The following is a 45,469-nucleotide window of genomic DNA, read 5'->3' as shown; positions in this document are numbered from 1 at the left end:
GGTGGGGATAGTTAAGTAAATGCCATTAGGAGTTTCTTTGTAAGCAGCAATGGGGTGTAACACAAATGAAAAAAAATTATAGTACTTATTAATAAGGTTTATCCGGTGGCTATGTTAGGCTAAATGAATAACAGGCTTTCAAACTAAACGAAAGAGGTGAAAGATATGTTAAGGAAAATAATGAAAAAAATCAAACAACTTTCCCAAGGCAGCAGTGAACGGAGACATGGTCATTATCGCCGAGGCAGCAGTAGCAGCAGCCGAGGGTATAAACGATCCCCTATGAGCGGAAGTGACCGCTATAAGAGAAAAGGGCGGGGCAGCAGCAGCTAATGCAATTTCTCTAATGCAGCTTGCAGATCCAATGAGATTTCACTGATATCTGAATAAGGTTCTTGGATGCTTAATAACCTTTTCAGTATATGTACGGTTTCTTTTTCTAACGAAAGCTCTTCTGTCCAAGGAAGAGCCTTTTTATTTTTGGCTGAGTACGTCGTATAAAGTATATATAAGAGTATTTCTCCCAAATCGTAAAAATCCTGCCGTTTCAGCTCCAAAATGGATTCTTTTGCGAAATCGGCTGAAACGTTCATTTTAGACAAACCAAAGTCTATCAAAATAGGCTCATGGTCTTTAAGTAAAATATTTGGAATGCGTAAATCTTGATGGTAGATGTCATGGTTGTGTAAAAAAAATACTAATCCGACCAGCTCATCAAGAAAAAATAGAGACTCTTTCTCATTGAATGTTATATGATTTAAGAAAATATGGTCTTCTAAATTATTCCCTTCAATGAAATTCATCACAAAATAAACATTCCCATCATGTGAAAATTTCTCGTGAAATGTGGGCATGTTTTTGTGATTTAACATACGTAATATGGAAATTTCATTTTCAAACTGTTTCAGCTCTTTTTTGCTGCGGCGCTTACTTTTCCGAAGTTGTTTGATCACTTTATTCTCATTCGTTTTCAAATCCGTGCAATGATAAACGATCCCGTAGCTTCCTGTTCCGATTACAGTAGTGATTTCGTAGCGGTTATGTAAAACCACTCCTTTTTTTAAAGGTATATCTACAAAAAATTGATAGATCTTTCTAAAGGTACGCAAAATGGAAACTTCCCTCACCACTTTCATTTATTCGAATCAAGCAAACATATAACCATTATGATGAACTGAACATGGATAGTTTAACATTGATTTTTGATCATGCGGTAATGAAAGTCTTTACTTTGGGGAGTTCTTTTATTAATGATTATTGTCAATGAAAAAAAGCAAAAAAAAAATTCGTAATTTCATATTATGAAATTTGAGCAATTATTAAATTTTTAAGTTAACTATAATGAATTCATAATCAAAGAGTAGGAGGTGACAAGATGGATGGGCGCGAGTTGAGAAATTGCTTTGGTACATTCCCAACCGGAGTTACGATAGTGTGTTGGTTTGATGGGAAAGTTCAAAATGGTATTACGGTGAAGTCGCTTACCTTGGCTTCCTTGGATCCCCCGCTTGCTTAAGTGTCAATTCATAAAAGCCTGAACTAGCGGAAATTTGCGGGCAGTAAACAGGAAACCCTTGGATGGAATGCAAACCATGGAAAGAGAATGATGTTGGTGATCATATATCGTTCATCGATGAGATCCAGGAATTATATCGCGAATATTTGGAAGCGCTTACTTTTTATCTAGGGAAAATGGGGGGATCAATATGGGCATTAAAACGGGCGAAGAATATATTAATAGGATTAAATCCAGAAAGCCGGAAGTCTGGCTTGGTGGAAAAGTGGTTGAGGATATTTATAATGAGCCAATTTTTAAACAGCCGATACAAGAAATTGCGAAGTTGTATGACATTCAACATGACCCGGAATATCAAGATGAAATCACCCACATTTGTAAAGAAACCGGAGAACGTGTTAACAATGCTTTCTTATTCCCCAAGACATCTGAAGATTTGCAAAAAAGAAGTAAACTATTTGAAGTGTATGCCAGAATGACATATGGACTTATGGGGAGAACGCCTGATTTTTTAAATGTCGTAGTTACTTCCATGGCACATAATTCCTGGTTTCTTGATAAATACAATAAAGACTGGTCTAAGAACATAAAGGATTATTATACCTATATTCGTGACAATGATTTATTCTTAACTCATGCAATCATTAATCCCCAAAATGATCGAAGCAAACAATCACATGAACAAAAAGAAACATATACCCATTTAGGGACCGTTGAGGAAAAAGAGGAAGGGATATTGGTCCGAGGTGCAAAGATGTTAGCCACCCTGGCGCCCATTACGGATGAGGTGATTATCTATTCTTTTCCTGGATTCACACCAGGAGATGAACGTCATGCGGTAGCATTTGCCCTGCCGATCGATACGCCTGGACTGCGCATAATTTGCCGGGAACCAATGCAGGACGGAACACGTTCGATGTTCGACCATCCACTGGCCTCCCGTTATGAGGAAATGGATGCCATGCTTGTATTTAATGATGTCCTGGTTCCCTGGGATCGTGTCTTTTTATACAACAATGTGGAGGCGGCAAACCGCTTGTATCCAATGACGGGAATTGCTGAACAGCCTGCTCACCAATCAGGAGTGCGTGGATATATAAAACTGGCATTTGCCGTTGAAGTCGCTTGTAAAGTGGCAGACTCTATCGGAGTCGATGGATTCCTGCATGTACAGCGTGATTTGGGTGAACTTGTTCAATCCGTCGAAGTCATCCGTTCATTGCTCCGGGTAGCGGAATATGAGTACACGATTAATGAATACGGTGAGGCCCGGCCAAATCCGGATGCATTGGAAACGATTAGGGGTTTCCTTCCGGAGATGTATCCCCGTGCCATAGAGGTTATCCAGACCATTGGAGCTGGAGGGCTGTTGATGTCACCGACAGGGGCCGACTTTGATAATCCGGAATTGCGCCGTGATATCGATAAATATTATGGAGGACGTAGCGGAGTTTCAGCAGAAGAGCGGGTAAGGGTGTTTAAACTTGCATGGGATTTATGCGGGGAAGCATTTGGTCAGCGCCTTCTTCAATACGAGCGTTATTACACGGGTGATCCAGTTCGGAAAAGGGCCATTTTTTATAATAAATATAAGAAAAACAAGAAGTTTACCATGGTCGATGAAGTGCTTAATAAACCGATGAAAGTGGCCATCGATGCGGTTAACCAGTAGTTTAATAGTTGAATAGGGAGGGGGGGCGACATGATTTCGTCCGTTGAGAAGGTAATAAAGATACTTGATTTATTCACTAATGAAGAACCCTCACTTGGAAATAAGGAAATCGCTGAAAAATTGAATATGAGTCCAAGCTCAACTCATCATCTAGTGAAAACGATGTGTAAGGAAGGGATGCTGATTCAAGTCAAAGATCGAAAATACCGGCTTGGATGGAAGTTACTTGAGTGGAGCAGTAAAGTCATGTATCAGCAGGATATTCATTATGAGGCAGGTCCGATCATCAGTAATCTTGTCCTGCAATTTAGAGGAAATTCTCACATTGGTATGTTTCACGAAGGCGAAGTCAGGTTTGTGATGAAAATGTCGTCCCCTCATGCTGAGCACATAACCACATATATAGGAGCAAGAAAACCAGCTCATTGTACGAGCAGCGGAAAAGTATTACTAGCCTTTAACCCATCCTTTATTCAGCCTACGCTTGCAAAAGGGCTATTGAAGCACTCAACAAATACGATAACGTGCATTAACCAATTGAATGAAGAATTAATGGCCGTCCGCAAACAAGGATATGCGATTAGTGATGATGAAAATGATTTTGGGTTATATGGTGTTGCTGCCCCCATTAAATCCTACAATGGCCAAGTTATAGCTGCCCTTAACCTTGTCGGTGAGCGAAATTATATGATTGGGAAAGAAAAAACGAGAATTATTCAGTCGGTGATTCGTTCGGCACAAATGATATCAAAGCAAGTCGGTTATATGTCATTAATGTAAATTTTTTGACTATTACAAAAACTGAAACGGGAGGTAGTTTATTTATGAAAGGATATGCTCAATCTGCAAAATTACAGGCTAGGTCATTAAACGTAATGAAAGTTATTGAAGACAATAAAAATTTATTGAAACCGCCGGTTAATAACAAAGTGCTTTGGGAAGATTCCGAATTCATTGTCATGCTTCTTGGGGGGCCGAATTATCGGCGAGATTTTCATGTAGACCCTTCTGACGAGTTATTTTATCAGATAAAAGGTTCCTGCTATGTTGAATGCATCAATCAAAACGGCGAACGCGAAGTAGTTGAGGTGAAAGAAGGGGAAATGTTTATGCTGCCAGCTGATGTACCTCATTCCCCTCACCGTGTATCGGATACTTACGGCATTGTCATAGAGCGAAAGCGTGCTAAAGATGAGCTTGAAGATTTTGTTTGGTTCTGCGGGAATTGTAACCATGAGATGCACAAAGTTACGATCCAATTGACGAATATTGAGGTCCAGGTGAAAGAAGCCATTGAGGCTTTCAACAGAAACAAGGAACTTCGCACCTGTCATGAATGCGGTCATGTCATGTCAGAAAACGTTGAGGCTTGGAAATGCGAGTAGATTTCCATACACATATTCTTCCATTGGACTTGCCGGATTTAACGGGTGAATTTGGTCAGGGCCGCTGGCCGGTGCTGCAGCGGAAATGTTCATGCGGGGCTGATATCATGGTAAGCGGAAAGCTGTTCAGGAAAGTGACTGACCAGGTATGGGACCCGGAAAAACGCATTCAGGATATGGATGCCGAAGGAGTCGATATGCAGGTGCTCTCGCCGGTGCCGGTGACATTTTCATACTGGGCGCCTATAGATCAGGCACTATACATGTCCAAGTTCCAGAATGATTTTATTGCCGAGACTGTGAACAGGCATCCAGACAGGTTCATCGGCCTTGGTACTGTACCGCTTCAGGATTTGAAAGTGGCAATTGGCGAAATGGAACGATGTAAATTTGAACTTGGTCTGGCGGGGATCGAGATCGGTACTAACGTAAACGGGGAAAATCTAGATTCCCCTGTTTTATTGGAATTCTTCCAGATGGCTGAAAAATGGAATGTCCCTCTGTTTATACACCCATGGGAGACTATGGCAAAAGACCGAACGGAACGGCATAACCTGATGTATACAATCGCGATGCCGAGTGAAACGGCATTGGCGGCAGCAAGCATTTTATGGAGTGGCGTAATGGAAAAGTTCCCGGATCTGAAACTCTGTTTTGCACATGGCGGGGGCTCATTTCCATATATTTTACCGCGGATTGATCAGGGATGGGAAGTATGGCCTGATTTAAGAAAAACATCCATGCCACCAAGCCATTATGCACAAAAGTTTTATTTCGATTCCCTGAACTATGATACCCGGAATATTCAGTATTTGATTGACCGTTTTGGATATAAGAAAGTGCTGATGGGTTCCGACTATCCATTTTTATTGAGAGAAAATCCTCCAGGTAAAGTGATTGATGACACTCTAAATCTTTCAGATGAAGTGAAAGCGAATCTACTAGGGGGAAATGCATTGAGGTTTTTAAATTTGGAATCGCGAGGGGAGAAGCATGGAAAAACAGATTAAAGCACCAGAACAAGTACTTGAGGAACTTGGAATCAAGCTTGAGCCGCCAAGGGAAGCGGTCGGTAACTATGTCAGCCACGTCAGGGTGGGAAATTTGATTTTCACATCCGGACAAGGTGTCGATGATTATCACGGCAAGCTTGGCATTGAGCTGACGGAAGAAGAAGGGTATCAGGCAGCGAGGCAGTCAATGATTAATCTTCTGCGGGTGCTGAAGGACGAGCTTGGAGAACTATCCAAAGTGAAGAGGGTAATCAAAATTCTAGGCATGGTTAATTCTGCAGAAAATTTCACAGGACAGCCCAAAGTATTGAATGGCGCATCAGACCTGCTTGTTGCCGTGTTTGGTGAGAGGGGTAGACATGCTCGGTCAGCAGTGGGAATGTCCCAGCTTCCAAATAACACAGCAATTGAAATTGAAATGATTGTGGAAATACAAGATTGAGGCACTTGACTGAGCCATTGTCTCAATAAAGGGAGAGGGATGTTCATGCAAGCAGCAAAAGATAGTATAAACACAGCTAAATCAATAGATTGCCGGCACTTTATTAATGGGGAATTCCTGAATCCAAATCGATCAAAAACCTTTGACAATATCAATCCCGCAACGGAAGAAAAACTTGGATGGGTTGCAGAAGGAGGAAAAGAGGAGGTGAATCTGGCTGTTTCAGCAGCAAGACATGCACTTAAGGGTCCTTGGAAATCTTTTACCGATAATGAACGCTCCGCGGTTCTACGGAGAATCGGCGATCTCATTTTGGAAAAGAAAGAAGAACTGACAATGTTGGAAACCCTTGATACAGGGAAACCATATAGCCTCGCACTGGAAATGGACATCAAACGTGCAGCTCACAATTTCCACTTTTTTGCGGACTATATCACTACACTTGGTAATGAATCCTTCAATCAGAACAACATTGCCCTTCATTATTCGATTAGGCGACCAGTAGGTGTGGTAGGGATGATCAATCCTTGGAATTTACCTTTGCTATTGTTGACATGGAAATTGGCACCATGCCTGGCAGCTGGCAATACAGCGGTTATGAAACCAGCTGAACTGACACCGATGACAGCGACAAAGTTAATGGAAATATGTAAGGAAGCGGGAGTTCCCGATGGAGTTGTCAACCTTGTGCATGGATATGGTGTAAATTCAGCCGGAGCTGCTCTAAGCGAACATCCGGACGTCGATGCGATAACATTTACAGGGGAAACTAAAACGGGAACAGCGATTATGAAAGCTGCTGCACCTACATTGAAAAAAATCTCTTTTGAACTGGGCGGGAAAAATCCCAATATTGTGTTTGCAGACTCGAATCTTGATGAAGTTATCGAAACGACTTTGAAATCAAGCTTCATGAACCAAGGTGAAGTTTGTTTATGTGGATCACGTATTTATGTTCAGCAAGAATTGTATGACGAATTCCTTGAAAAAATGGTCGCGCGAACAGAAAAATTAAAAGTCGGGGATCCGTTTGATACCGAAACGGAAGTAGGAGCTGTAATAGGAAAAGAGCATTATCAAAAAGTGATGAGTTACATTGATCTGGCGAAAGAAGAAGGGGCGAAAATATTAACCGGAGGAAAAAGAGCCGAACAGTTTGAAAAAGGGTTTTTCATTGAACCGACAATTATTGCCGGAGTTACGCGTGAATCCCGTTGCGTACGGGAAGAAATTTTTGGTCCTGTTGTAACGGTCATGCCTTTTGAAACGGAAGAAGAGGTACTAGAGCACGCTAATGACACTCATTACGGACTGGGGGCAACGATCTGGACCAATGATTTAAGGAGAGCGCATCGTGTTGCTTCTAAAATAGAAGCGGGCATTATCTGGGTGAATACCTGGTATTTGCGTGATTTGCGCACACCTTTTGGAGGCATGAAACACAGTGGCATAGGTCGTGAAGGTGGAGCGCATAGCTTCGAATTTTACAGTGAATTGTCTAATGTCACGATTAAATTATAAGGACGGAGGAAAGCATCATGAACGCTAGTTTAACAGAATGGTCTGCTAGGTTTTTGAAAGCGGAAAAAACAGGAATCGGAATATTGGCCCCCACCAGTGAAATTCCAGATTTGGACGTGGAGGATGCCTACCAAATTCAGCTTGAAACGATTCGAAGGAAAATCCAGTCCGGTCTGGAAGTATCGGGAAAGAAAATAGGCTTGACTTCAAAGGCTATGCAGGAAGTTCTGGGAGTCAATGAACCAGATTACGGACATTTACTGGATGGGATGAAGGTGGAGAATGATGGCCGCATTTCCAGTTCCCGATTGATTCAACCGAAAGTGGAGGCAGAAGTAGCTTTTATTTTAAAGAAGGATCTGCATGGTCCCAATATTACAGTTGATGATGTAATCGATGCCACGGATTATGTGGTTGCTTCGATCGAAGTGGTTGATAGCCGGGTGATGGACTGGAAGATTAAACTTCCGGACACTGTGGCGGATAATGCCTCATCCGGTTTATATATACTGGGAAATCGCAAAATTCAATTAAGTGATATCGACCTCCCTTCCGTCCAAATGAGCCTATATAAAAATGGGGATTTCATGAACCAAGGAACAGGTGAGGCAGTACTGGGAAATCCAGCAGCATGTGTAGCCTGGCTTGCCAATAAACTTCATGGGTTTAATGGTTCATTGAATGCTGGTGAAGTCATCTTATCCGGTGCACTATCCGCCGCAATCGAAGCGAAAGCTGGTGACCATTTTTCTGCTGACTTTGGAGAAAAGTTAGGGAAGGTATCGGTTTATTTTAAGTGAGAAAGGAGCCCAACTGCCATGAAAAAACTAAAAGTAGGCATTATTGGATCAGGGAATATCGGGACGGACTTAATGATGAAAATTCATCGATCGGATGTTCTCGAAATGTCGGTAATGATTGGTATCGATAAGGATTCAGAGGGTTTGATGAGGGCTAGATCGCACGGACATCATATCATTGCAAATGGCATGGATGGATTTTTGGAACATCCGGAGCTTGCAGACATTTTGTATGATGCCACATCCGCGAAGGCTCACGTGATGATTCACTATGAAGCCCTGAAAAAGCTGAATAAAAAGGTCATAGATTTGACACCGGCCGCGATCGGACCCTTTGTTGTTCCTTCTGTTAATTTACAGAAAAATCTGAATGAAATGGAAGTTAATATGATTACATGCGGCGGTCAGGCGACAATCCCAATTGTTCATGCGATCAGTCAAGTGTCCCAGGTCGAATATGCCGAAATAATCGCGACAATTTCAAGCAGGAGTGCCGGTCCCGGAACTCGGGCTAATATTGATGAGTTCACACAAACGACTGCAAGGGCCCTAGAGCAGGTGGGTGGAGCTAAAAAGGGAAAGGCTATCATTCTGCTAAATCCTGCCGAACCGCCACTCATAATGAGGGATACCATTCACTGTCTGCTTCAGTCAGATTCTTTTGATGAGAAAGCGGTAATAACATCCATTTATAAGATGGTGGAAAAAGTTTCTGAATATGTGCCTGGATACCGTCTGAAGACAGAGCCGATAATTGATGGGAAACAAATAACAGTATTTCTGGAAGTGAGAGGGTTGGGAGATTATCTTCCCGTTTATGCAGGTAATTTGGATATAATGACGGCTTCAGCTGTAAAAGTAGGGGAAGAAATGGCGAAAAACCATTTCAAAAGTTATGTTTGAAAAAGAAAATTGAAGTGGTAAAGGTGGGGTTCATTTGGATAGAGATGTATTAGTAACGGAAGTGGCTTTGCGGGATGGGAGTCATGTAGTGGCACATCAATATACGATCGAACAAGTAAAGAACCTGACAGGGAAACTTAGTGCTGCAGGTGTCCCTTATATTGAAGTGTCCCATGGAGATGGCCTAGGCGGATCATCCTTGCAATATGGTTTCTCAAAAGTGAATGATATTGAATTAGTTGAAGCGGCTGTTGAGGTGGCCGGCGAATCCGCTATTTCAGTGCTTTTAATTCCTGGTATAGGGACAATTGATCATTTAAGAGAAGCAGCTGATGTAGGCGCCAAAATGGCGCGCATCGCAACACATGTTACTGAAGCGGATGTATCAAAGCAACATCTGGAAGCTGCGAAACATCTCGGGATGGAAGCAATCGGGTTTTTAATGATGTCTCACATGGCATCACCAGAAAAACTTCTTGAGCAAGCCTACTTAATGGAATCCTATGGAGCCGATGCTGTATACGTTGTTGATTCAGCAGGATCTTTTTTGCCCCAAGATGTGAAGACGCGGATCAATTTATTAAAAACAAACCTGAATATCGATATCGGTTTTCATGCTCACAATAACTTATCGCTCGCTGTGGCAAATTCACTTGTAGCAATTGAAGAGGGGGCGAATCGAATTGATGGCAGCATCCGCTGTCTCGGTGCAGGAGCTGGTAATACCCAGACGGAAGTGCTTGTTGCCGTGCTGGATAGGCTGGGTATCCGTACTGATATTGACTTATATAAAATGCTTGATCTTTCGGAGGAGGTTGGAGATACAATCATGCCCAAGCCCCAGGAAATAACAGACTCGAGTTTAATCATGGGCTATAGTGGCGTTTACTCCAGCTTTTTATTGCATGCAAATAAAGCGTCGAAAAAGTATGGAGTGGACGCTCGGGATATTTTGATGGAGCTTGGTCGGCAAAAAGTCGTTGGCGGACAGGAAGATACGATTATTGAAGTAGCAAAGCAAATGGCAATGCAGAAAGAAGGGACTATGAGATGAAACTAGTTCAACTAGCAAAAAGGGTAGCCGAATCGCAAAAAAATGGCCGTGAAATGGATAAGCTTACATTATCCAATCCTGAACTCACAGTAAATCAAGCCTATGAAATTCAGAAGCTGAGCATAAATGAGACGATCACCGGTGATAACAAATTCATCGGGTGGAAGATGGGCTTGACGAGCAAAGCCAAACAACAGCAAGTAGGAGTGGAGGAAGCGATCTATGGCAGGTTGACATCTGCCATGGAACTATCTAAACCAGTCTTAAAAGTTGGGGAATTCATTCATCCGAGAGTGGAACCCGAATTTGCTTTTTTGTTTAAAGAAGAATTGAAAGGTGCAAATATAACGGCGAAAGATGTCTGGCCGGCTGTAGAATGTGTATTTCTTGCTTTAGAGGTTATTGACAGCCGTTATAAAAATTTTTCCTTTACACTTACAGATGTAGTAGCGGATAACGCATCTTCAGCCAAAATTCTGCTTAGCAATCAAGCTTATTCACCATATCACACGGACTGGGCTCAAGCAGAAGTTACGCTTTATCAAAATGGTGAAATACAAAAGAGGGGTCGTGGGGAAGCTGTACTCGATCATCCGATTCATTCCATTGTCGAACTTGTAAAAATGATTAGTCGTGAAGGACTTTCCATTCAGGCTGGAATGATTGTTTTAGTAGGTGGGATTACAGATGCCGTTTCCATACAGGCAAACGATGAAATTATAGCAGATTACGGTGAACTGGGGAAACTGACATTACAAGTGATATCGTGAAAAATTCGCAAAGAGGAGGGAAATAATTGCGTGAAGTTAATGCTTCGGAAGTGGTGGGGAATAGTAAATTTGGCCGTTTTCAATTAATGGTCTTTATGTGGTGTTTGTTCGCAATTACCTTCGATGGATTTGATATAGCCATGTACGGAGTAGGTTTACCTTTGATGATGGAGGAATGGAGCTTGACGCCAGTCGAAGCTGGCGGAATAGCAAGTTATTCATTGTTCGGAATGATGGTAGGAGCCCTCATATTTGCACCCCTGGCGGATAAAATAGGGAGAAAAAAAGTGCTTGCCATTAGCATATGTATATTCAGCATTTTTACATTACTTTCAAGTTTCGCCCCAAATCCTGCCTTTTTCTCGATCATGCGATTTATAGCAGCCTTGGGAATGGGAGGATTAATGCCAAACGTTATCTCCTTAATGGCGGAATACTCACCCAAAAAGTATAAGGTGCTCATTGTAACTACAATGTACTGTGGTTATTCAATTGGAAGCATTCTTGCTTCTTTAATTGGAATGTATGTGATGGAACAAATGAGTTGGAGGGTATTATATTGGATTGGGGCGCTTCCCTTACTGGCACTGCCATTCTTCATGAAGCAATTTCCTGAATCGCTTTCCTATTATGTTATTCGAAAACAAGGGGCAAAACTTGCCGGAATTTTGAATCGCATTGATCCAGAGGGCGACTATAAAGACTCGGACGACTATGAGTTTGCCAAGGTCCAAGAAAGGGCAAAAGGCTTTCCAGTCAAGAAACTCTTTGAAGATAAGCGTACTCTTAGTACATTTGCGTTTTGGGTAGCTGCCTTTAATTGTTTACTTATGGTATACGGACTCAATACATGGTTACCGAAAATCATGCAGCAGTCCGGATACGGCCTTACATCCAGTTTATCTTTCAATCTTATATCGGGGATAGGGCAAATTGGCGGATCGATAATTGGAGGGTACTTAGTTGGGAAAATGGGTCATAGAAGAGTACTTGTATCCCTCTGTGCCATTGGTACGGTCTGCTTTGTAATATTAGGATTAACCTCAAATGCAGTGGCATTATATATTTTAATCGCTTTTGGAGGTGCCTGTACAGTGGGTACGATGAATTTGGCCAATACGTATATTTCCGAGTATTATCCACGTGAGATAAGGACCACCGGGATAGGGTGGGCCTTGGCGTTTGGTAGAATTGGAGCGATTGTTGCCCCTACATTAATAGGTTTATTGCTGGCTGCAAACTATTCGCCACAAAATGCATTTATGGCCTTCACAGTTCCGAGCATAATGGCGGCCTTAGCGTTACTGGTTGTGAAAGAGAAGTATGGCAGCTATGATAAAACACAGATTGAGGAAAATATAAAACTAAAAGCAACAACAAATGCATAAATTAATAGATAACGGAATTCACGAGTAAAACACGCAAACTCACGAGTAAATCAACGGAACTCACGAGTAAAACACGCAAACTCACGAGTAAATCAACGGAATTTACGAGTAAATAACGAAATAAACTTCTCAACCTTTTTTTATCAATCCAACCAGCATAGAGCGCATGGTTAGAGGGGGATACAAGCTTGAAAGGCTATTAATCCTATAAAGTATTAATCTACATCAATGCTTGAAAACTTTTCTAATCCGTTTGACAATTGGATTTATCGTGTTAATATAAAGGCAAATGAATTATATATACAATTTGTACCACTAGGGGTGCTTTATTGGTAAAAGCTATTTTACCTGAGAAGCTGAGATTAAAGTATGACTTTAAGACCCTTAGAACCTGATCTGGTTTATACCAGCGTAGGGAAGTGGGGTCTGGAACAATACGTTTCTGTATTATTTCAAGTACAACCACTTTCTTTACGTCAAAGAAAGTGGTTTTTTATTTGTCAAAAAAGAGGAGGTATTTTCCCGTATCATTCATTGAAAAAATAAAAATTGGAGGTAATGAAGATGAAGTTTTCAGAGGAAATCCGCCAGGAAGTTGATCATATTTGGGAAGCAAGTTTTAACCATCCATTTGTTGCAGGAATAGGCGATGGCACATTGCCCATAGAGTGTTTTCGTTTTTATGTCAAGCAAGATGCCTATTACTTATCACATTTTGCCAGAGTTCAAGCTTTAGGAGCAGTCAAGGCTACAGATTTACATACAACAAGCAGGCTTGCCGGCCATGCACAAGGAACATATGAAGCGGAGTTGAAGCTTCATGAAAATTTTTCTGAGAGATTAGGGATCACAAAAGAAGAAAGGGAAAAGTTCAAACCTGCACCAACTGCTTATGCTTACACTTCCCATATGTATCGTGCGGCATATTCTGGTCATTTAGGGGATGTTATTTCAGCTATCTTGCCATGTTATTGGCTGTATTATGAAATCGGCGAAAAGCTGAAAGAGTGTAAACCGGAAGAGCCGATATATCAAGAATGGATAGCGGCTTACGGAGGAGAGTGGTTCCGCTCTTTGGTCGAAGAACAAATTGCAAGGCTTGATGAGATTGCTGAAAAAGTAACAGATGTAGATAGGGAAAGAATGAAGGAGCATTTTATTCTTAGCAGCCAATATGAATACTCATTTTGGGAAATGGCTTATTGTCTAGAGACATGGCCGGTGCATAAGGAAACATTAGAGGTATAAAGGAGATTGAAACAATGAAAAAAGGGTTGAAATTAACGGATATATTAGTCACGATCGTGATTGCCGTGGCATTTGGAATAGTCTATATCGTTTGGGGTTCACTTTATTATTCCGTTAAACCATTAGGATTACATGTAGATCAACTTATTTATGGGATGTGGTTTATAGCTGGACCCGTTGCCTTTTTAGTTTTGAGGAAACCGGGTGTGGCGCTACTGGCGGAGATTGCTGCAGCTTCCGGAGAATTCTTTCTAGGTTCACCATGGGGGCTAACCGTACTCTTATATGGAGTTGTACAAGGATTGTTCGCGGAACTAGTTTTCATGGCGGTCAGATATAAAAAGTTCAATATGTCGGTCGCTGTATTAGCGGCGATAGCATCCTGCCTGGGATCAGTCCTCATGGATTTTGCATATGGGGAAATAGGTGCGCTCTCTCTTTGGAATCTATCGTTATTCATGATTGCGAGGTTCATAGGCTCCATTTTCTTTGCCGGAGTGACTGCTTACTATCTAGTTAAAGTCCTGGAAGCAACAGGAGTAACTAATCTTGTACGTCCGGTTTCCAGTAAGGATTATGCAGAACTGGACCAAAAGTAGAGGTTGATGACCATGGAACGAATCGTTCATGTAGAAAAGTTAAGAATGAAATTTCCCGGAGATGAGTCTTTGCTATTCAAGGACCTATCCGTCTCGTTTGATAGGGGTGAAAAGGTTCTTTTGTTGGGACCATCAGGATGTGGTAAGTCCACACTTTTACAAGTGTTAAGTGGATTGATACCAAATTCCATCGAAGTCCCGATGAAAGCTGAAGAATTGAAGTGCCCTACTTCATGGGGATATGTTTTTCAAGACCCTGATAGTCAGTTTTGCATGCCATTTGCCGATGAGGAAATTGCTTTCGTCCTTGAGAATCTTTCCGTTCCTAAGCAAGAAATGAAAGAGAGGATCCAACATCATCTCCGTCAAGTTGGATTGAACCTAAAGACTATTCATACAAGTATTGATACATTATCAGGCGGCATGAAACAGCGTCTGGCGATTGCTTCGGTATTGGCACTTGAACCAGAAGTGATATTTTTGGATGAACCAACCGCTATGCTTGATCCGGAAGGAACAAAAGAAATTTGGGACTTGTTGAAGGGAATTGGACGAGACAAGACCGTTATTATCGTGGAACATAAAATTGACCATGTTTTAGAATTCATTGATAGAATCGTGCTTTTTAATGATGACGGTCAAATCATAGCTGATGGTCCAAAAGATACCATCCTTTCCCTATATAAAAATGAAATGAAGGAACACGGAATTTGGTTCCCTGGTGTTTGGGATGAATATATACACGACAATAAACCGATTCGCGAACACCAATCCAGTGACGGTGTCCCCCTTATGCAAGTCCAAGGTTTTAGTGGTTTTCGGAAAAAAGAAGAGAAAATCAAAGTTGAAGAGCTGCAGGTCCATTCAGGTGAATGGATTGTAATCAGGGGAGAAAATGGTGCGGGGAAGAGTACTCTCTTGCACGCACTGATGCAGTTCATAAAAACGAATGGCACGTATGAATTGATGGGTACCCCTATTAAAAGGGTGAAAAATCTAACCGATCATATGACGTTTGTCTTTCAAAATCCTGAGTTTCAGTTCGTTGCAAATTCTGTATATGAAGAAATTGCTTATTCATTGCGAATTGACAAAAGAACGCAACAAGAAATAGGGGAGAGAGTCCACTCATTGCTCGAAGTGTTCCGCCTAGAGGCGCATCAAGATAAACATCCGTTTCAATTATCAATGGGTCAAAAGCGTCGCTTAAGCGTAGCTGCCTCAATCGTAATTGAAAAAAAAATCATTCTCTTGGATGAGCCCACCTTTGGTCAAGATTCGAAAAATACCTTTGCATTACTGGAATGGTTTGAGGAATACCGAAGGCGCGGAATAACAGTGATCATGGTAACTCATGATGATCATATTTCAAATAACTTTGCAACCAGGATCTGGACGGTAAAAGATGGGAACGTAATAAGTGATGAAAAGGTCAGCACCCAATCCGGATTTGTGGAGACCAAAGTTTTATCATTATAAAAGGAGTGTCATGTAGGTGATTGTTTCAAGTGCAGAAACATGGCTCCATAAGGTCAATCCAAGCCTTAAACTTGTCGTATTGATTGTATTATGCATTGTGGCGTTATTCATTCATGATCTGAATTATATGATGAATGTGACGCTTGGAGTTTTACTCTTATTTTTGTGTTTTACCGGGCATTCGATTAAACGCATCTTGCTTTTGTCCATCCCGTTTTGTTTCATTTTTATATCCACTTCTCTAACAATGATTTTATTCGGTAAAGGTGAGACACTTTGGTTTGAGTGGGGTCTTATATCGATTACGGAAGAAAGTTTCATGAGGGGATTACTGGTAGGCTTTCGAGCCTTGCTTTTTGCGGCACTAGGTTTAACTTTTTCCTTGACGACGAGACCCGTGAACTTGTTTTATTCGTTAATGCAGCAAGTTAAGCTTAAACCGAAATATGCTTATAGTTTCATGGCGGCATTAAGGCTCATCCCCATCATGATGGAGGAGTTCCAAACGATACGAAACGCGATGAAGGTACGTGGTTTTGAAAAGGGAAAAGGGATTAGATCGGTATATTTTAAAATGAAAGCCTATTCCATCCCGTTGTTATCCGGAAGCATTAGGCGAGCTCACCGAATCGCGGTTGCGATGGAGGCGAAGCGATTTTCAGACACTCGGGATCGAACATACTATTATGAATTTGGGTTTTCAAAAAAAGACCATGGATTCATTCTGTATTTTATCATCCTGCTGTTGGCTGGGTTTTATCTATCGATTCAATTCCCATTACTGCCTATTTGAATGTATGAGATTGTAATTTACTAGTTAAGGGGTTCTTAGTATGAATGGACAGGAATTGCATATTATTTCAACTGGGAAACAGCCAATTGAAAAGTTCGTGGAGATTGCTTCAAGCATTCAGGAATATGTTAATTTCTTCTATTTAAGGGAAAAGCATATGAGTGCATCAGAACTCTATCGAGCAGTAGCCCTATTACATGACAAGAAGATCCCATTATCTAAAATCATCATTAATGACCGAGTGGATGTAGCTTGGGCACAGAAAGTATTTGGCGTGCAATTGGCTTTTCATAGTTTAGATGCCGGAGTCGTAAAAGGATCATTTCCAGAGATGAGTGTCGGCTGTTCGATCCATTCCATGGATGAAGCGAAAGCGGCCTTCCGTAATGGAGCCAATTACGCGATTTATGGACATGTTTTTGAAACGGACTCGAAACGCGGCCTTCCTCCCAAGGGAGTGGAGGAGCTTCATGCAATCACAAGAAATGTCAATCTTCCAATTATTGCAATAGGCGGTATAACACCTTCCAATTGTCATGTCGTGCGGGATGCGGGGGCACAAGGAATCGCGGTCATGTCAGGTGTGCTTGAAGCTGAAAATCCAGTTATAGCTGTTAAACAATATTTGAAGTCTTTAGGAAAGGAGACATAAGATGAATTCCATATATGATTCAATCATTGTTGGAGGAGGAGTAATTGGTGGATCCATTGCTTTTCAATTAGCCAAACGAGGTAAAAAGGTCCTTTTATTGGAAAAAGATAGACTTGCCAGTAAAGCATCCAGTGCTGCAGCCGGGATGTTAGGAGCTCAATCCGAGTTGGAAGCTGATAACCCCCTTTTTACATTGGCAAGCAAAAGCAGGGGGATGTTTCCAGCCCTTGCAGAAGAATTGAAAGACATAAGCGGAATAGACATCGAATTAGTGAATAAAGGTATGTTTAAAGTGGCCTTAACGAATGATCAGGTAGCCGAGATGAAGAACATGATCAAAATCCAGCAAAACGCCGGACTTGAGGCGGAATGGTTATCGACTGCCGATATAAGGAAATCGGAACCGCTTCTTTCGGATGAGATTAAGGGTGCCATGTATATCCCGAAGGATGGACAAGTCTCAGCAACAAGTCTGTCGCTCGCTTTTAGTAAATCTGCAGCTGCCCTTGGTGTTGATATAAGGGAATTTGTCCATGTCTCTGATTTTCGTACGGAAAACGGCTCTGTAAAAGGAGTGGTCACTAATATAGGCGAATTCTCTAGTGAAAATGTAATTGTAGCAAGTGGGGCGTGGAGTGCTTTCCTCCTTGAAAAATCAGGGATAAACCTCGATACCTACCCGGTAAAGGGAGAGTGCTTTTCCGTCCTGACTGATCGTCCATTGCTAGAAAAAACGATCTTTTCACATGGCTGCTATCTTGTACCCAAAGTTGGCGGGAGAATCATTGTCGGGGCAACGGTTAAAGCGAACACATTCGATCAAAAGGTAAGTATGGAAGGGATTTCGACGTTAATAGAAAAGGCAACGCGATTGCTTCCGGCAATAAAAGGAACCGAATGGGAAAAAACATGGGCAGGCATACGCCCTCAAACAGGTGATGGCCTGCCGTACTTTGGTGAACATCCAGCATACAAAGGGCTTTTCATTGCAACGGGTCACTACAGGAATGGTATCCTTCTTTCTCCAATTACAGGCGTGCTTATAGCGGACCTTGTGGAAAGAAAGACAAATCCTGAATGGTCCGCTTTTCGATTGAATCGTTCGATACAGACCATTTTTTCTTAATGGAGGTGATTGAATTGGAATTGATTATTAACGGGGAAAAAATACGCATTCCTGATGATGAGTCAACTGTTGCAGGACTTTTGCAACACTTTAATTTACATCATAAAGTAGTGATCGTTGAATTGAATGATGAAATACTGGCAAAAGAAAATCAAAGTGAAACACGTTTGTCAAATGGTGACAAGGTAGAGATTGTACATTTTGTAGGAGGCGGATGATATGTTAAAGATTGGTTCTTATGAATTTTCTTCAAGATTATTATTAGGTACTGGAAAATATCCGAATTTCGATGTTCAAAAGCAATCGGTGGAAGTTTCAGAGACGGAAATATTAACTTTTGCAGTCCGGAGAATGAATATCTTTGAAGCCACTCAACCTAATTTCTTAGAAAAGCTTGATTTGAAAAAATATACACTCCTTCCCAATACAGCAGGAGCTAAAACGGCTAAAGAAGCAGTGCGCATAGCCCAGCTTGCAAAGGCCTCTGGTTTATGTGACATGATTAAGGTAGAAGTCATTGGTTGTCAAAAAACACTACTGCCTGATCCAATTGAAACCTTGAAAGCCGCTGAAGAATTAGTGAAACTTGGATTCATCGTATTACCCTATACTTCGGATGACGTGTTGCTTGCAAAACGGCTTGAAGAAGTGGGGTGCCATGCAATCATGCCTGGTGCTTCACCAATTGGCTCTGGTCAAGGCATTATAAACCCACTGAACTTACGATTCATCATGGAACAATCCGATGTTCCAGTAATTGTTGATGCGGGGATAGGAACACCCTCAGATGCGGCAATCGCCATGGAATTAGGGGCAGATGGTGTTCTGCTTAATACTGCAGTATCCGGTGCAAAAGATCCAATCAAGATGGCGAAAGCAATGAAACTTGCCATTGAGGCAGGTCGCTTGGGTTATGAAGCCGGCAGAATAGAAAAAAATGAGTATGCCATTGCAAGCAGTCCAGTTGAAGGAATGAGCATTGGATGAATGAGCGTTATTCACGTCAAGCTCTTTTTGTCCCAATAGGGGTAGAAGGGCAATCGAAAATTCGCCAAAAACATGTTTTGGTGATTGGAGCGGGTGCTCTCGGTACGGGAAGCGCGGAAAGCCTTGTACGTGCAGGAATTGGGAAACTGACCATTGTTGACAGAGATTATGTTGAGTGGAGCAATCTTCAAAGACAACAGCTTTATTGTGAAGAGGATGCTGAAAAAAGAATACCAAAAGCAGTGGCTGCCAAGAATCGTTTAAATGCGTTAAATTCAGATGTTATCGTAAAATCGCTTGTGTCTGATGTCTCGGTTGATGAACTGGAGCGACTCGTTTGTGGCGTGGATTTAATAGTGGACGCAACTGATAATTTCGATACGAGGATGCTTATTAACGATAGTGCACAAAAATTTAAAATACCATGGATTTACGGGGCCTGTGTAGGGAGTTATGGGATAAGTTTCACGGTGATCCCTGGGGTGACCCCATGTTTGAATTGCTTGCTGGAAACGGTTCCAATGGGAGGGCTGACTTGTGATACGGCGGGAATCATTAGCCCTGCCGTACAAACCGTCGTTGCCCATCAAATGACAGAAGCTTTAAAAATTCTTGTCGACGATTATGCATCTCTAAGAAACAAAATCGTTTCATTCGATCTTTGGAAAAACGAACATTCATCCATAAATGTAGCGAAATTAAAAAATGACTGTTGTTTGTCCTGTGGGAAGAATCCAACCTATCCCCACCTATCTTATTCGAATCGAACAAAAACAGCCGTTTTATGCGGAAGGGACTCTGTCCAGATTCGGCCGTCGATGAAGCACGATAGAGATTTTGAGGAACTCGAAAAAAATCTGCTTGCTCAAGGTGGTAAAATCGAAAGAAATCCTTATTTACTTTCATTTACAATCGGAACCCATCGGTTGGTCGTTTTTAAAGACGGACGAGCCTTGATACATGGAACAAAAGATATTGCAGAGGCCAAAACGTTATATCACCGCTTTTTTGGCTGAATAACTTTGATAACGGGAATGGCTATCACTAAATATTCACGATAAACGGTTTTGGGTAAGTAAAAGAGTCGCTCAAAAAAAACGGGCATATAATAGGAAGTTTTTTGCTATCCGCGTTTTGTTTTTGCGTAAATATTAATAAATAATAGAAGAAAAGCGGTGTCTGCCTTTTAAAGGGCGGGCACCGCTTCGTTATGGAACGCATATATAAAAGCTTACATTACATATCGTGACTGCTGTTATGTTTCTGACGGGAGTGCTGTCTATTTTTCACCTTATGTGAACCGCTTAGCGGGGCAGGTTGTCCTGGGTTATTTCCTTTAGGTGCATTTTTTCGAATATCTTTACCATCATTTTTGTTCATGTGTTGATCCCTCCTACTACTTAAGATAATCAGTCCGCGAAATTTTATTCACATACATATATTTGAAAACCTCGTACATCCTATGGATGGATACTAATTAAGGAGCTGAACACTAATGCAGGATAAACAAGATAAGCGAAGGACATTCCAAGAAGCCCAGCAAAGTTACCAACAAGTAAATGATGTATATTCATCCTTAGAAAAGACCACACCGAACTACGGCACAGAATTGAAACATGTGAAGCAAGAAGTGAACGAGGCCTATCAGCAAATACAATCTGCTTTAGTCACTGCTTCCGAGCATCAGCGAGAACAATTGAAACAATTCGAACAGGATATACAAGCTATCGTCAATGAAGTCAATTCAGAGGACTATTGAGTGACTGATTCTGTTCTCGTTTATTCGTGAGTTTATGCACTTTACTCATAAGTTTACGCGTTTTACTTGAGAATGAATAGGCTTTTTGAGAAATGCAGAGTATCTGCATTTTCAAAAAGCCTTTCCTGTTTAAAGCCTAGAGATGAGGAAGATCATTGGTTTTTCTTTCTTTTTTTATTATTTTGCCTTTGTATTTCGGATAATGGCGGTTCATTTCCCAATTCATCATTGTATCCCGCTCCATTACCTTGCGCTTTTGCCGCATTCATGCCTGGTATTACATGATTAGCCTTTTGTTTTGTCATTTCGACACCTCCATCCATAGAATGCGATAATGCTGAATGATTATGTATGTATGAGTAATAAGTTTTACTGGAATAATTTATCAGGTCAAAAATGGGAGGGTTTTCAATAAATGGCCTATCAGCAAGGCTATCTAAAAGCACTATAATATGTGAGGGAATTTTTTCTATAAGAGAAACTTATCAAAAACAATAACTTTCTTGATATTTACTTATACTCAATTCTATATTAGTATTAAGTTGAAGGAAGAGTTAGGGTGGGAGAAGAGAGAGAAAATTCGACAAACTAACTTTTTTACTTATATTTATTGTAAACATGGTTTCAGTGAACCAGGTTTTACTTTTATGTGCAGAATACGTTCTGACAGTTTAATAGGGGGTAATATTCATGACGAAAAATGACGTATACCAAGCGCGTAAATCCTTTGAAATTGAAGGGAAACGCTACAACTACTACAGCCTAGAAGCTATTGAAAAAGCAGGGGACGGCCAAGTATCTCGCCTTCCATATTCCATTAAAGTGTTACTTGAAGCGGTACTTCGCCAAGTAGACGGAAGAGTAATCACAAAAGAACATGTTGCGAACCTTGCTAAATGGGGAACAAGCGAGCAACAAGATATAGATGTTCCTTTCAAGCCATCTCGTGTTATCCTACAAGATTTCACTGGTGTTCCAGTTGTTGTTGATTTAGCTTCTCTACGTAATGCATTCGCTGCACTTGGTGGAGATCCTGACAAAATCAACCCGGAAATTCCAGTTGACCTTGTAATTGACCACTCTGTACAAGTTGATAAAGCAGGTACAATCGATTCCCTTGATGCCAATATGGATCTTGAATTCGAACGTAATGCAGAGCGTTACCAGTTCCTAAGCTGGGCTCAAAAATCATTCAATAACTACCGTGCGGTTCCACCAGCAACTGGTATCGTTCACCAAGTTAACCTTGAGTACCTTGCGAACGTAGTGCATGCAGTTGAAACTCCAAGCGGAGATTTTGAAGTATTCCCTGACTCTGTATTCGGTACAGATTCTCATACTACAATGATCAACGGTATTGGTGTTCTTGGTTGGGGCGTCGGCGGTATCGAAGCAGAAGCAGGCATGCTTGGACAGCCTTCATACTTCCCGGTACCTAAAGTAGTCGGTGTAAAACTGACTGGTCAACTTCCTAAAGGAACAACAGCTACTGACCTTGCATTGAAAGTGACTCAAGTTCTTCGTGCACACGGCGTAGTTGGTAAATTTGTTGAGTTCTACGGTCCTGGAGTAGGATACCTTCCACTTGCTGACCGTGCAACAATTGCTAACATGGCTCCTGAATACGGTGCTACAGTTGGTTTCTTCCCTGTTGATGCAGAAGCGATCGATTACATGCGCTTAACAGGCCGTGATGAAAAACAAATTAAAGTGGTTGAATCTTACTGTAAAGAAAATGGATTGTTCTACTCTCCTGAAAACGAAGATCCAGCATACAATGATGTTGTGGAAATCGACCTTTCAGCAATTGAACCAAACCTTTCAGGCCCTAAACGCCCGCAAGATTTGATTCCACTTTCTCAAATGAAACAATCTTTCCATGATGCTATCAATGCACCTATGGGTAACCAAGGTTTCGGCATGGACAATTCTGAATTGGATAAAGAAGTAACTGTTAAATTTGCCGATGGTAAAGAAACGGTAATGAAAACAGGTGCGATCGCAATTGCTGCAATCACAAGCTGTACAAATACTTCTAACCCATACGTAATGCTTGGGGCAGGTCTTATTGCTAAGAAAGCAGTTGAAAAAGGCTTGACTGTTCCGGATTATGTAAAAACATCATTAGCACCAGGTTCTAAAGTTGTTACTGGTTACCTTCGTGATGCAGGTCTTCAAACATACCTTGATCAATTAGGATTCAACGTAGTTGGTTACGGCTGTACAACATGTATCGGTAACTCAGGTCCATTAGCGGACGAAATCGAAGCGGCAGTTGCTGAAGCAGATCTTCTAGTAACTTCAGTACTTTCGGGTAACCGTAACTTCGAAGGTCGTATTCATCCATTAGTGAAAGCAAACTACCTTGCTTCTCCAACTTTGGTTGTAGCATATGCACTTGCTGGTACTGTGGACTTCGATCTTAACAATGATTCACTTGGTAAAGATAAAGACGGCAACGATGTGTATCTTGCTGATATCTGGCCATCACAAGAAGAAGTTAACGCTGCTGTTAAAGCAACGGTAACACCGGAATTATTCCGTAAAGAATACGAAACGGTATTCAACGATAACAAACGTTGGAATGAAATCCAAACAAGCAACGAAGCGATTTACGCTTTCGATTCTAAATCAACATACATTCAAAATCCTCCATTCTTTGAAGGATTATCACCAGAACCTGGTTCCGTTAACCCACTTTCTGGCTTGCGCGTAGTAGGTAAATTCGGTGACTCTGTAACAACTGACCACATTTCTCCTGCAGGTGCAATCGGTAAAGATACACCAGCTGGTATCTACCTTCGTGAAAACGGAGTGAAACCACGTGACTTTAACTCTTACGGTTCTCGTCGTGGTAACCATGAAGCAATGATGCGCGGAACATTCGCTAACATTCGTATCCGTAACCAAGTTGCTCCAGGTACAGAAGGTGGTTACACTACTTACTGGCCAACTGGCGACGTAATGGCTATCTATGATGCTTGTATGAAATACAAAGCTGATGGAACAGGTCTTGCTGTAATTGCTGGTAAAGACTACGGTATGGGAAGCTCTCGTGACTGGGCTGCAAAAGGTACTAACCTTCTTGGCATCAAAACAGTTATCGCTGAAAGCTTCGAACGTATTCACCGTTCTAACCTTGCATTAATGGGTGTTCTTCCTCTTCAATTCAAAGAAGGCGAAAACGCTGAAACACTAGGATTAACTGGTAAAGAAGCGATTGCTGTTAAAGTCGACGAAACAGTTAAACCACGTGATATCGTAACAGTTACAGCTACTGATGAAGCTGGAAACGTAAAAGAATTTGATGTACTTGTTCGTTTCGACTCTGAAATCGAAATCGACTACTACCGTCATGGCGGTATCCTTCAAATGGTATTACGTAATAAATTAAAAGGCTAATTCAGCTTTTTTACAGCGGTAAACCTACAAGTTAGGTTTACCGCTTTTTTTTGTGTGTCAAGTTTTTGAAACAGAGGAAGAACATGATATGATTATAGGATAAGCACTTTTCCGGATATCCTTTTATTGTTAAGATGGAGTAGGAAGTTGTTCTATTTCTGGAAACGGGCAAATATTTTGGTTGTAATGGGACTAGGGGGACGAGTATGGTTAAAAAAATTATTGCTTCGGTTGTCTTACTGTCACTGATTACGGTAGCGATCGTGCAGGCGATGGGTAATGAACCGACCAAAAATGAGGAAAAAGATTCTTTGGGAGGATTGAATATTGGCGCTAAAGCGCCGAATTTCTCCCTAGAGACTTTGGATGGTAAACAGGTTGAATTATCGGATTATAAAGGAAAAAAGGTAATGCTGAACTTCTGGGCTACGTGGTGTCCGCCATGTAAAAAGGAAATGCCGGATATGCAGAAATATTCGCAGCAGGCAGGTGATGATGTGGTCATTCTTGCTGTCAATATTGACCCGGAAAACGATGTCCGAGCATTTGCAGAGGAAAATGGGATAACTTTTACCATTCCTTTGGACAGTCAAAGTGCAAAAAATCCAGTGAATGAGCTTTATAAGATTCTTAGCATTCCGACTACATACTTCATCGACAAAGAAGGCATCATCAGGCATAAGGTAATTTCGGCCATGCAACTAAAAGATATGGAGCGAAATATCAATAGCATGCAGTAGCGGAACCTTTTAACGGTTCCGTTTTCTCATGGAACTAAAATATGTTAACAAAATTGTCAAAAGTTAATGAAAAGATTTAAAAAAATTCGAAATTTTTGGTTAATATACACGAAAAAGGGTTAAAGTATAGAGGGCATAGTAATAGAAAATTATCGGTTTGAAAAAACTGATAATTATGACAATTTATGAAATGGAAACCATATAGTCATAATTTTACGTAAATTTGGCCATGCTGAATAATAAACTAAAAATAAGTAGGTGAAAATCATGAAAAAAAGAAAAAGAACATTTGAAGAATTAATTAAAGAAAATAAAAAGGAATTACTGATGGACCTTAAACAAATGGAAAGACTTGAGGAACGTATTGAAAAAAGGCATATGCTAAAGGCTGAATAACATTTGCCAAGGCTTTCGTTCGAAAATATGAGCCTGTACTTTGAAGGTCCTCTTCAATGTGCTGGCTCTTTTTCTTGGCCTTTTCAAAAACTGGCATTCATGAAATGCCTCCTTTTTATCCATGATAAGAGAAGGAGGCGATAAAATGAGTAATCCAAAAAAAGATTCCAAACACTTTAGACCGAGCCATCTGGGAACACAACCAAGAGCAGCCGGTGGGAATAATGGCAAGCAAATGCAGGACAAATCAGGCAAACATGCTCAGGTAATTCAAACTAAAGGCGAGTAAGGATAGCCTGAATAACGATTTGTAATAATATTATTATGTAAACTAAAATTAACTTGAGGTGGAAATAATGGGCACAGATAAACACAATCAGGATAATCGTTTGGATAATGTTGAAAAAATACAGGATGCGATTCAAAATACTGAAGAGAACATAACCGAAGCAAATGAAACGTTATCATTCTCTTCTGGGGAGGGGAAAATGGCAATAGAGGCAAAAAATGAGCGAAGAAGAAAGAGCATTGATGGCATGAAGGAAGAAATGCAAGATGAGCAAGAAGCACGGGAAAGCGGTTATAATAACGATAATATTTAAGTGGATAGGTAGGGGAGAAAGAAGATCGAAATCTTTCTTCCCTTTCCATTTTCCTGTCAAAACAGCATAAATGAATGTTGAACTGCTGTTATGGTAAAATGTTTATATTGCTTTAGAAATGAAAGTGGGGAAAGAAAATGTTCATAGCTGAAAACGAAATTGAAGTGCGGTATGCCGAGACGGACCAAATGGGTGTCGTTTACCATGCAAATTATTTTATATGGATGGAACTAGGCAGAACAAAATTGATCAATGATTTAGGGTTTTATTATGCAGATATGGAAGCGGATGGAATCCTTTCGCCTGTCATGGATATTCAGGCTACGTATAAAACACCTGTCCGATATGGTGATAAGGTAAAGGTAAAGACCTGGATCGAATTGTATGACGGCTTACGGGTCATTTATGGTTATGAAATCGTTAATGGGAAAGGTGAAGTGGCGGCCACTGGTCATTCCTCACACGTTTGTGTTAAAAAGGACAGCTTCCGCCCAATATCCATCAAACGAATGTTTCCAGATTGGCATGAGGCCTATGAGAAAAATAAAAAACAGGATGAAATGGTTTAATTACAATAATTGAGGTGATTTTATAAATGGCTTTTGGCATTAAACGGGCAGATGTAGTGGCCTGGAAGCAGCAAATCGATCAAGGTCAAATTGCCTTTTTAACTCATTATTGGCTGGATGACCGATTTCCTGGTTGCAAGACGGTCACAAAAGTGGGGTGCAAAGATTTAGATCGTTTATCGGAGTGGGGTAAGAAATACGGTCTGAAAAAAGAGTGGATTCATCACAGGAAGGATGGCTACTCGCATTATGACCTATTAGGTGATAAGCAAAAGGAAATTCTTAAAGCGGAAAATATTAATGAATTGCTGCTCGATTAATTAGAAAAAATGCAACAGCAGCTTACAGGAAGCTGCTGCATGGTCATGCACTTTTTTCATAATGAAATTCAGGTTCAGTCAGATTTTCGTTAAAGGTAATATGTAAATCATGACCATCAAAGTACCAGATATCTTTTTCTTCTACATAGAAATTAATTTTATTTATTGTTAATACGGCTGCTGCATTTTCAGGTTCTTCTTGCATGATACCCAATGAAAATCCGCTTTGGACGGTACTATATCCACCATATCTTACATAAAAGCGCAAATGTGAGCCTTCTTGTAGCTCCAACTCATCAATATACCACTTAGCTGCTTGATCGGAAATGGTCAGTTTCATATTAATTCTCCTTCCTAAAGGTTCGTTATTTAAGTATAAAGTAATAATGAAGTAGATGCGAATATTGTGCGTTTCAGAAAGGAAACACCATGGAAATTATATATAATATATGTTTCATTACTCGAACAAGATCCACCGAAGATGAAGTGTTGATGCTATTTCGCAAAAAAGAACCGAATAGGCATAAATGGAATGGGATAGGTGGGAAAATAGAACAAGGTGAAACCATCCGTGAATCGATGGAACGCGAAATTCTTGAAGAAACTGGATTAAGGGTGAAGAGGCTGACCTTTCGAGGGTTAGTGACATGGAACCAAACGGGCGGAATGTATGTCTACCGAGCTGAAGATACTGGGGGTAGACTTAGTGCCTGTGATGAAGGAAAGCTTGCGTGGAAGCCATATCAATGGGTAATGGAGGCGGATGAAGTCGTGTCCAACATAAAGTATTACCTAAGGGATATATTATTGGATGACCCACCACTGGAGTTTGCATGTATCTATGAAAATGATCAATTAATATCCGTCAAAAAGAAGCATTTGCCTCATGTTGCTAGAAAGTTGACGTTGAACCATTGAAAACCGCCCATGCGCGGTTTTTCTATCGGTGATTATATTCACGATATCCTTCTGTAGTCGTTATAGAATACTTCAAGGATTCACCAGCCGGGCAAAGGTAAACGTGATTAGAAGAGTTGGAAATCCCGAACCTGTTGCCGCAGATGCAGCTTATATAACACCCAATAGTACGAGATACTTATTTGAAAATGAGATTACACCTGCCTTGCCATATACACAAACAGGCACAAGAAGGATATTTTCGTAAACATGAATATGTTTACGATGAATTCTATGAATGTTATTGAACGTGAAATCAATGGCGGCCTCTATTTAACGAATCAAATACGTTCGATGGCAAAAGTGGATCTAAAGTATACATATAAAGTTGAACTCACTGAATAGAAACAAGTTTAGTGAGCATCCGTAACACCTCAAGTAGACTGTAGTCAATGGCAATTGGAGTTCTATTCAACTGTTAAAACAAAGTGGATTGGAGCGAATGTCTGCGTTCCATCAACGTTTAAATTGTAAAAACCATAAAAAAAATATAGGCAAACTTGATGAATATCAAGTTTGCCTACAGTCTGATAGCTGCAGATTCCTGTAGCTATTTTGTATTTTCTTTTGCTTTTGCTTCAGCCTCTGCAAGCTTTCTCAGCAAGATGGGTGTAGGCATATGCATGATTTGCTCCAAGGGTAAGTTAAGGGACTTGGATAACTTTAATGCGGTTTCCGGTGAGATTTGTAATGGCTTCATGGATATTTCTCCTATTAGTAGATTATTAACTAGTTCCAGTTTAGCCTGTGCACTTCTATTATTCAATCCTTACATGGCCATTTCTTCATTAAACAAGTAACCTTTACCAAACCTTTGATGGAAAGTCGTAGATGAATGCAGGAATCACCTAGTTCATTTAACCTTGACAATGAGTTGGCTGGAGAGCAGAATAAAGTAAAAAGGTGTAGTCTTAACGAACTATTTTTTGGTTTTTATTACGAAAATTTCATTGGATTTTTGATAAAACCGGTATAAAGGTTGGTGTTGATTTGATAGGATTTCTTAAGGTTCACCTAATCTCAATCTATAAGAACAGGAGGGAGTAGGAAATGGGCTTTTTCATAAAAGCGAAGCCGGAAAAAGCAATCTGGCTTCAAAAAGCAAAAGACATGGATGGTATATTGAATGTAAGCAGTGTACAAGTGAGACTTCAGGTAAATATCATTGATTTAAACGAATTTGATTTAAAATTGATTCATGCTTTTAGAGCGGCAATCGAACCTCAGGTTGAAAGAGTTGTGGATGCCTTTTATCAAACGATTCTACAGGTTCCTGATTTGAAAAGGATAATAAGGCAGCACAGCACAGTGGAAAAATTGAGGAAAACGCTAATTTCTCATATGCTATCACTATTCAATGGTGTGATTGACGATGAATTTGTTCAATTACGAACGAAGGTGGCGAAGACTCATTATCGAATTGGCTTACAGCCCCGCTGGTATTCATCCGGTTTTCAAAATGTAGAGAATTTATTGCTGAAGATTGTCTATGAACAAACAAAGAATGAAGAAGAGCAACGGGCACTAATAACAGCGATAGGAAAAATACTCAATCTCGAACAGCAATTAGTACTTGAAGCCTATGAAGCGGAAAATTTAAAAGCAAGGGAAAATCATTATAATGAAATAAAAGAGGAAGTGAAAAAGAAAATCTCGCTGATTAGTGAAGAAGTACTATTATTAAGTAAAGAAACGGATGCATCCGTTAAACAGCTGATAGAAAACGGGTATTATGTCAAAGAGCAAATTGCAACGCGGGCTGAACAAACACTTCATTCAAGAACGATAGCTGAAGAGGGGCAGAATCGCATGCAGACCTTGACGGAAAAGATACAAAACCTTGTTATATTCATGAAAAATGTTGATGAAAATATCATTTTGTTAAACCAATCTTTCCTAAGCATTACCGAGTTTGTAAAGCTTGTACAGGGGATAGCCGACCAGACAAATTTACTATCATTGAACTCAGCCATCGAGGCAGCACGTGCTGGTGAACATGGTAAAGGATTTGCGGTTGTTGCGAATGAAGTCAGGAAGCTTGCTGAACAGACTAAAAATTCAATCACTGAGATAGATGCAATCGTTCATACTTCCGGTGAATTTATGAGAGAAGTGGTTGATTCCATACACAAGGTCAAGGGAGTCGTTCAAGCGGGTGAAGAAGAATCGGATTTAACCGAAAAGTCCTTCAATGAAATTATAGGAGTGATCGAAGGAAATATAACGGATTCAAAAGAGATGGAAATGACAATACAGGGATTAGTATCCGTCATCCAAGATATAGGGAACTCTACTGAAAAGGTGTCAGGACATGCCGGCATCCTGAACAACACGGCAAATGAATTATAGAATATAAATAAGCCCGTGCGGACGGGCTTATTTATATTTGGATATGCGTCAAAACTTCCTCTTAAAACCATTTGACTTTTGGTTCAGTTTTATCGATAATCCGTTTGATGTTCGCCCGATGCCGGTAAAAAATGAAAATTGTCAATATAGCCATTACAATAATAAGGGGAAAATCCTTAGTATGAAATACTAAACTGTATATAAGAGCAAGAAGACAAGCAATCATGGAAGAAAGCGAGACATATTTGGATATGTATAAGGTAATGAAGAATATGATAACGGCAATCACAAAAAATAATGGTTCATAAGCAAGAATGACACCAGCAGAAGTTGCCACCGCTTTTCCGCCCCGAAAGTTTGCGAAAATGGGAAACATATGCCCGATGACTGCAAAAACGCCGGCTAGCAATAAATTCATTTCCACGCCTAGCAATACAGGAAGAAAAGTAGCTAAAGTCCCTTTAAGTATATCCATGATCGTAACGGTAAGCCCTGCCTTGACACCTAGTGTCCGGAAGGTATTTGTCCCGCCCAGATTTTTACTGCCATGCTCCCGGATGTCAATCTTGTAAAAGGTTTTTCCGATAATTAAACCGGAAGGAATCGATCCAATCAAGTAGGCAGACAGTATAGTGATAAATGTAAGCATTCTATGACCCTTTCTTTAAAGAAAAATCTTCTTATTTTATCACGTTTAAGAGGCTGATTGTTCCCTTTTTCAAAAATAGACGTGAAATAGTCAAAAACAGCCTTAAAATACCTGATAAGTTTCTCTTATTGTAACATTTTCGTGACAAAATGGTATGGCTGTCCGAAAAAAAATCCACTAAAAAAATGAATTTCCCTTGATGAACATGCATCTTTTGATATACGTTTAAGTTCTCTGAAGGATAAAAGGTTTATGTTTTCTTATTTTCGTTAATATAAATGGAGGATACCCATTTGTATAAATTGATACAAAACATGGTAGTCTGTATAAAATATAAAGATAATTGAGTGAGACATACCTTTAAAAATACTTTCTCTTTGTTATATAATTGTTTTTCTTTATTATGGTAATAATCAGCTTTTCTCTGTAAAATATCTTTGTTAAGGTATACTCTTTATGTAATTATTACATTTTATTATAAAGGGGATTGATAAGTATGATAGAAAATCCAAGCAGGGAAGAAATGGGTCAGATGTTGAAAAAATCGAAGCGCATTGCTGTTGTCGGTTTATCAAATAAACCTGAGCGTACTTCTTATATGGTATCGAAGGCGATGCAGGATAGCGGGTATGAAATCATCCCGGTAAACCCTGCTGTATCTGAAGTATTGGGAGTTAAGGCAGTGAAAGCCCTGAAAGATATTGAAGGGCATGTCGATATCGTCAATGTTTTTCGCCGTTCAGAGTTTCTACCGGAGATTGCTAAAGAATTTGCAGAAATCGATGCTGATATTTTTTGGGCGCAGCTGGGTGTAGAAAATGAGGAAGCCTATAATTTTTTGAAAGAAAAAGGTTATACTGTCATCATGGATCGATGTATAAAAGTCGAACATGCCCTTACTAAGTAATATAAAAAGAGCGGAAATTCCGCTCTTTTTTAAAAGTTTGCCGATGTCTCAGCTGGAGAAAATCAATTAGGCCCAGCTATAGCGGGCTATTAGCAGGCGGGCATAGCCAAGCAACTTTGAGATTAAATTGATTAAAATAGTAAAAGTATATTTGCCAAATGAAAATTTACCGCTACAATTAGTATGGTAGCTATGATACGTTTTCAACAAAGGTGACACGCACTAAAGGTGCTAACGCTAATAAAAGGGACGAAAAAAATAGAACACTTGTTCTTTGTTCGTTAAAGTATTATACTTTTTATATGATAGTAACGTATGAATTAATTTGTTAAAGCTAGTGAGTCATTTCATTGCAGTATGATTTGGCCCGGAAATTGTGTTTAGTTAGGAAAGGGGAATTTCTGTGGCAAAGAAAGTAAAAACAATCGAGTACAATGATGATGCAATTCAGGTACTGGAAGGACTCGAAGCGGTCAGAAAACGTCCCGGTATGTATATCGGCAGTACTGATGCACGCGGACTTCATCATTTAGTGTACGAGATTGTCGATAACTCCGTAGATGAGGCTTTGGCTGGTTATGGAGACCAAATTAGTGTGAAAATACATAAAGATAACAGTGTAAGTGTGTCAGATAAAGGGCGCGGAATGCCTATTGGCATGCATAAATTGGGTAAACCGACGCCTGAAGTCATTTTGACGATTCTTCATGCAGGGGGTAAATTTGGACAAGGCGGATATAAAACGAGCGGAGGCCTTCATGGAGTCGGTGCTTCGGTCGTTAACGCGTTGTCTGAATGGCTTGTCGTGACTATCAAAAGGGACGGGTTCATATACGAACAACGGTTTTTCAATGGCGGAAAGCCAGAAACGACCCTTGAGAAAATCGGTAAAACCAATCAAGCTGGTACGAAAATCCACTTTAAGCCCGATCCAAAAATATTTTCGGTGACGACTTATAATTATGATATCCTATGTGAGCGTCTTCGCGAATCAGCTTTTCTTTTAAAAGGCATGAAGATAGAATTGACGGATGAGCGTAACGACCATAATGAAATTTTTTACTATGAAAATGGAATTGAAGCGTTTGTTGATTATTTAAATGAAGAAAAAGAGACCCTTCATCGTGTAGTCAGCTTAGAAGGGGAACAAAATGGGATAGAAGTCGAACTCGCCTTTCAATTCAATGATGGTTATTCAGAAAATATTTTAAGCTTTGTAAATAACGTTCGTACAAAAGACGGCGGCACCCATGAGATTGGCTTAAAGACGGCCATGACACGGGCATTTAATGATTATGCAAGAAAAATGGGTCTATTGAAGGAAAAAGATAAAAACCTCGAAGGTACCGATATACGTGAAGGCTTGTCTTCAATAATTTCTATACGTATCCCTGAAGAACTTCTTCAATTCGAAGGACAAACCAAGAGCAAACTTGGAACTAGCGAAGCCCGTTCTGCAGTCGATTCCATTGTGTCAGAGCACTTAGCCTACTTTTTTGAAGAAGATCCAACCACGAGTACCCTTTTGGTTAAAAAATCGATTAAAGCGTTCCAGGCCCGAGAAGCAGCGCGCAAAGCACGTGAAGATGCAAGAAGCGGGAAGAAACGGAAAAAATCCGATGCCATCCTTTCTGGAAAATTAACGCCGGCTCAATCGAAAAATCCTGAGCGGAATGAATTGTATCTTGTCGAAGGGGACTCGGCTGGAGGATCCGCAAAGCAAGGGCGCGATCGCCGTTTCCAAGCAGTGCTGCCATTACGGGGTAAAGTTATCAATACGGAAAAAGCGAAACTAGCGGATATTTTTAAAAATGAAGAGATCAATACGATCATTCATGCTATCGGTGCAGGGGTCGGGGCGGAGTTCAATACGCCGGATACCAACTATGATAAGGTGATCATCATGACTGATGCCGATACAGATGGTGCCCACATCCAAGTGCTTCTGCTCACTTTCTTTTATCGCTATATGAAGCCGTTGATTGAGTCAGGAAAGGTTTACATCGCCTTGCCACCTTTATATAAAGTGAGTAAAGGGACAGGGAAGAAGGAAGTCATTGAATATGCTTGGAGTGATGAGGAACTTCAAGGAGCGATAGACAAGGTGGGGAAAGGCTATATGATTCAGCGCTATAAAGGGCTGGGTGAGATGAATGCCGATCAATTATGGGATACCACCATGAATCCTGAAACCAGGACCTTAATACGTGTGAAGATCGATGATGGTGCCCGTGCAGAAAGACGTGTGACGACCTTAATGGGTGACAAGGTTGAACCGCGCCGTAAATGGATTGAAGCCAATGTCGCTTTTGGTCTCGAAGAAGAATCGAATATTTTAGATAATGAAAATATGTCGATTGAAGAGGAGGTCAATAACGATGGTATTTGAAGAAACGTTTAGAGATTTGCCGCTAGAAGACGTTATTGGAGATCGCTTCGGGCGTTATAGTAAATATATTATCCAGGATCGGGCACTGCCAGATGCTAGGGACGGATTAAAACCTGTTCAACGCAGGATATTGTATGCGATGCATGTAGAAGGAAATACGCAGGAAAAAGGATTTAGGAAATCTGCCAAAACGGTCGGTAATGTAATTGGTAACTATCACCCTCATGGAGATTCATCTGTCTATGAGGCAATGGTGCGGATGAGCCAAGACTGGAAGCTGCGGAACGTCATGGTTCAAATGCATGGTAACAATGGTAGTATTGATGGTGATCCGCCTGCTGCGATGCGGTATACAGAAGCGAGGCTTTCATCGATTGCCTCCGAGATGTTACGTGATATTGAAAAAAGGACGGTTGATTTTGTACCGAACTTTGATGATACTTCGGAAGAACCCATAGTATTGCCAGCGATGTTTCCTAACTTGCTTGTAAACGGCTCCACAGGGATTTCTGCCGGCTATGCAACCGAAATCCCGCCGCATCAACTAGGTGAAGTCATTGATGCTGCCATTATGCGAATCGATAAACCTGAAGCGACAGTCGCTGATTTAATGACGGTCATTAAGGGACCGGATTTTCCTACAGGGGGTATCATTCAAGGGATTGAAGGCATTCGCAAAGCCTATGAAACAGGTAAAGGGAAAATAATCATTCGCGGATTGGCGGAGGTGGAAACGATTCGTGGCGGCAAACAGCAGATCGTCATCACCGAAATCCCATATGAAGTCAATAAAGCGAACCTTGTTAAGAAAATGGATGAGTTCCGTCTTGACCGAAAAGTCGAGGGAATCGCTGAAGTAAGGGATGAAACGGACCGTACCGGCCTGCGAATTGTCATCGAACTGAAAAAAGAAGCGGATGCCAATGGCGTTCTGCATTATCTATATAAAAATTCCGATCTGCAAATTGCTTACAATTTTAATATGATCGCGATATATAAAAAACGGCCAACATTGATGAGCCTGCCTAAAATGCTCGATGCGTATATCGAACACCGCAAAGAGGTAATTGTGAACCGTTCCCGTTATGAATTGCAAAAAGCACATGACAGGGCACATATCGTCGATGGTTTAGTGAAGGCCTTGTCCATTTTGGATGAAGTCATTGCCGTCATCCGTGCGTCTAAAGACAAACGGAATGCCAAAGATAACCTCATTGCTAAATTCGCTTTTACAGAAGCGCAAGCTGAAGCCATTGTTTCCTTACAGTTATATAGACTGACAAATACGGATATCACAGCACTTGAGGCAGAGGCAGCGGAATTGAAAAATAAAATTGAGGAATTGACCAAGATCCTTGGCAGTGAAAAGGTGCTTCTTCAAGTAATAAAAAAAGAACTTCGTTTCATTAAAAAGGGCTTTGATGATGGACGGCGTTCCAAAATCGAAAAAGAAATTGAAGAAATCAAAATCAATCTTGAAGTTTTGATTGCGAGTGAAGACGTGATGGTGACAGTGACGAAGGAAGGTTATGTCAAACGGACATCATTACGGTCATATGCAGCATCAGGCGGGCTCGATTTTGGCATGAAGGATTCCGATCGACTGCTCCAGCGACTGGAAATGAATACAACGGATGTCCTGTTGCTGTTCACATCAAAAGGGAATTACCTCTATTGCCCAGTTCATCAGCTTCCTGATATTCGCTGGAAGGAAACCGGCCAGCATATCGCGAACATCATTCCAATTGACAGGGAAGAACAAATCATAAAAGCGATTCCTATTAAAGACTTCACCCTGCCGCAATTCCTCGTGTTCATCACGAAAAACGGTATGGTGAAAAAGACTGAAATAGCTTCTTATAAAGCCCAGCGACATTCAAAACCGTTAGTTGGTGTCAATTTGAAAGGTGATGATGAACTGGTCGATGTTCATCATACAGATGGACAGGCGGATTTATTCCTTGTCACCCATTACGGCTATAGTTTATGGTTTGATGAAGAAGAGGTAAGTGTTGTCGGTGTCCGGGCAGCAGGTGTCAAGGGGATTAATTTGAAAGAAGACGACTATGTTATTGGCGGAAAGTTTTTAGCCAAAGATAGTAAAGAATCTATTCTTATCGTTACCCAGCGCGGTGCCATCAAGAAAATGAAATTAACCGAGTTTGAAAAAACGAGCCGGGCAAAACGCGGTGTCGTGGTCTTAAGGGAATTGAAATCGAATCCTCATCGGGTCATTGGATTTGATACCGTTAACAAAACCGACAGTCTGTTCATCCTTTCGGAAAAGGGAACCATTGAAACCATCCATGCCGCTTCATTAAAAAATCATGATCGATACACGAATGGATCGTTTGTTTTTGATGAAACCGTTAGTGGAAAAGCGAAAGAATTGTGGAAAATATCATTTGAAGATGAGTCTGCCTTAGAGCAGTGAATCATATTTTAAACGGGATGCTGATCATGATCAGCATCCCGTTTCATTTTTCCAAATGAACAGTTATTTCGTTTAAGAAACCAATCCCCAAATATGCCCCTCTTAAGTCAAAAATGACTTATTGAGTCATTTTTAAATCCTAATAATACAAACCTATTAATCGTAATGTGACAACAAATAATTCAATTTTGAATTTTCATGTTAATAGAATCTACTTAACTTAACGGTTTGTTTTTGGCACACTCCTTGCATATTGATAGTATGACTTCTTTATTTTTATGAATGAAGAAAGGGGAGGACAAATGGATAGACCTTGGAAGAAGCATATCCCGTCCGGAAATCCAATGGAGATTAATATTCCTGACATGTCTTTGACAGACCTATTTTACCGCTCAGTCGAACAATATTCGGATAAAATAGCGGTTACGTTCATGGAGCAAAGGTATACATATTCAGAGTTAGGGCGGTTAGTGAAAAGATGTGCCCGCGTTCTTGCTGATGAAGGGATTGAAAAGGGAGATCGGGTGGCCCTTATGCTTCCTAATTGTCCGCAATATCCAATCAGTTTTTTCGGAACACTTTTAAATGGTGCTATTGTTGTCCAAATCAATCCTATGTACAAGGCAAACGAACTGATACATGTCCTGAAAGACTCAGGTGCAAGGTACATCATTGTGCTTGATGACTTATTGCCAATAGTTGAAGCCATTATAGCCCAAACGGATGTTGAAAAGATGTTGAGCGTATCGCTGGAAAAAGGTAAATGTGAAATGACAAAAAAGCTGCTTTCAGTAAATGAGGCAGATTTCTCTGTACCAATCGAACCTGCTAGAGATGTCGCTGTCCTTCAATATACAGGAGGAACGACAGGGCGTTCAAAAGGAGCGATGCTAACCCATCGAAACATCGTGGCCAATACGCTGCAAAGTGCGGCTACTTCAAGAATCAATACGCAAAAGGGGAAGGAAAGGGTAGTTGCTGTTTCTCCATTATTTCATGTTTATGGCATGACTTCAGGAATGAACCTGACGTTTTATAATGGCGGAGAATTAATAATTGTATCTCGGTTTGATGTGGCGGAGATCGTCGATATTATTAAAAAACGTAAACCGACTATTTTTCCTGGCGTACCAACTATGTATATTGCGTTATTACAATATTATCAGTCACATCCATTTGAACTGGATTCATTGAAATCGTGCGTTTCGGGTTCATCGCCATTGCCCCTGAATGTCTTGTCAAGGTTTAACGAAGTGAGTGGATCAAAGATTGCTGAGGGCTATGGCCTATCCGAGGCATCACCAGTGACACACCGTAATCCGGTTAGTGGGCTGCAAAAACCCGGAAGCATCGGGATTCCTATACAAAATACTGATGCCGCCATTATTGACAGCATTACTGGTGAGCCATCCCTTTTGGTCAATACTCCAGGCGAATTGGTCATCAAGGGTCCACAGGTGATGAAAGGTTACTGGGGTATGCCCGAAGAGACGCAGAAAACGATTCAAAACGGATGGCTGTATACCGGTGACATCGCCAAGATGGATGAAGATGGCTTCTTTTACATTGTGGGACGCAAGAAAGAAATGATCATCGCAGGCGGTTTTAATATTTATCCAATTGAAATTGAAGATGTTCTATACAGCCATCCTAAGGTACTGGAAGCTGCCGTGTTTGGTGTTCCCGATCAATATCGGGGTGAAACAGTACATGCAGCGGTTGTTCTAAAGCCAAATGAATGGATAGCTGAAAAAGAATTGAAGGAATATTGCCGAAAACAGCTAGCTGCCTTTAAAGTACCTAAAATAATCACATTTCAAAACGAACTGCCCAAGACTGCAGTCGGTAAAATCTTAAAACGAAAGCTACAAGAAAAATATATCGCTTATTCGGATAAAATATGAAAACGCTAACAATCAAATCGTATAAAGGGGAATGCAAATGGACTTTCGCTTAGATGAAGACATCCTGCTTTTAAAAGAAAATATACGCCAGTTTATCGAAGAGCAAATCGATCCATTTTCCATGCAGATAGAGGATGAAGACCATATTCCAGAATCCATCATAAATTTATCGAAGGATATCGGGTTATTCGGACTTAGTATCCCGGAAAAGTATGGTGGACTCGGCATCGGTATGGTAGGGAAATGTGCTTTGTATGAGGAAATCGGCAAAACACATAATGGATATACCACTCTGATCGGTGCCCATACAGGTATTGGGACGGTTGGGATCGTCGAAATGGGCAATGAAATGCAAAAGGAAAAATACTTGCCAGATATGGCAAGCGGTAATAAAATTGGCGCTTTTGCTTTAACTGAGCCAGCAGCTGGATCCCATGCGACGAATCTCAAAATGACGGCAGTCAAAAGCGGCGATAAGTATATCCTGAATGGGACTAAGCATTATATAACGAATGCAGATGTAGCAGATATTTTTACAGTTATGGCCGTAACAGACAAAGATAAAGGCGCAAAAGGAATCACCTCATTCATAGTAGAAAAGGATTTTCCGGGTTTTAGAGTGGGTAGCTTTGAAAGGAAGATGGGACTTCGAGGTTCACATTCGGCCGAATTGGTTTTTGAAGATTGCGAGGTTCCGGCTGAAAATGTACTGGGGGACGTTGGGCAAGGGTATGTAAATGCCTTGAAAATCCTTGCAAATGGCCGAGCCGGTCTTGCTGCAAGAAATTTGGGGTCCTGTCAATACCTGCTAGATCTATCGACTAAATATGCTACTGAGCGTGAGCAATTTGATGTTCCGATCATTGATCATCAAGCTGTATCACATATGATTGCAGAGATGGCCATGGAGATAGAGGCACTCCGCTCATTCACATACCGAGTCGCTTGGATGGTCGATCAAAAAGAAAAAATCATTAAAGAAGCGGCAATGCTGAAATTGTACGGTTCAGAAGTTTATAATCGTGTCGCTGATAAGGCCGTTCAAATTCATGGCGGACTGGGATACATGAAGGATTATCCAGTTGAACGTTTCTACCGGGACGCCCGAATCACTAGAATATATGAAGGTACATCCGAAATCCAGAAAAATATCATTACTGGACAATTGAAGAGAAAATATCAAAACTAGTCTAATTGGAAAGTGGAGGGGTTATAATGGATTTAAGACTATCGGATGAACAAAAAATGGTGCAAAAAACAATACGCAAGTTCGTTGAAAACGAATTGATACCCTTGGAAAATGAAGTACTTCGAAATGAAATGGCAGGAAAACCTAGTTTACCAGAGGGGATATTAAAAGAATTACAGGAAAAAGCAAAAAAGGCGGGTTTTTGGGGCATCAATACACCGGAAGAATTTGGCGGGGCAGACTTAGGCCAGCTTATGATGGCCATTGTCTTGATGGAAGTATCAAAAACGTTTGTACCTTTCAGTTTTGGCGGTTCAGCGGATAATATTCTATATTATGGAAATGAGGAACAGAAAAAGAAGTATCTGATTCCAACCATTAACGGGGAGAAAAAGTCATGTTTTGCGATGACGGAGCCGGGGGCAGGTTCCGATACACGTAATATTAAAATGACAGCCGTAAAGGAAGGTAACGAATGGGTGCTTAATGGAGAAAAAACGTTCATTACGGGTGGTAATGATGCCGATTTCGTCATGGTCATCGCCGTTACCGACAAGGAACGTCATCAGGCAACAGGCACGGAAGGGGTAACCTGTTTCATTGTAGACCGTGACATGGGTTGGAGATCCGAGTATATCAACACAATGGGAGAATGGGGACCTGCCGGTTTAGTTTTCGATAATGTAAGGGTACCTGAAGAGAACATATTAGGAGAGATAGATGGTGGTTATAAACTAGGTTTGGAATGGATTGGATTTGCAAGATGGATCGTGGGCGCGCGCGCTGTCGGTTCTGCAGAAAGATTGCTTCAAATGGCTATAGACTATGCGAAAGAACGAGTTACATTCGGTAAGCCGATTGCTGAGCGTCAGGCTATTCAATGGCAAATTGCTGATTCGGCTGTAGAGATCGAAGCGGCGAGGTGGCTTGTGTTGAATGCGGCATACACCCTTGATAATGGAGAAGATAATCGCCATTTAGCTTCGATGGCCAAACTGTATGGAGCGAATATGGGGAATCGTGTCGTTGATCGCGTATTGCAGATACACGGTGGCATGGGTTATACGAAAGAACTTCCTATCGAGCGTTGGTACCGTGAGGCAAGGCTTTGGAGGATCTATGATGGAACAGATGAAATACAGCGGATGATCATTTCCAGAAATTTAATTAAGGGACATGTTAAATTAGGACAATTCTTATAATAGATTAGGAGGAAATGAGTATGACAGGGAGATTTTCAGGTAAAACCGCATTAGTTACAGGTGGAAGCAGAGGGATTGGCAGGGCGATTGTCGAGTTATTTGCAAGTGAAGGCGCAAAGGTGGCCATTATCGATATTAATGAAGAGGTCTTGACATCAACAGGAAATGAATTAAGGGATAAGGGGTATGCCATTTTCACAAAGGTGGCCAATGTGGTGGAATCCGAAGAAGTCGAAGCGTCCATAAAGGAAATAGCTGACACATTCGGTTCTCTTGATATTTTGGTGAATAATGCAGGGGTCATCAGAGATAATCTACTTTTTAAAATGACCGATGCAGATTGGCAAACGGTGATGGATGTACATTTAAAAGGTACCTTCAATGCAGTACGTGCCGCCCAGAAGCATATGGTTGCAAATAAATATGGAAGGATCATCAATATATCTTCCACCTCAGCCCTCGGGAACCGCGGACAGGCTAATTATTCAGCCGCAAAAGCTGGGCTTCAGGGGTTAACAAAAACGCTTGCGATCGAACTCGGTAAATTTGGGATAACAGCGAATTCGGTTGCACCTGGCTTTATCGAAACCGAAATGACGAAAGAAACAGCCAGACGGGTGGGAGTGGGTTTTGAGCAATTCATCCAGGATAGGGCGAACAGTATTCCTGTTGCTAGAAGCGGTTTGCCAAGTGATATTGCTCATGCTGTTGCATTCTTTGCCGATGAAGCATCCTCATTCATTAGTGGGCAGGTTCTATATGTTGCGGGCGGTCCAAAAAATTAAAGGAAAGGCGGGATTTTATGTTCAACGAAAGTATTGGAAAACGATCCAAACCTGTTATAAATATAGTTGAACGGGGTGCCGTTAAAAAATTTGCATTATCAATTGGTGATCCCCACCCGATTTTCATCGATGAAGAAATAGGAAGGCAATCAAGATATGGAACGAATATTGCACCGCCTACTTTCCCCAGGGTCTTTGATTTTGGAACAATTGAAAGCTTGAACCTTCCGAGCAAAGGGTTGATCCATGGCGAGCAGATTTACCGCTACAACAGGCCGCTTAAGGTTGGGGAAGAAATCACCTGTTACACGGAAGTGAAGGATTACTATGAGAAAAAAGGAAAACAAGGGGAAATGGGATTTCTCGCCTTTAAAAATTATGGCACCGATGCAAAAGGGGAAATTGTTTTTACAGCTGAACAGCTTGTCATTATCAATGAAACGATCAGAAGGATGGTGATGAGTAAGTGACGACATTAACCGAACTGCATATTGGTGACTCGTTACACTCTATTGTTATGGATCCTGTATCTCGGTTGGATCTCATTAAGTATGCTGGTGCATCTGGGGATTTCAATCCGATTCATACGATTGATGAGGAAGCGGAAAATGCAGGTCTTCCCGGAATCATTGCACATGGTATGTGGACGATGGGAAACCTTGCAAAGCTTTTCAGTAATCTTTATGAAATCGGATTTATCGAAGAATACAAGATTCGTTTCAAAGGTATGGTTTTCTTGAATGATGTGATAACCCTTCAAGCGGATTTAATAGAAAAAAAAGAAGATAGGTATTTTTTCAAAGTTGCAGCCACTAATCAGTCAGGGAAGGAAGCGATCAGTGGAGAGGTTATTTTTAAGGTCTTCTGAAGGAAAGTAGTGATGAAATTAATTTCATCACTACTTTTTTTAGGAGTAAAATTCGACAATTTTAAAGGAGATTCGTAATTTTTCCAGAATTGTACTTAAAAAGAATTCTTTTTGCGGCGGTGAACTAGTAATGAATCAAGTAAAACAGGATTCTCGGATTAATTTGCTCAAAGGAATGACCTTTCCTGCACTAGTCGTGGATTCTCAAGACCGGATCAAGGATTGGGGCAGGTACTTCCATCCAATGGTGAATCACAATGGAACTGCAGCATTAACCGAACTATTTGATGAGTGGCAATTTCTCGATAATAAAAGACTTGCAGCTGCAAGACTGCGTGACAAACGGTATTTATTTTTATTAATGAAACAAATCGATAATGACAATATTCTTTATATAGGCAGGGAAACACAGTTTTTGGATGATTTATTGAGTGATGCTCATGATTCGGAAAAACTGAATCGCGCTCTCGATGCCATTATCGAAAATTCCTATGATGGGATATATATCACCGATCAACAAGGGATTACTCTGTATACGAATTCAGCAATTGAACGGATCACTGGCATTCCAAAGGAGTATTATATAGGTAAGTCGGTGGACCAACTAATTAAACGTGGCATCTTGAATGCCTCGGTGACGCATAAGGTAGTAAAGCTGAGAAGAACGGTATCTGTCGTACAGGATAATTTTGCTGGAAAAGAAACATTGATAACCGGTAGTCCCGTTTTTAATGAAAAAGGGGAAATAGAACAAGTCGTTACGAATATAAGGGATTTATCTGATTTAAATGAACTGATGCATGAGTTGACGAAAGTGAATGAATTGAATAATCAATACAAGCAGGAAATTGAAAAACTGCGGAAGATAACAAGTAAGGATGGAGTCGTCTTTGTCAGTGATAAAATGAAATCGATTTATGAGATTGCTGAAAGAATTTCGGATATTGATGCGACTGTACTCATTCTAGGAGAAACGGGCGTTGGAAAAGATGTGCTTGCACGAAATATTTATAATCGGAGCATCCGATCTAAAAAAGGAGATTTCATTAAAATCAATTGTGGGGCCATTCCGGCGGATTTATTGGAATCCGAGCTCTTTGGATACGAAGGAGGAGCTTTTACCGGCGCCAATCAAAAAGGTAAACCAGGGATGTTTGAGCTGGCAGAGAGTGGGATCTTATTCTTGGATGAAGTTGGTGAGCTTCCCCTGCAACTGCAAGTAAAGCTACTTCGGGCCCTTCAGGAAAGGGAGATTCAAAGAATCGGAGGAACGAAACCAAAGAAAATCGATGTACGCATAATAGCAGCCACAAACCGCAATTTATCGGAAATGGTCAAATCCGGTGATTTTCGTGAAGACCTCTTTTATAGGCTGAATGTCATTCCGATTACAATTCCTCCACTAAGGGAAAGAAGAGAAGATATCTTAGCATTGACTGACTTATTTTTAAGGAAAGCAAACGAACAATATAAATTTTCAAAAGAAATTGATTCGAGACTGAAAGAATACTTTTTTCAACATGATTGGCCAGGAAATGTCCGTGAATTGATTAATATTGTGGAAAGGCTCGTCGTGCTAACGGATAATCAATTATTATCGATCAACGATCTGCCCGAAGAATATCGACCGGATAAGCTGAATCAGTCGAACTATCATTCACCCCTAACTCTAAAAGAAGCGGTGGAAAAAGCAGAAAAGGAAATCTTGACGAAAGCGGCGGAAACCTACCAAACTACATATGAAATCGCAGAAGCCCTTGATTCGAGCCAGGCAACAATTGTAAGGAAACTTAAAAAATATCGCTTAAAGGTCAGTGAAAAGAATAGGTGAGTATAAACTGCACCTTCCCTTGTTGAACAACATCTAACAAAGGGAGGTGCAGTTTTTTTGACTAAATATGCTATAGACGTAAAAATTCCGATTTATTCACGGGAGGGGCAAGAGAGAGTTACATATAACCATAGTTAACAATACAGAATTTCACACAAAGCTTCAGAAGGTCGGAGACATACAGGGGAATTATCAATTAAATATCTGATTAACTCCTATCCAATATATTGATTTATAACGATTTATTAAAGCTTTAAAACTTGGTAAGAGATTGAAAATCATGTATATTGTTTTTATACACATACAAGAGTAGTGGATCATTTTAATAAGAAAATAAAGAACCAGCTACACTCGTTCAACTTAATTATTTTTCAAATAAATTACTAGAAAGGAGATATAGATTTGGACTCAATCCGGTTAATTGAATATGACATCGCCCTGCTTGTACGTCTAACAACATCTCCTAGTAGTCGAATAGGCAACCTAGATCGATCTGAGTATTTACTGCTTAGTGAATTGGATAAACATGGGCCAATAGGCATTAATGTATTGTCAGACCATTTGAGACTGAATGTATCTACCGCAAGTCGCCAGGTTGCCGCTTTGGAGTCAAAGGAATTCATTCGCCGCTATCCAGATCCGAAAAACGGACGAATCAGCTTAATTGAAATGACCAATGAAGGGCAAGAAATATTACATAACGCTCAGAAGGCTCGTCACGAAAGATTATCAGATATCCTAAAAGACTGGTCAAAGGAAGATTTAAACGTTCTTCAGAAAAATTTAACACGTTTGAATCGGGATATTAAGAACTGGAAACAATGATAATCCGAATTTTGATGGGCAGTAAACAGTATTAATTATTATAT

The 45,469-nt window shown here is 40.6% G+C and carries 51 protein-coding genes and 1 riboswitch; of the genes, 44 read left to right on the top strand and 7 right to left on the bottom strand.

Annotated features, from left to right (window positions below):
• Positions 1–165: 165 nt before the first annotated feature.
• The gene (locus ACFWE9_RS11360; RefSeq protein WP_230156392.1) at positions 166–333 is read left to right on the top strand and encodes a hypothetical protein; all 168 of its coding nucleotides are present in this window, start codon (positions 166–168) and stop codon (positions 331–333) included.
• Here ACFWE9_RS11360 and ACFWE9_RS11355 read toward each other — a convergent pair.
• Positions 330–1,109 (bottom strand): protein kinase domain-containing protein, encoded by a 780-nt coding sequence (locus ACFWE9_RS11355; protein ID WP_377356828.1) that lies wholly within the window; start codon positions 1,107–1,109, stop codon positions 330–332. The genes ACFWE9_RS11360 and ACFWE9_RS11355 overlap by 4 nt on opposite strands.
• Positions 1,110–1,375: 266 nt before the next feature.
• Here ACFWE9_RS11355 and ACFWE9_RS11350 point away from each other — a divergent pair, with 266 nt between their 5' ends.
• The 12 genes from ACFWE9_RS11350 (at position 1,376) to ACFWE9_RS11295 (ending at position 12,464) form a co-directional block, all read left to right on the top strand.
• Positions 1,376–1,516 (top strand): hypothetical protein, encoded by a 141-nt coding sequence (locus tag ACFWE9_RS11350; protein WP_377356826.1) that lies wholly within the window; start codon positions 1,376–1,378, stop codon positions 1,514–1,516.
• 190 nt (positions 1,517–1,706) lie between these two features.
• Positions 1,707–3,188 (top strand): 4-hydroxyphenylacetate 3-hydroxylase family protein, encoded by a 1,482-nt coding sequence (locus ACFWE9_RS11345; protein WP_377356824.1) that lies wholly within the window; start codon positions 1,707–1,709, stop codon positions 3,186–3,188.
• A 30-nt stretch (positions 3,189–3,218) separates the two neighbouring features.
• Positions 3,219–3,968 (top strand): IclR family transcriptional regulator, encoded by a 750-nt coding sequence (locus ACFWE9_RS11340; RefSeq protein WP_230156389.1) that lies wholly within the window; start codon positions 3,219–3,221, stop codon positions 3,966–3,968.
• Between the two features lie 44 nt (positions 3,969–4,012).
• Positions 4,013–4,573 carry a 3-hydroxyanthranilate 3,4-dioxygenase gene (locus tag ACFWE9_RS11335; RefSeq protein ID WP_377356822.1) on the top strand — a complete coding sequence of 187 codons (561 nt, stop codon included), beginning with the start codon at positions 4,013–4,015 and terminating at the stop codon, positions 4,571–4,573.
• The gene (locus ACFWE9_RS11330) at positions 4,558–5,583 is read left to right on the top strand and encodes an amidohydrolase family protein (RefSeq protein ID WP_230156386.1); all 1,026 of its coding nucleotides are present in this window, start codon (positions 4,558–4,560) and stop codon (positions 5,581–5,583) included. Before ACFWE9_RS11335 ends, ACFWE9_RS11330 begins: the two co-directional genes overlap by 16 nt.
• The gene (locus tag ACFWE9_RS11325; RefSeq protein ID WP_230156384.1) at positions 5,567–6,028 is read left to right on the top strand and encodes a RidA family protein; all 462 of its coding nucleotides are present in this window, start codon (positions 5,567–5,569) and stop codon (positions 6,026–6,028) included. Before ACFWE9_RS11330 ends, ACFWE9_RS11325 begins: the two co-directional genes overlap by 17 nt.
• 45 nt (positions 6,029–6,073) lie before the next feature.
• Positions 6,074–7,549: an aldehyde dehydrogenase gene (locus ACFWE9_RS11320; protein WP_377356819.1), complete on the top strand. Its 1,476-nt coding sequence runs from the start codon at positions 6,074–6,076 to the stop codon at positions 7,547–7,549.
• 17 nt (positions 7,550–7,566) lie between these two features.
• Positions 7,567–8,349, top strand: coding sequence for a 2-keto-4-pentenoate hydratase (locus ACFWE9_RS11315; RefSeq protein ID WP_230156381.1), 783 nt, complete (start codon positions 7,567–7,569; stop codon positions 8,347–8,349).
• An 18-nt stretch (positions 8,350–8,367) separates the two neighbouring features.
• The gene (locus ACFWE9_RS11310) at positions 8,368–9,252 is read left to right on the top strand and encodes an acetaldehyde dehydrogenase (acetylating) (protein WP_377356817.1); all 885 of its coding nucleotides are present in this window, start codon (positions 8,368–8,370) and stop codon (positions 9,250–9,252) included.
• A 34-nt stretch (positions 9,253–9,286) separates the two neighbouring features.
• Positions 9,287–10,306: a 4-hydroxy-2-oxovalerate aldolase gene (dmpG, locus tag ACFWE9_RS11305; protein WP_377356815.1), complete on the top strand. Its 1,020-nt coding sequence runs from the start codon at positions 9,287–9,289 to the stop codon at positions 10,304–10,306.
• Positions 10,303–11,076 carry a 2-keto-4-pentenoate hydratase gene (locus tag ACFWE9_RS11300; RefSeq protein WP_377356813.1) on the top strand — a complete coding sequence of 258 codons (774 nt, stop codon included), beginning with the start codon at positions 10,303–10,305 and terminating at the stop codon, positions 11,074–11,076. Before dmpG ends, ACFWE9_RS11300 begins: the two co-directional genes overlap by 4 nt.
• Positions 11,077–11,102: 26 nt before the next feature.
• Positions 11,103–12,464: an MFS transporter gene (locus ACFWE9_RS11295; RefSeq protein ID WP_377356811.1), complete on the top strand. Its 1,362-nt coding sequence runs from the start codon at positions 11,103–11,105 to the stop codon at positions 12,462–12,464.
• A 1-nt stretch (position 12,465) separates the two neighbouring features.
• Here the strand turns inward: ACFWE9_RS11295 and ACFWE9_RS11290 are convergent, their stop codons facing one another.
• Complete coding sequence (locus ACFWE9_RS11290) at positions 12,466–12,597, bottom strand: hypothetical protein (RefSeq protein WP_377356809.1); 132 nt, start codon at positions 12,595–12,597, stop codon at positions 12,466–12,468.
• 174 nt (positions 12,598–12,771) lie between these two features.
• A riboswitch (TPP riboswitch) is annotated at positions 12,772–12,899 on the top strand.
• Between the two features lie 129 nt (positions 12,900–13,028).
• On the opposite strand from ACFWE9_RS11290, the gene tenA reads away from it, so the two are divergent.
• The 9 genes from tenA to ACFWE9_RS11245 are packed head-to-tail and all read left to right on the top strand — an operon-like array spanning position 13,029 to position 20,364.
• Positions 13,029–13,712 carry a thiaminase II gene (gene tenA / locus ACFWE9_RS11285; protein WP_377356807.1) on the top strand — a complete coding sequence of 228 codons (684 nt, stop codon included), beginning with the start codon at positions 13,029–13,031 and terminating at the stop codon, positions 13,710–13,712.
• A gap of 14 nt (positions 13,713–13,726) precedes the next feature.
• Positions 13,727–14,311 (top strand): ECF transporter S component, encoded by a 585-nt coding sequence (locus ACFWE9_RS11280; RefSeq protein ID WP_377356805.1) that lies wholly within the window; start codon positions 13,727–13,729, stop codon positions 14,309–14,311.
• A 12-nt stretch (positions 14,312–14,323) separates the two neighbouring features.
• Positions 14,324–15,790, top strand: coding sequence for an ABC transporter ATP-binding protein (locus ACFWE9_RS11275; protein WP_377356803.1), 1,467 nt, complete (start codon positions 14,324–14,326; stop codon positions 15,788–15,790).
• Positions 15,791–15,806: 16 nt separating this feature from the next.
• Positions 15,807–16,583, top strand: a complete 777-nt coding sequence (locus ACFWE9_RS11270; RefSeq protein ID WP_377356801.1) for an energy-coupling factor transporter transmembrane component T family protein — start codon at positions 15,807–15,809, stop codon at positions 16,581–16,583.
• Between the two features lie 40 nt (positions 16,584–16,623).
• Positions 16,624–17,235, top strand: a complete 612-nt coding sequence (gene tenI, locus ACFWE9_RS11265) for a thiazole tautomerase TenI (RefSeq protein ID WP_377356799.1) — start codon at positions 16,624–16,626, stop codon at positions 17,233–17,235.
• Between the two features lies 1 nt (position 17,236).
• On the top strand, positions 17,237–18,361 hold the full coding sequence (gene thiO, locus ACFWE9_RS11260) for a glycine oxidase ThiO (RefSeq protein ID WP_377356797.1): 1,125 nt from the start codon (positions 17,237–17,239) through the stop codon (positions 18,359–18,361).
• Between the two features lie 14 nt (positions 18,362–18,375).
• Positions 18,376–18,579 (top strand): sulfur carrier protein ThiS, encoded by a 204-nt coding sequence (gene thiS, locus ACFWE9_RS11255; protein WP_377356795.1) that lies wholly within the window; start codon positions 18,376–18,378, stop codon positions 18,577–18,579.
• Between the two features lies 1 nt (position 18,580).
• A complete protein-coding gene (locus ACFWE9_RS11250) occupies positions 18,581–19,348 on the top strand; it encodes a thiazole synthase (protein WP_230156366.1) in 768 nt (255 codons plus the stop codon).
• Positions 19,345–20,364, top strand: coding sequence for a thiazole biosynthesis adenylyltransferase ThiF (locus ACFWE9_RS11245; RefSeq protein WP_377356793.1), 1,020 nt, complete (start codon positions 19,345–19,347; stop codon positions 20,362–20,364). The genes ACFWE9_RS11250 and ACFWE9_RS11245 overlap by 4 nt, the downstream gene beginning before the upstream one ends.
• 220 nt (positions 20,365–20,584) lie before the next feature.
• On the opposite strand, the gene ACFWE9_RS11240 is transcribed toward ACFWE9_RS11245, so the two are convergent.
• Positions 20,585–20,728: a small acid-soluble spore protein P gene (locus ACFWE9_RS11240; protein ID WP_083450736.1), complete on the bottom strand. Its 144-nt coding sequence runs from the start codon at positions 20,726–20,728 to the stop codon at positions 20,585–20,587.
• Positions 20,729–20,843: 115 nt separating this feature from the next.
• Between ACFWE9_RS11240 and ACFWE9_RS11235 the strand changes: the two genes are divergently transcribed.
• Positions 20,844–21,107, top strand: coding sequence for a hypothetical protein (locus ACFWE9_RS11235; RefSeq protein ID WP_230156363.1), 264 nt, complete (start codon positions 20,844–20,846; stop codon positions 21,105–21,107).
• 152 nt (positions 21,108–21,259) lie between these two features.
• On the opposite strand, the gene sspO is transcribed toward ACFWE9_RS11235, so the two are convergent.
• Positions 21,260–21,412, bottom strand: a complete 153-nt coding sequence (sspO, locus tag ACFWE9_RS11230) for a small acid-soluble spore protein O (RefSeq protein WP_377356791.1) — start codon at positions 21,410–21,412, stop codon at positions 21,260–21,262.
• A 385-nt stretch (positions 21,413–21,797) separates the two neighbouring features.
• On the opposite strand from sspO, the gene acnA reads away from it, so the two are divergent.
• From acnA to ACFWE9_RS11195, 7 genes are all read left to right on the top strand, one after another.
• Positions 21,798–24,509 carry an aconitate hydratase AcnA gene (gene acnA, locus ACFWE9_RS11225; RefSeq protein WP_230156362.1) on the top strand — a complete coding sequence of 904 codons (2,712 nt, stop codon included), beginning with the start codon at positions 21,798–21,800 and terminating at the stop codon, positions 24,507–24,509.
• A gap of 206 nt (positions 24,510–24,715) precedes the next feature.
• On the top strand, positions 24,716–25,249 hold the full coding sequence (locus ACFWE9_RS11220) for a TlpA disulfide reductase family protein (RefSeq protein ID WP_230156361.1): 534 nt from the start codon (positions 24,716–24,718) through the stop codon (positions 25,247–25,249).
• 267 nt (positions 25,250–25,516) lie between these two features.
• Positions 25,517–25,645 carry an FbpB family small basic protein gene (locus ACFWE9_RS11215; protein WP_377356788.1) on the top strand — a complete coding sequence of 43 codons (129 nt, stop codon included), beginning with the start codon at positions 25,517–25,519 and terminating at the stop codon, positions 25,643–25,645.
• A 145-nt stretch (positions 25,646–25,790) separates the two neighbouring features.
• Complete coding sequence (locus ACFWE9_RS11210) at positions 25,791–25,934, top strand: acid-soluble spore protein N (RefSeq protein WP_230156360.1); 144 nt, start codon at positions 25,791–25,793, stop codon at positions 25,932–25,934.
• Positions 25,935–26,001: 67 nt separating this feature from the next.
• Positions 26,002–26,247, top strand: a complete 246-nt coding sequence (gene tlp / locus ACFWE9_RS11205; RefSeq protein ID WP_230156359.1) for a small acid-soluble spore protein Tlp — start codon at positions 26,002–26,004, stop codon at positions 26,245–26,247.
• Between the two features lie 137 nt (positions 26,248–26,384).
• The gene (locus ACFWE9_RS11200) at positions 26,385–26,816 is read left to right on the top strand and encodes an acyl-CoA thioesterase (RefSeq protein ID WP_377356786.1); all 432 of its coding nucleotides are present in this window, start codon (positions 26,385–26,387) and stop codon (positions 26,814–26,816) included.
• Positions 26,817–26,842: 26 nt separating this feature from the next.
• Complete coding sequence (locus ACFWE9_RS11195; RefSeq protein ID WP_230156357.1) at positions 26,843–27,136, top strand: hypothetical protein; 294 nt, start codon at positions 26,843–26,845, stop codon at positions 27,134–27,136.
• Positions 27,137–27,179: 43 nt separating this feature from the next.
• On the opposite strand, the gene ACFWE9_RS11190 is transcribed toward ACFWE9_RS11195, so the two are convergent.
• Complete coding sequence (locus ACFWE9_RS11190; protein WP_230156356.1) at positions 27,180–27,476, bottom strand: HesB/YadR/YfhF family protein; 297 nt, start codon at positions 27,474–27,476, stop codon at positions 27,180–27,182.
• An 89-nt stretch (positions 27,477–27,565) separates the two neighbouring features.
• On the opposite strand from ACFWE9_RS11190, the gene ACFWE9_RS11185 reads away from it, so the two are divergent.
• Positions 27,566–28,054: an NUDIX hydrolase gene (locus tag ACFWE9_RS11185; protein ID WP_377356783.1), complete on the top strand. Its 489-nt coding sequence runs from the start codon at positions 27,566–27,568 to the stop codon at positions 28,052–28,054.
• A 249-nt stretch (positions 28,055–28,303) separates the two neighbouring features.
• Positions 28,304–28,438 (top strand): hypothetical protein, encoded by a 135-nt coding sequence (locus tag ACFWE9_RS11180; protein ID WP_290370526.1) that lies wholly within the window; start codon positions 28,304–28,306, stop codon positions 28,436–28,438.
• A gap of 205 nt (positions 28,439–28,643) precedes the next feature.
• Here the strand turns inward: ACFWE9_RS11180 and ACFWE9_RS11175 are convergent, their stop codons facing one another.
• Positions 28,644–28,793 (bottom strand): YycC family protein, encoded by a 150-nt coding sequence (locus tag ACFWE9_RS11175; protein WP_377356781.1) that lies wholly within the window; start codon positions 28,791–28,793, stop codon positions 28,644–28,646.
• Positions 28,794–29,143: 350 nt separating this feature from the next.
• Between ACFWE9_RS11175 and ACFWE9_RS11170 the strand changes: the two genes are divergently transcribed.
• Positions 29,144–30,442 carry a protoglobin domain-containing protein gene (locus ACFWE9_RS11170; protein ID WP_377356779.1) on the top strand — a complete coding sequence of 433 codons (1,299 nt, stop codon included), beginning with the start codon at positions 29,144–29,146 and terminating at the stop codon, positions 30,440–30,442.
• A 61-nt stretch (positions 30,443–30,503) separates the two neighbouring features.
• Here the strand turns inward: ACFWE9_RS11170 and plsY are convergent, their stop codons facing one another.
• The gene (gene plsY, locus ACFWE9_RS11165; protein ID WP_230156352.1) at positions 30,504–31,091 is read right to left on the bottom strand and encodes a glycerol-3-phosphate 1-O-acyltransferase PlsY; all 588 of its coding nucleotides are present in this window, start codon (positions 31,089–31,091) and stop codon (positions 30,504–30,506) included.
• Positions 31,092–31,587: 496 nt separating this feature from the next.
• On the opposite strand from plsY, the gene ACFWE9_RS11160 reads away from it, so the two are divergent.
• From ACFWE9_RS11160 to ACFWE9_RS11110, 11 genes are all read left to right on the top strand, one after another.
• Complete coding sequence (locus tag ACFWE9_RS11160; protein WP_377356777.1) at positions 31,588–31,998, top strand: CoA-binding protein; 411 nt, start codon at positions 31,588–31,590, stop codon at positions 31,996–31,998.
• A 403-nt stretch (positions 31,999–32,401) separates the two neighbouring features.
• Positions 32,402–34,387 (top strand): DNA topoisomerase IV subunit B, encoded by a 1,986-nt coding sequence (parE, locus tag ACFWE9_RS11155; protein WP_230156348.1) that lies wholly within the window; start codon positions 32,402–32,404, stop codon positions 34,385–34,387.
• Complete coding sequence (parC, locus tag ACFWE9_RS11150; protein WP_230156345.1) at positions 34,377–36,821, top strand: DNA topoisomerase IV subunit A; 2,445 nt, start codon at positions 34,377–34,379, stop codon at positions 36,819–36,821. The genes parE and parC overlap by 11 nt, the downstream gene beginning before the upstream one ends.
• Before the next feature lie 302 nt (positions 36,822–37,123).
• Positions 37,124–38,725, top strand: a complete 1,602-nt coding sequence (locus ACFWE9_RS11145; protein ID WP_377356774.1) for a long-chain-fatty-acid--CoA ligase — start codon at positions 37,124–37,126, stop codon at positions 38,723–38,725.
• A 37-nt stretch (positions 38,726–38,762) separates the two neighbouring features.
• Complete coding sequence (locus ACFWE9_RS11140) at positions 38,763–39,914, top strand: acyl-CoA dehydrogenase family protein (RefSeq protein ID WP_230156342.1); 1,152 nt, start codon at positions 38,763–38,765, stop codon at positions 39,912–39,914.
• Positions 39,915–39,940: 26 nt separating this feature from the next.
• The gene (locus ACFWE9_RS11135) at positions 39,941–41,116 is read left to right on the top strand and encodes an acyl-CoA dehydrogenase family protein (protein ID WP_377356772.1); all 1,176 of its coding nucleotides are present in this window, start codon (positions 39,941–39,943) and stop codon (positions 41,114–41,116) included.
• A 20-nt stretch (positions 41,117–41,136) separates the two neighbouring features.
• A complete protein-coding gene (locus ACFWE9_RS11130; RefSeq protein WP_230156340.1) occupies positions 41,137–41,901 on the top strand; it encodes an SDR family oxidoreductase in 765 nt (254 codons plus the stop codon).
• Positions 41,902–41,918: 17 nt separating this feature from the next.
• Positions 41,919–42,371 carry a MaoC family dehydratase N-terminal domain-containing protein gene (locus ACFWE9_RS11125; RefSeq protein WP_230156339.1) on the top strand — a complete coding sequence of 151 codons (453 nt, stop codon included), beginning with the start codon at positions 41,919–41,921 and terminating at the stop codon, positions 42,369–42,371.
• Positions 42,368–42,769: a MaoC/PaaZ C-terminal domain-containing protein gene (locus tag ACFWE9_RS11120; protein WP_377356770.1), complete on the top strand. Its 402-nt coding sequence runs from the start codon at positions 42,368–42,370 to the stop codon at positions 42,767–42,769. Before ACFWE9_RS11125 ends, ACFWE9_RS11120 begins: the two co-directional genes overlap by 4 nt.
• 130 nt (positions 42,770–42,899) lie before the next feature.
• Positions 42,900–44,600 carry a sigma-54 interaction domain-containing protein gene (locus ACFWE9_RS11115; protein WP_230156336.1) on the top strand — a complete coding sequence of 567 codons (1,701 nt, stop codon included), beginning with the start codon at positions 42,900–42,902 and terminating at the stop codon, positions 44,598–44,600.
• A gap of 402 nt (positions 44,601–45,002) precedes the next feature.
• Positions 45,003–45,425, top strand: a complete 423-nt coding sequence (locus ACFWE9_RS11110) for a MarR family winged helix-turn-helix transcriptional regulator (RefSeq protein WP_377356768.1) — start codon at positions 45,003–45,005, stop codon at positions 45,423–45,425.
• Positions 45,426–45,469 lie beyond the last annotated feature (44 nt).

The organism is Peribacillus sp. NPDC060253 (assembly GCF_042727425.1).
In the GTDB taxonomy this organism is placed as follows: domain Bacteria; phylum Bacillota; class Bacilli; order Bacillales; family DSM-1321; genus Peribacillus.
This window is presented reverse-complemented; position numbering and strand designations above follow the sequence as displayed.

What these genes read in the sequence shown, in the direction of transcription:
- ACFWE9_RS11360 (WP_230156392.1), top strand. Translation starts at nt 166, where the DNA reads ATGTTAAGGAAAATAATGAAAAAAATCAAACAACTTTCCCAAGGCAGC.
- ACFWE9_RS11350 (WP_377356826.1), top strand. Translation starts at nt 1,376, where the DNA reads ATGGATGGGCGCGAGTTGAGAAATTGCTTTGGTACATTCCCAACCGGA.
- ACFWE9_RS11345 (WP_377356824.1), top strand. Translation starts at nt 1,707, where the DNA reads ATGGGCATTAAAACGGGCGAAGAATATATTAATAGGATTAAATCCAGA.
- ACFWE9_RS11340 (WP_230156389.1), top strand. Translation starts at nt 3,219, where the DNA reads ATGATTTCGTCCGTTGAGAAGGTAATAAAGATACTTGATTTATTCACT.
- ACFWE9_RS11335 (WP_377356822.1), top strand. Translation starts at nt 4,013, where the DNA reads ATGAAAGGATATGCTCAATCTGCAAAATTACAGGCTAGGTCATTAAAC.
- ACFWE9_RS11325 (WP_230156384.1), top strand. Translation starts at nt 5,567, where the DNA reads ATGGAAAAACAGATTAAAGCACCAGAACAAGTACTTGAGGAACTTGGA.
- ACFWE9_RS11320 (WP_377356819.1), top strand. Translation starts at nt 6,074, where the DNA reads ATGCAAGCAGCAAAAGATAGTATAAACACAGCTAAATCAATAGATTGC.
- ACFWE9_RS11315 (WP_230156381.1), top strand. Translation starts at nt 7,567, where the DNA reads ATGAACGCTAGTTTAACAGAATGGTCTGCTAGGTTTTTGAAAGCGGAA.
- ACFWE9_RS11310 (WP_377356817.1), top strand. Translation starts at nt 8,368, where the DNA reads ATGAAAAAACTAAAAGTAGGCATTATTGGATCAGGGAATATCGGGACG.
- ACFWE9_RS11300 (WP_377356813.1), top strand. Translation starts at nt 10,303, where the DNA reads ATGAAACTAGTTCAACTAGCAAAAAGGGTAGCCGAATCGCAAAAAAAT.
- tenA (WP_377356807.1), top strand. Translation starts at nt 13,029, where the DNA reads ATGAAGTTTTCAGAGGAAATCCGCCAGGAAGTTGATCATATTTGGGAA.
- ACFWE9_RS11280 (WP_377356805.1), top strand. Translation starts at nt 13,727, where the DNA reads ATGAAAAAAGGGTTGAAATTAACGGATATATTAGTCACGATCGTGATT.
- ACFWE9_RS11275 (WP_377356803.1), top strand. Translation starts at nt 14,324, where the DNA reads ATGGAACGAATCGTTCATGTAGAAAAGTTAAGAATGAAATTTCCCGGA.
- tenI (WP_377356799.1), top strand. Translation starts at nt 16,624, where the DNA reads ATGAATGGACAGGAATTGCATATTATTTCAACTGGGAAACAGCCAATT.
- thiO (WP_377356797.1), top strand. Translation starts at nt 17,237, where the DNA reads ATGAATTCCATATATGATTCAATCATTGTTGGAGGAGGAGTAATTGGT.
- ACFWE9_RS11250 (WP_230156366.1), top strand. Translation starts at nt 18,581, where the DNA reads ATGTTAAAGATTGGTTCTTATGAATTTTCTTCAAGATTATTATTAGGT.
- ACFWE9_RS11245 (WP_377356793.1), top strand. Translation starts at nt 19,345, where the DNA reads ATGAATGAGCGTTATTCACGTCAAGCTCTTTTTGTCCCAATAGGGGTA.
- ACFWE9_RS11240 (WP_083450736.1), bottom strand. Translation starts at nt 20,728, where the DNA reads ATGAACAAAAATGATGGTAAAGATATTCGAAAAAATGCACCTAAAGGA.
- ACFWE9_RS11235 (WP_230156363.1), top strand. Translation starts at nt 20,844, where the DNA reads ATGCAGGATAAACAAGATAAGCGAAGGACATTCCAAGAAGCCCAGCAA.
- sspO (WP_377356791.1), bottom strand. Translation starts at nt 21,412, where the DNA reads ATGACAAAACAAAAGGCTAATCATGTAATACCAGGCATGAATGCGGCA.
- acnA (WP_230156362.1), top strand. Translation starts at nt 21,798, where the DNA reads ATGACGAAAAATGACGTATACCAAGCGCGTAAATCCTTTGAAATTGAA.
- ACFWE9_RS11220 (WP_230156361.1), top strand. Translation starts at nt 24,716, where the DNA reads ATGGTTAAAAAAATTATTGCTTCGGTTGTCTTACTGTCACTGATTACG.
- ACFWE9_RS11215 (WP_377356788.1), top strand. Translation starts at nt 25,517, where the DNA reads ATGAAAAAAAGAAAAAGAACATTTGAAGAATTAATTAAAGAAAATAAA.
- ACFWE9_RS11210 (WP_230156360.1), top strand. Translation starts at nt 25,791, where the DNA reads ATGAGTAATCCAAAAAAAGATTCCAAACACTTTAGACCGAGCCATCTG.
- tlp (WP_230156359.1), top strand. Translation starts at nt 26,002, where the DNA reads ATGGGCACAGATAAACACAATCAGGATAATCGTTTGGATAATGTTGAA.
- ACFWE9_RS11200 (WP_377356786.1), top strand. Translation starts at nt 26,385, where the DNA reads ATGTTCATAGCTGAAAACGAAATTGAAGTGCGGTATGCCGAGACGGAC.
- ACFWE9_RS11195 (WP_230156357.1), top strand. Translation starts at nt 26,843, where the DNA reads ATGGCTTTTGGCATTAAACGGGCAGATGTAGTGGCCTGGAAGCAGCAA.
- ACFWE9_RS11190 (WP_230156356.1), bottom strand. Translation starts at nt 27,476, where the DNA reads ATGAAACTGACCATTTCCGATCAAGCAGCTAAGTGGTATATTGATGAG.
- ACFWE9_RS11185 (WP_377356783.1), top strand. Translation starts at nt 27,566, where the DNA reads ATGGAAATTATATATAATATATGTTTCATTACTCGAACAAGATCCACC.
- ACFWE9_RS11180 (WP_290370526.1), top strand. Translation starts at nt 28,304, where the DNA reads ATGAATATGTTTACGATGAATTCTATGAATGTTATTGAACGTGAAATC.
- ACFWE9_RS11175 (WP_377356781.1), bottom strand. Translation starts at nt 28,793, where the DNA reads ATGAAGCCATTACAAATCTCACCGGAAACCGCATTAAAGTTATCCAAG.
- ACFWE9_RS11170 (WP_377356779.1), top strand. Translation starts at nt 29,144, where the DNA reads ATGGGCTTTTTCATAAAAGCGAAGCCGGAAAAAGCAATCTGGCTTCAA.
- plsY (WP_230156352.1), bottom strand. Translation starts at nt 31,091, where the DNA reads ATGCTTACATTTATCACTATACTGTCTGCCTACTTGATTGGATCGATT.
- ACFWE9_RS11160 (WP_377356777.1), top strand. Translation starts at nt 31,588, where the DNA reads ATGATAGAAAATCCAAGCAGGGAAGAAATGGGTCAGATGTTGAAAAAA.
- parC (WP_230156345.1), top strand. Translation starts at nt 34,377, where the DNA reads ATGGTATTTGAAGAAACGTTTAGAGATTTGCCGCTAGAAGACGTTATT.
- ACFWE9_RS11145 (WP_377356774.1), top strand. Translation starts at nt 37,124, where the DNA reads ATGGATAGACCTTGGAAGAAGCATATCCCGTCCGGAAATCCAATGGAG.
- ACFWE9_RS11140 (WP_230156342.1), top strand. Translation starts at nt 38,763, where the DNA reads ATGGACTTTCGCTTAGATGAAGACATCCTGCTTTTAAAAGAAAATATA.
- ACFWE9_RS11135 (WP_377356772.1), top strand. Translation starts at nt 39,941, where the DNA reads ATGGATTTAAGACTATCGGATGAACAAAAAATGGTGCAAAAAACAATA.
- ACFWE9_RS11130 (WP_230156340.1), top strand. Translation starts at nt 41,137, where the DNA reads ATGACAGGGAGATTTTCAGGTAAAACCGCATTAGTTACAGGTGGAAGC.
- ACFWE9_RS11125 (WP_230156339.1), top strand. Translation starts at nt 41,919, where the DNA reads ATGTTCAACGAAAGTATTGGAAAACGATCCAAACCTGTTATAAATATA.
- ACFWE9_RS11115 (WP_230156336.1), top strand. Translation starts at nt 42,900, where the DNA reads ATGAATCAAGTAAAACAGGATTCTCGGATTAATTTGCTCAAAGGAATG.